The sequence below is a fragment of the Stenotrophomonas sp. PA-6-5C genome (assembly GCF_021605635.1).
Classification (GTDB): domain Bacteria; phylum Pseudomonadota; class Gammaproteobacteria; order Xanthomonadales; family Xanthomonadaceae; genus Stenotrophomonas; species Stenotrophomonas lactitubi.
Genome location: NZ_WKEE01000012.1, coordinates 56,157 through 105,776 on the forward strand (window position 1 = coordinate 56,157; position 49,620 = coordinate 105,776).

Consider the following 49,620-nt stretch of genomic DNA (forward strand, 5'->3'; position numbering starts at 1 on the left):
CGCCGCCGGTGAACAGCACGTCGCCCGGTGCATTCGGCACGTAGAACAGGTCGTTGGTAGTTGCACCATCGCCGTTGGCATCGTTGTAGAAGATGTAGCTGTACGGACGGCCCGAGCGACCTTCGTAGAACAGGCCGACGCGGGTGGCGTTGTCACCGAAGAAGTTGTGCTTCCACTCCAGGGTACCGGTGATGCGGTCCTTGATCGCGTAACGCGAGTTGTAGGCCACGTCTTCATTGGCATTGAAGATCAGCGTGTTGTTCCAGTTCGAGGTGTTCTGCGAGCTGGACAGCGGGCTGACTTCCTTCGACTGGGTGTAGGTGTACCCCAGCGACCAGCCCCAGTTCTCCGTCAGCGGCTTGGCCAGCGAGAAGGTCGCCTGGCTGCCACGGCCCTTGTCGGTGTTGCGCATGACCAGCACGTCGCCCATGTCCCTCGGACGGTTGGCACGGTCACTCGCCCCCTTGGTGCCGGTGGTCATGCCGAAGTTGGTGCCCTTGTCGTCGACACGGGCGTTGGCCTGGTTGCGACCGGCGTCGTTCCAGTAGATCGCACGGCCGTCCGGACCGTAGGTGGTCGGCGCGGACACGTCCAGACGGTCGAAGTAGATGCCGTCCTTGACCTTGGTCATCAGCAGCTCGGCCGACGCCACGATGCCGTACCACGGCAGCTCATGGTCGAACGCCAGGTTGGCCTTCCACACCGACGGCAGGCGGGTGCCCGGCGCGATGATGTCCACGTTCTGACGGGCCGAAGCCGGGCCACCGGCCGGAACGTACGGGTTGTTGCCGTCCGGGGTGAAGGAACCCACCGGCGGGTTGCGCTGGTCATACTCGATGTAGTTCAGGCCGGTGTTCTGGTAGGCACCTGCCAGCCACACGTTCGGGGCGGCGCCACCGAACAGGCCCACGCCACCGCGCAGCTGGGTCGGACGCTCGCTGTCGAAGGTGTAGTTGAAGCCGACACGCGGCTGCACCAGGTTCTTGTCGACCAGCTTGGTGTTGTTGAAGCCGTACAGCTGCTCGATGCGGGCGTTGTACAGGCGCTGGCTGCTGAAGTCAGGCATGTCGATGCGCACGCCGAACATCAGGTTCAGGTTGTAGTTGATCGCCCAGGTGTCCTGCACGAACACGCCGGTGTTCTTCAGGGTGAAGTCGGCCGGGATGTCACTGCGGCTGCCATCGGCGCGCGGCGCACGCAGCTGGTAGCGCGCGGCCCTGCCGGCCAGGAAGTCGTTGACGCTGTCGAATTCGTAGACGCCGTTGAGATTGCGGCCGTAGAAGTTCATCAGCTCGTTCTTCGAATAATCGAAGCCGAACTTGACAGTGTGGTCACCGACGTACCAGGTACCGGCACCGAAGGCGCTCAGTTCCTTCGACTCGACGATGTTGACGTGGGTGTTCTGCTCGGTACCGACGTACAGCGAATCGTTGCCCGAGCGGATACGGATCTGCGGCATGTCGACCAGCGGCACGCGGTTGGCCGAGTAATCCTTGTGCGAGACCTTGAACTCGGTCGAGAAGTTCTCGGACCAGTCGCTGAACAGTTCACCCATCCAGGTTTCGTATTCGGTCGGCTGCTGGTACCAGAAGTTGCTCAGCGAGATCGCGCTGCTGCTGACCTGCGGGAAGCGAACGACGTTCTGCTCCATCTTGTTGTAGCGCAGGGCGGCACGGTGGTTCTCGTTGATGTTCCAGTCCAGCTTGACCGCATACTCTTCGATTTCGGTCTTGCTGTTCGGCGCGGCCAGGCTGCCCGGGTCATAACCCAGCTTGCCCAGATAGTTCTGGACATCGGTGATCTGCTGCTGGGTGATGGTGCCCTTGCCGATCGGCGTGTCGCTCAGGCTGATGCCGGCGGCCGAACGCTCGTACTTTTCGTAGTTGCTGAAGAAGAACAGCTTGTCCTTGACGATCGGGCCGCCGAAGGTCATGCCATAAGTCTTCTCATCTTCGAAGCCGTTGAAGTCCTGGCGGTCACCTTCCAGGCGCGAACGGACCATGTCCTTGTCGCGGTACGAACCGTACACGGTGCCGTGGAATTCATTGGTGCCCGACTTGGTCACGGCGTTGATCACCGCACCGGTACCACCAGCGATGGTGGTGTCGTAGTTGGCCAGGTCGATGTTGATTTCCTGGATGGCGTCCATCGACACCGGCTGACGCTCGGTCGGCAGGTTGTTGGAGCCCAGGCCGAACGGATCGGAAGCGCTGATGCCGTCGATGCGGATGGCGTTGTAACGGGTGTTCTGGCCGCCAGCCGAGATCGCACCGTCAGCCTTGCTGACCTGCGAGATGCGCGGATCGAGACGGACATAGTCCTGGATGTTGCGGTTGGCCGACGGCAGCGCGTCCATCGTTTCGCGGGTCACGTTGGTACCGGTGCCCATCTTCGTGGCGCTGAAGACGTCCAGGCCACCTGCGGTCGCGACGACGTTCACGGCGTCCAGATTGGTGGCGGCAACGTCGCCGGCCAGGTTGGCGTTGACCGTGTTGACCTGGTTCAGGTTCAGGTAGACACCTTCTTCGGTCTTGGTGCCCTCACCCGGCTTGGTGATGGTGATGGTGTACGGACCACCCACGCGCAGGCCGCGCGCGTTGTAACGACCCGAGGCATCGGTGGTCGCGCGCGAAACAGTGCCCGACTCGGTGTGGGTGATGGTGACTTCAGCACCGGCCACAGGGGTGCCCGCGTTGGACACGACCTGGCCGCCGACACCGGCAGAGGTGCTCTGGGCGAAGGCGGGAGCGGCGGCGAGCGCAGCCACGAGACCAAGGGTGAGCTTGGACATCCGGAATGGGTGAGTCATTGTTCGGTAGCCTCGATGCGAGTTGGCGATGGCGGAAAAAAAGCGCATCCAAGCAGCCTTGCGGGCGGCTGTTCGGACATTTATCTGGGGTTCCCTACCGTGAACGGCAGCTGCCGCAACGGTTAACACTAGATTAACACGCTACGCTTTCAATGTGACGGTTGTGCGACAAACGGCACCGGATCGCAACGCTATCGTGACGGGATCTTCATTCCGCTTTACGAACGTCTTCACTCGCCGATGGCGGGTTGCCCGCATCGAGCACCTGCCCCCGCCACGCCTGTCCGGCGGCGGACAACAGCGTCACGGCCGCTGCAGCGGCGGCCTCCGGGCCACGTGCGGCCGGGTCCTGGTCGATCGAATAGGCCCGCGCCCGCAGGGCGGTACGCAAGGGGCCGGGGTAAAGGCCACTTACCCGCACCGGGCTGCGGGCCAGCTCGTCATGCAGGCTGCCGATCAGCCCGCGCAGGCCATGCTGGGCGGCGCCATAGCCGCCCCAGTACGCCTGCCCCACCCGCTCAGGGGCATCCACGGTAAACACCAGTGCCGCGTCTTCGCGCTGGCGCAGCAACGGCAGGCAGGCCTGGGCCAGCCAGGCCGGAGCGGTCAGGGTGACGTGCACGGCTCGGGCGAAACTGGCCGGGTCGGCCAGCTCGAACGGGGTCAGGCCGGGAAAGTGCGCTGCACAGACCAGCAGGCCATCAAGACGTCCCAGCTCCTGCGCCACGGCCTGGGCCAACTCGGCATAGTCGTCAGGACCTGCACCTTCCAGGTCCAACGGGTACAACAGGGGTTCCGGCCCGACCGCCTGCACCTGGGCATAGACCCGGTCCAGCCGGCGTGGCTTGCGCCCCAGCAGGACCACGGTCGCTCCCGCCTCGGCGGCAGCCACAGCGGCGGCACTCCCCAGCCCACCACCGGCGCCGGCAACAAGCACCACGCGATCCTGCAACGGGCGGCCATCGAGCGCCCCGTCTACCGGTGACGTCGACGGCCAGGCGCTCATCCCTGCGCAGCCTCTTCGACGATGCGCTTGAGCTCGCCGGCTTCGAACAGTTCCATGACGATGTCACAGCCGCCGATCAACTCACCGTTGATGAACAGCTGCGGGAAAGTGGGCAGATTGGAGAAGCGCGGCAGGTTGGCGCGGATCTCGGGCTCCTCCAGCACATTGACCGTGCGCAGCGCAACCGCGCCTGCGGCCATCAAAGCCTGGACGGCACGGCTGGAATAGCCGCACATGGGGTATTGCGGGGTGCCCTTCATGAACAGCACGAGCGGGTAACGATCCACCTCGGCCTGGATTTGCTGCATTACCGCCACACCTCACTCCTTGCTTCGCCGGACAAACCAACCGTGATGGTCGGCTAGACTGCCCACGGTAGCCCCCATTGTAAGCCGATGGTACCGGCTGCCGCCGCCCCCTGGCCACGAACCTGTCCATGCCCGTCGAATTGCCCGCCCTGCCCTATCTGCCCTCGTCCCTGCAGCCGCACCTCTCGGCACAGACCGTGGAACTGCACCACGGCCGCCACCATCGCGCCTATGTCGACGCGGTCAATGCCGCCATCGTCGGCACCGAGTGGGAGGACGCCACGCTGGAGGACATCGTCCGCCACGCCCAGGGCGCGCTGTTCGATGCCGCAGCCCAGGCCTGGAACCACGGCTTCTACTGGCAATGCCTGCGCCCGCGTGGCGGTGGCGAACCGCAGGGCCGCCTGGGCGAGCTGGTCAAGCGCCAGTTCGGCGACGGCCAGCGTCTTCGCGAAGAGTTCAACCGAACCGCACTTGGCCTGTTCGGCTCCGGCTGGGTGTGGCTGGTGCAGCACCCGGGTGGTCAGCTCGGCCTGCAGGCCACCCGCAATGCGGGTACGCCGCTGACCGGCGACAGCACGCCGCTGCTGTGCTGCGATGTCTGGGAGCACGCGTACTACACCGACTACCAGAATGATCGTGCGCGTTATCTGGAAGCATTCTGGCAACTGGTGAACTGGGAGTTCGCCGAGAGCCAGCTGCGCTGATACGGACGGGCATCCGCCGGACATCGCCCGGCGCTACCGGCATCACGCCATGCCGTGGTCGATGCCTACCTTGGTGGGCACCGCTCTGGTAGCTGCCCACCTTGGTGGGCACCGCTCTGGTAGCTGCCCACCTTGGTGGGCGTTGCCGGCCAGCGGCCGGCACTACCAAGATCAGCCACGTCTGCCGGCCGACGGCCGGCATCACCTTGGTCAGCCGTTGCGCAACGCGTGCACGGCCGGGGCCACCTGGGCCTGGCGGTCCAGTTCCAGGCCGACCTGCACCAACGCATCAGCCAAGGCACCGGCATCATCATCCCGCAGGGTCGCATGGCCAACCTTGCGACCGTCACGCGACTCCTTGCCATAGTCGTGCCAATGGCCGCTGGCCTGCTGCAGGACCGGCGCCGGGTCAGGCATCGCTCCCAGCCAGTTCAGCATGCAGGCATGACCAAGCATGCGGGTACTGCCCAGCGGCAGGCCGAGCACCGCGCGCAGGTGGTTCTCGAACTGCGAGGTTTCGCTGCCTTCGATGGTCCAGTGGCCGGAGTTGTGCACGCGCGGCGCCATCTCGTTGGCCAGCAGTTCACCGTCGCGGCAGAACAGCTCCAGCGCGAACACACCCACGTACTGCAGGTGTCCGGCGACTCGCTGGGCATAGCCGATCGCCGCTTCGTGCTCGGCAGCGGACAGCACCGCCGGTGCCACGCTGGCCGACAGCACGCCATCGACATGCCAGTTGCCGGTGACCGGCCAGGCCTGGAAGCTGCCATCGCGACCGCGCACGGCCACCACGCTGACTTCGCGCTGGAAGGCGACGAAGCCCTCGAGGATCAGGCCGGTGCGCTCGACCTGCGCACCCAGCGCCTGCCAAGCCGCATCGATGTCCGCTTCGCTGCGCAGGCGGAACTGGCCCTTGCCGTCGTAGCCCAGGCGGCGGGTCTTGAGGATGCACGGCAGGCCGAATTCGGCCGCCTTGGCCGCCAGTTCTTCGCGGCTGCGGATATCGGCGAACGCCGGCAGCGGAATGCCCAGCTGCTGGAACAGGGTTTTTTCGCTCAACCGGTCCTGGGCCACGGCCAGCGCCGACGGCGGCGGGTAGACCGGCACGCGGTCGGCCAGCCATTGCGCGCTGTCAGCGGGCACGTTCTCGAAATCGAAGGTCACCACATCGACTTTGGCGGCGAAGTCCGCCAGCGCCTGCCGATCATCGAATGCGCCGACGGTGAGCGGCGCCAGCGGGCCGCTGCAGGCATCGGCCGCCGGATCATACAGTTCGAAGCGCAGTCCCAGCGGCGCACCAGCCAGGACCATCATGCGGGCGAGCTGACCGCCGCCGAGGATGCCGACGGTCAGGCTCATTGGCGCGGATCGTCATGGGCCATCACGTCTTCGGTCTGGCGCGCGCGGAAGCTGTCCAGCGCCTGGCCGATGGCCGGCTGGTCGCTGGCCAGCATCGCCGCGGCGAACAGCGCGGCATTGGAAGCGCCGGCATTGCCGATGGCGAAGGTGGCGACCGGGATGCCGGCCGGCATCTGCACGATCGACAGCAGCGAATCCATGCCGTTGAGGGCCTTGGACTGCACCGGCACGCCCAGCACCGGCACCGCGGTCTTGGCCGCGATCATGCCCGGCAGATGCGCGGCACCGCCGGCGCCGGCAATGATCGCGCGCAGCCCGCGCGAACCTGCCTGCTCGGCATAACTGAACAACACATCCGGCGTCCGATGCGCGGACACCACCTTCACTTCGAACGGAACACCCAGAGCTTCAAGCTTCTGGGCGGCGTGCTGCATGGTTTCCCAGTCGGAGCGGGAACCCATGACGATGCCGACAAGCGGCGCGATCGGGTTGGGGGTCATTGGCCGTCACCTGCCTTAAAGACGTATTCTAGCCATCTTCCACGCAAGACGAAGAACCATGGATCGCAAGCTGCTCGACCTGCTGGTATCGCCCGACACCCGCCAGCCCCTGTCCCTGCTGGATGGCAAGGGCCTGGAAGCCCTCAACCGGGCGATCGCCGCCGGCACCATCAACCGCGCCGATGGCAACCCGCTGGCGCAGCCGCTGCGCGAAGCCCTGGTCACCCGCGACCGCAAGCAGGTATTCCGCGTCGACGACGGCATTCCGGTGCTGCTGGCCGAAGAGGCCATCCCGACCGCACAGATCGCCGACTTCCCGGCCGCATGAGCGCGCTGCCGACGCCGGACCCAGCCGTCGTCGCGGCCGATGTGGCCCGCGCGTTGGCCGAGGACCTGGGCAGTGGTGACGTCACCGCCGCCCTGCTGCCCGACCAGTCGGACAGCGCCTACCTGCTGTGCAAGCAGGATGCGGTGATCGCGGGCCGCCCGTGGTTCGATGCCACCCACCGCGCACTTGATGCGGACGTGCAGATCGAGTGGCGGGTGGCCGAAGGCGACCATGTCAGCGCCGGTACCGTGCTGGCGCTGCTGCATGGGCGCAGCCGCAGCCTGGTCAGCGCTGAACGCACCTCGTTGAATTTCCTGCAGACGCTGTCCGGCACCGCCACCACCACTGCCCGCTACGTGGCTGCGGTGGAAGGTACAGGCACGCGCATCCTCGATACCCGCAAGACCCTGCCCGGCCTACGCCTGGCGCAGAAGTACGCGGTGCGGTGCGGCGGCGGCGACAACCACCGTTTCGGCCTGTACGACACGGTGATGCTGAAGGAGAACCACATCCGCGCGGCCGGTTCACTGGCTGCCGCGGTGTCGGCCGCCCGCCGGCAATGGCCACAACTGCCGCTGGTAGTCGAGGTCGAGGACCTGGACCAGCTGCGGCAGGCGCTGCAGGCCGGCTGTGAACGCATCCTGCTGGACGACTTCAGCCCGGAACTGCGGCGCGAAGCGGTGCGCATCACCGAAGGTCGTATTCCACTGGAAGTGTCCGGCAGCGTCGGCCTCGGCGGCCTGCGTTCGATCGCTGAAGATGGCGTGGACTGCATTTCCATCGGTGGCCTGACCAAGCACGTGCAGGCCATTGATCTGTCGTTGAAGCTGGGTCCACCGCCGGGCTGAGGGTGGATTCGCGGATCGTGATGTTGCCGGCCGGCGGCCGGCACTACCGTTCTCACACCCGGCGTTCACAACAGCGCTGCGACGCTGCGACCATCCCCCACAGGAGCCGCGCATGCGCCGGATGCTCTTGCCTGCCTGGCTGATGCTGGCCGCGACGCCCTTCTCGGCCGCCGCCGTCGAAGCCTGCGATGTACCCCCGCGTTTCGGCCTGAGCCCTTTGGCGATCGCCATCCGCAACACTGCCTGCAACGAGCATCGCCTCTGGTTCCGCCCCTTCATCGACCGTGACGGCCGCGCCGCCAGCCTCAGTGTCACCGAGGCCGAGAGCGATCATCTGGCCGACAACGGCCTGATCGCCTGGCAGCGGGTCAGCAGCTACTGGCGCGAAAGCGGCACGCTGAATGCATTGGGCAGCCAGCCGGGTGCCAGCAGCTGCCTGGCCCCGTTGGGATCGCGCTACACCGACAGCGATTGCCGCGCGTTCCTGATCGACAATCCATGGTCGGCTGCCTTCATTTCCTGGGTGATGGTGCGTGCCGGCGTACCTGGCTTCAATACCTCCCCACGCCATATCGACTACATCCGCGCCGCCTACCAGGCAGGCCCTGCCGGCGTGCCCTACCGGCTGGTGGACCCGGCCACCGCCAAGCCAGCACCGGGCGACCTGCTGTGCTTCCTGCGCGACCGCAGCAGCACACTCAGCTACAGCGGGCTGGTGCAGGCCTTGGGCAACGGCTCGGTCGGCCATTGGAAGTCGCATTGCGAAGTGGTGGTGGCGGCCAACCTCGGTGGCGACCAGACGCTTTACCTGGTGGGCGGCAATGTCATGAACACCGTGGCGATGCGCCTGCTGCAACTGGATCGCACCGGCATGATCAAGCTGCCGCCGCCGCGTGAGCGCGACGCCACCGGCATCGATCCGACCTGCACGCCGGGCCGCGAGGACGAATGCAGCTTCAACCGGCAGGACTGGGCCGCACTGCTGCAGTTGAATGCCACTGCACCGCGGGCTGCACCGCTTCCGCCGGCGGTACCCACTGCGCCGACACTGGTGCCACCGCAACCGGCAACGGAGCCAAGCGGCGATCGCTGAGCAGATGCCGCTTGATCCGGTCTTCATTCGTCGCCATCTTTGGCGGATCGACACCTGACGGCTGAAGCCATGCCCACCCTGCTGATCCTGCTGATTGCCGGCGGTATCGTCTACTTCTTCTGGAACGCAGCGCGTTCCGCCGCCGAGCGTGCGGTCGAACTGGGCCGCAATGCCTGCCGTGCCGCCGATGTGCAGTGGCTGGACCAGGCGGTGCACGCCACGGGTCTACGGCTGTCGCGCGGGGAAGATGGCCGGCTCGGTTTCGAGCGCACCTTCAAGTTCGAGTATTCCTACGACGGCATCGATCGCCATGTCGGCCGCATGGTGCTGCGCGGTGACCAGCTGATTTCCTTCACCGGCCCGGGCGCGGCGCGGATCAGCCAGATCCGTGCGGACAACGAAGATGCCGAGGATGTGTGAGCAGAAGCATCCACGCATGGCGTGGATCTACTGGACAGCGCGCCGGTAGATCCACGCCATGCGTGGATGAAAAGCTGCGGAAACTACTTGACCACGCGCAGGGTCGGACGGCCCTTGGGCGGCGGACCAGCAGGCGGCGTGTCGTCCGGCGGCGTCTGCTCATCGTCGTGCAGCAGCTCATCACTGGCCTGCGCCGGTTCGCCACCGGGAATGTCATCCGGCAGCGCCATGCCCTGCCCGGTCTCGCGGGCATACACCGCCAGCACCGCGCTGATCGGCACCTGCACCGGATAGCTGGTGCCGGAGAAGCGCGCCGAGAAGCTCACCGACTCGTTGTCGATCACCAGCCGCACGACTGCGCGCTCGGCGATGTTGAGCACCACCCGGCCGTCCTTGACGGCCGAAGGCGGAACCTGCACACCGGGAACGCCGGCGTCGACCAGGATGTGCGGAGTCAGCTGGTTGTCGTTGATCCATTCCACCAGTGCCCGCAACAGGTACGGGCGGTGGCTGGTCATGTGGAAGAAGTCTTCGGTCATGCGTGAAGTGTAGCGCCCGACGCCCCTGCCGGGGCGGATCGCCTGCACGCCGGTCGGCGTGCAGACGGGAAAGCGGATGCCGGATCAGCCCGGCAGATCGCGCAGTTTCTTTTCCTGATCGGTCAGGCTGCGAACGAAACCGGGGTGGCGGAAGATCCGGTTGCCGTAGTCCTCGATGGCCTTGCTGTCCTTCGGCAACGGCACGTCCAGCGATTGCAGGCGCCAGATGATCGGCGCCATCGCGCAGTCGGCCAGGCTCATTTCCGGGTTGAGGAAGAACTTGCTGGCCTTGAACAACGGCAACGAGGCCGTCAGCAGTTCCTTCAGCCGCTTGCGGCCCGCCTCTGCCTGCGTCTTGTTGCCCAGCTGGATCGCCTGCACCTGCGGCACCCAGTCGTGCTCGATACGCAGCATGGCCAGGCGGATGCGCGCGCGAGACAGCGGGTCGACCGGCATCAGCGGCGGGTGCGGATAGCGCTCGTCCAGATACTCGCTGACCACCGAGGCGGCATACAGCACCAGTTCGCGCTCGACCAGGGTCGGCACCGAATGGTACGGGTTGAGATCGATCAGATCTTCCGGCGGGTTCTGTGGATCGACCGGAACGAAGTCGAAACTCACGCCCTTGGCCGCCAGCACCAGGCGCACACGGTGGCACAGTACATCGTCGTTCGAGGAAAACAGCGTCAGTGTATTGCGCATGCGTACGCTCGCCGCCATCAAAGGCTCTCCTACGACAGGAGACCGCCTGCCGCATCGGCGCCGCCAGCACCGTGCTGACGGTCGACTCCTCCCCGAGTGTGCAACCGACCATCACAAAAGCCAATAGGCCCGATGCAATGGCCGACTCTGGATCAGTGCACGTCCTTCCAGTATTCCTTCTTCAACAGGTACACCAGGAAGGTCAGCAGGGCCAGGAACAGGATCACCCAGACACCGAGCTGCTGCCGCTTCAGCGCAGCTGGTTCGCCGGCGTATTCAAGGAAATTGGTGATGTCCCGCACGGCCTGGTCGTACTGGCCCGCATCGACCGAGCCCGGGCTTTCGATGCGCAGGCCCGTTACCGGCGGGTCCATGCCCGGCGCTTCGGCCTTGCCATGCACCGCGTGCTGCAGGCCCTGCATCTCCCATAACGGATTGGGCATGGACGCGTTGGCGAACAGCGCGTTGTTCCAGCCCAGCGGGCGGCTGCTGTCCAGGTAGAACGACTTCAGGTAGGTGTAGATCCAGTCGCTGCCGCGCACCCGCGAAATCAGGCTCAGGTCCGGCGGCATCTTGCCGAACCACTTCTCGGCCTGCTCCTTGGGCATTGCCACAGGCACCGGGTCGCCGATCGCCGAGCCGGTGAAGTTGAGGTTGTTCATCACCTCTTCCTCGCTCAGCCCCAGATCCTCGCCCATCCGCGAATAGCGCAGGTACTTCAGTGCATGGCAGCCACTGCAGTAGTTCATGTACAGCTGGGCGCCGCGCTGCAGCGACGCCCGGTCACCCAGGTCGTTGCCGGCCTGCAGCAGCTTGGTGCCGCCCTCGGCGGCCATGGCCAGGGTACTGCCCAGCATCAGGGCGGCCGCCAGGGCCAGCCGGACCATCCAGCGCTCAGTCATGCGTGGTCACCCTTTCCGGTACCGGCTTGGTCTTGTCCAGCCTTGTCCATATCGGCATGGTGATGAAGAAGGCGAAGTACAGGAAGGTCAGCACCCGCCCGACATAGGTCTCGTGCGCATCGGTACCAGGACCGGAGCCGATCACCATCAACCACGCGAAGCACACCACGAACATGCCCAGCAGGCCGCGCGACAGCCAGCCGCGGTAGCGGTAGGACTTGACCTTGGCGCGGTCGAGCCAGGGCACCAGGAACAGGATGGCGATGGCCGAGAACATCACGATCACGCCGCCCAGCTTGTTCGGCACCACCCGCAACATCGCGTAGTACGGCGTGTAGTACCAGACCGGCTTGATGTGCTCGGGGGTGACCAGGCGGTTGGCTTCGGTGAAGTTGTCGTGTTCCAGGAACAGGCCACCGAAAGCCGGCGCGAAGAAGATGATGAAGGCCGCGATGATCAGCAGGAAGCCCGCACCGACACCATCCTTGAGCGTGTAGTACGGATGGAACGGAATGCCGTCGGTCGGCGCGTTCGGTGACCAGCGGTTGCCCTTCGGCCCCTTCTTGATCTCCACGCCATCGGGATTGTTCGATCCCACTTCATGCAGCGCACCCAGGTGCAGCACCACCAGCAGCAGCAGTACCAGCGGCAGCGCGATCACGTGCAGTGCGAAGAAGCGGTTGAGCGTGGCGTCGCTGGGCAGGTAATCGCCCATGATCCATTCGGTCAGGCCGTTGCCGATGACTGGAATGGCGCCGAACAGCGAGATGATCACCTTGGCGCCCCAGAACGACATCTGGCCCCACGGCAGCACGTAGCCCATGAAGGCTTCGGCCATCAACACCAGGTAGATCAGCATGCCCAGGATCCACACCAGCTCGCGTGGCTTCTGGTAACTGCCATACAGCAGCCCGCGGAACATGTGCAGGTAGACCACGATGAAGAACAGCGAGGCACCGGTGGAGTGCATGTAGCGGATCAGCCAGCCCCACTCCACGTCACGCATGATGTATTCGATGGAGGCGAATGCTTCGGCGGCATTCGTCTTGTAGTGCATGGTCAGGAAGATGCCGGTGACGATCTGGTTGACCAGCACCAGCAGCGCCAGCGAGCCGAAGTAGTACCAGATGTTGAAGTTCTTCGGCGCGTAGTACTCGCTGACATGCTTGCGGTAGATCGGCATCAACCCCGGCGCGCGGGCATTGACCCAGTCGGCCACGCCGGTGGCGGTACGGCTGAGGATGTTGGACATCAGGCAGCCCCCTGCGGATCGACACCGATGATGATGGTGTTGTCGTCCTGGTAGTGGTGCGCGGGCACCTTCAGGTTGATGGGTGCGGGCACGTCCTTGAAGACGCGGCCGGACATGTCGAAGCGCGACTTGTGGCAGGGGCAGAAATAGCCGCCCTTCCATTGTGGGTCGTAGGGCTCGGGGCGGATTTCACCCACCATTTCCGGCGAGCAGCCCAAGTGCGTGCAGAGACCGACCAGCACCGAGATATCGGGCTTGATCGAGCGCAGCTCCGGGTTCTGCTTGAGCACGTACTCCGGCTGCTGGTCCTTCTCGCCGGACTCGGGGTCCTTCAGACGGCCATCCAGCCCATGCAGCGCATCGAGGATCGCCTTGGACCGTTTGACGATCCAGATCGGCTGGCCACGCCATTCCACGATCAGGCGTTGGCCTTCCTGCAGGGCGCTGATGTCGGCCACCACCGGTGCGCCGGCAAGCTTGGCGCGGGCACTGGGGTTCCAGGATTTGATGAAAGGAACTGCGGTGAATCCGACGCCGACGGCGCCCACCACGGCTGTGGTGGCAGTAAGAAAACGCCGACGTCCGGTGTTGACTGGATCGTGTACCCCATCGTTGGCCATCCGGCACTCCGATATTGATTAGGTAGCTTTAAGGCTGCCAGCGGTTCCGGTGGGGGCCAGAGCCGCATTGAATCTCGGTCGAGTGTAGCGGAACCGTCGCGCGCCACACAACGCATTGCAACAACTCTTTTCAAGGTGTGCCGACTGACAGTCGGCACCTACCCGCTTGAAGGTGTGCCGGCCAACGGTCGGCACCTACTGATGGGTCAGAGCGGTGCGGTAGCGCTCGGCCAGCTGCCCTACCCTTCGCACGTAATACTGGGTCTCGCTGTAGGGTGGCACGCCGCCATGGCGATCGACCGCGCCTTCGCCAGCGTTGTAACCGGCCGCAGCCAGGGTCAGATCACCTTTGAAACGCTTCAACAACCACGCCAGATACTGCACGCCGCCACGAATGTTCTGCCCGGCGTCGTAGGAATCGCTGACGCCGAAGCGTGCGGCGGTGGGCGGCATCAGCTGCATCAGGCCCTGCGCGCCGGCACGGCTGAGCGCAGTCGGGTTGTACGCCGATTCGGCGTGGATGATCGCCCGTACCACCGCTTCTTCCACCCCGAACTCGCGTGCGGCCGAGGTGATCTCGCTCTGGAAGGCCGTGGTGTTCAGGCGCACGCTGCCGAAATCGACGCGCGGATTGACCCCGCAGGCGTAGCAGCGCTCCATGAAACTGTAGCGGATGGTCCGCACCGGGCCGAGATTGGCGACCTGGGTCGGGCGTGCGCTGGTGTAGTGGCGCACCCCGTCCTGCATGTACGAATAGACCTGTCCGCTGACCATCTTGCCGCCGCGTGGACTGGCCGGCGCGGACGCTGCCGCGGGCGCAGGAGCCGGCGCGACAGCGGGACTGGCAGCGCTGGCGGCCACGGCAACCGGGTTGCGCTCGGCGCTGGCCACCACTGCAGCAGGCACGGGCACTGGCGTCGGCGCCGAGCTGACGACCGGAGCGCGCACCGCCCGGCCCGCGCTGCGGGTATAGCTGATGGTGCTGCATTGGGCACCGGCCACCCGCTTGCTGACATAGCTGGTGACCCCATCGGCGCCAAGGCACTTGTACAGGGTGCCAGCGCTGGCCGGCGCAGCGGTCAGCGCAGCGATGATGATCGCCGTTGTCCCCAGTCTCCCCTTCATGGCCGCGAGTGTCCCAGCTTCGCTGCGGCTTGCCAAGGGCGCCGGCTCAGACCGTGACGACGGGCACGGCCAGTACCTGGCTGAGCCCGGTCAGACGCTGGGCCAGCTCCTCGCGCAGCTCGGCCGGCGTGGTCCACAGTGCCACCGGCAGGCGATCCAGGCTGAGGATCTGCGCCAGCATCATGCCGCGGCTTTCCGCACCCATCCGCAACAGGCAATGGTCTGGCCCATCGGCCTCGAGCACGCCGCACCAGGGCGGAATGCGACCGGCCAGCTCCGCTTCACTGCCGGCCAGGCGCAGGGTGGCCTGCAGCGCGAACGGTGCCTGGCTGACCGCCTGCCGCACCATCACATCGGGCGGCGCCGGGGTTCGCCGGTGCAGGCCAGGCTCGGGCAGGTGCCGCACCGCGCCCATCCGGTCCACACGCAGCGTGCGCCAGTCCTGCCGGCCCAGATCCCAGGCCAGCAGATACCAGCGCCGCCCGTAATTGACCAGGTGCTGGGCCTCGACTTCCCGTTGCGTCACCGCGTCCTGCGCGCTGCGGTATTCGAAGGCCAGCCGCGCGGCCTGCCGGCAGTGCTGGGCCAGCCGCCCGAGCAGGCGTGCGTCGGTGGACGGCAGATCGGACAGGGTCGCGGTGGCGGCATGCACTTCCCCGGCCTGCTGACGGCGACGTGCCGGCACCAGCGGATCGAGCTTGGACAGCAGGCCCCGTGCGGTGTCGTCGATGCCGGAGACCGTGGCCGAGGCCGCGCGCAGGGCAATCGCCAGTGTGGTGGCCTCTTCCTCGTCCAGCAGCATCGGCAGCACCGGTGCCCCCGCGCCCAGCCGGTAGCCCCCGCCTACGCCGGCCGACGCCTGCACCGGATATCCCAGCTCGCGCAGGCGTTCGACATCGCGGCGGATGCTGCGCCGGTCCACGCCCATGCGCTCGGCCAGCTCGGCACCGGACCAGTGACGGCGGGCCTGCAGCAGCGAGATCAGGCGAAGCAGGCGATGGGCGGTATGGCGCATGACGGATCGCGGACAGAAGTCGTCCGCAATTGTGCCCCAGCATGGGCCCCACTTCACCACCACCTGCAAGGAGCAATGCCATGACGTCACGCCAGATCACCCTCTACCACGCCGCCCGTTCACGCTCGAGCGGCGCGGTGGCCCTGCTCGAAGCACTGGGCGCCGACTACCGCATGCAGGTGCTGGACCTGAAGGCTGGCGCCAACCTGGCCCCGGCCTACCTGGCGATCAATCCGATGGGCAAGGTGCCGGCCATCGTGCACAACGGCGCCCTGGTGACCGAGCAGGTGGCGATCTACCTGTACCTGGCCGACCTGTACCCGGAAGCCGGGCTGGCGCCGCCGATCGGTGACGCCCTGCGCGGCCCCTATCTGCGCTGGATGGCCTTCTATGGCGCCTGCTTCGAGCCGGCGATGATCGACAAGGCCATGCACCGCGAACCGCCGCCGCGCCTGATGTCGCCCTACAACGACGCCGACACGGTGCTGCAGGTGATCGAAGCGCAGCTGGCGCAGGGGCCGTACCTGCTGGGCGAGGTGATGAGTGCGGCCGACGTGCTGTGGGGTAATGCGCTGGCATGGACCAGTGCGTTCGGCCTGGTGCAGCCAGCCCCGGCGACGGCCGCCTACATCGAACGGATGAGCGCGATGACCGCGTTTGATCGTTCGCGGCAGATCGATGCAGAGCTGATCGCGGCGTAAGGGCACTCGCCGGGCACGGCCCGGCGCTACCGAACGGGGCGGGAGGCGGGTAGCGCGGGGCCATGCCCCGCGAGCGCGCGGCGCCGTTGGCGTTGCGCAGGGCGAGCGCGGCGGGATGCGGGTAGAATCGCCCCCTTTCCCGCCACCCGAATGGATTAAGCGCCATGACCGGGACGCCAGACGTCTTTCCGCCCGCCGCCCAGGGCGGCACCCCGCTCGTTTCCCTGCCCTCTGGTCCGCGCAAGCCCGACCAGGTGAAGGGCAAGCTCTACATCAAGACCCACGGTTGCCAGATGAACGAGTACGACTCGGCCAAGATGGCCGACGTGCTCGCCGCCAGCGATGGCCTGGAACTGACCGATCGTCCGGAGGACGCCGACGTCATCCTGGTCAACACCTGCTCGATCCGCGAAAAGGCGCAGGAGAAGGTGTTCAGCCAGCTGGGCATCTGGAAGAGCCTGAAGAACCAGGGTCGCGAGGTCATCATCGGCGTCGGCGGCTGCGTGGCGTCGCAGGAAGGCGAGGCGATCATCAAGCGTGCGCCGTTCGTCGACCTGGTGTTCGGCCCGCAGACACTGCATCGCCTGCCGGAGCTGATCCGCGCCCGTCGCGAACAGCAGCGCCCGCAGGTGGACATCAGCTTCCCGGAAATCGAGAAGTTCGATCGCATGCCCGAACCGCGTGCCGATGGCGCGTCGGCGTTCGTGTCGATCATGGAAGGCTGCTCCAAGTACTGCTCGTTCTGCGTGGTGCCCTACACGCGCGGTACCGAAGTCAGCCGCCCGTTCGAGGACGTGGTGGTGGAGGTGGCACAGCTTGCGGCGCAGGGCGTGCGCGAGATCAACCTGCTCGGCCAGAACGTCAACGCCTACCGCGGCCCCTATGGCGACGGCGAGTTGGCCGACCTCGGCCTGCTGATCCGCACCATCGCCGAGATCGATGGTGTCGGTCGCATCCGTTTCACCACCTCGCACCCGCTGGAGTTCAGCGATTCGCTGATCGATGCGTTCCGCGATGTGCCGCAGCTGGCCAACTTCCTGCACCTGCCGGTGCAGGCTGGCAGCGACCGCGTGCTGTCGGCGATGAAGCGCGGTTACACCGCACTGGAATTCAAGTCGAAGATCCGCAAGCTGCGTGCGGTCCGCCCGGACATCTCGATCAGTTCGGACTTCATCGTCGGTTTCCCCGGCGAGACCGATGCGGATTTCGAGAAGACCATGAAACTGATCGAGGACATCGGCTTCGACCACAGCTTCTCCTTCATCTATTCGCGTCGCCCGGGCACCCCGGCAGCGGACCTGGAAGACACGATCAGCGATGCGGAGAAGCATGCGCGCCTGTCGCGCCTGCAGGAACGCATCAATGCGCATGCTGCAGGCATCTCCGAGAAGATGGTTGGCAGCGTGCAGACCGTGCTGGTGGAAGGCCCCTCACGAAAGAACCCGAACGAACTGACCGGCAAGACCGAGAACATGCGTTCGGTGAACTTCCCGGCGCATCCGCGCCTGATCGGCCAGTTCGTGGACGTGGTGATCACTGAAGCGTTGACCAATTCGCTGCGTGGTCGCGTGGTGGCGGAATAAGGTGTGCCGACCAACGGTCGGCGCCTACCGAGGGATTGAGGTGTGCCGACCGTTGGTCGGCATGCTTCAATCCAGGCGTTTGCGGAAGCGCAGGATGGCCAGGGTCATCATCGCCACGATGAACACCAGCAGTGCCAGTGCGTCCGGCCACAGCTCCCACAGCGAGGCCCCGCGCAGCATGATGCCGCGCACCAGGCGCAGGAAATGGGTGAGCGGCAACACTTCAGCCAGCCACTGCACCGGCCTGGGCATGCCGGCGAACGGGAACATGAAACCCGACAGCAGGATCGAAGGCAGGAACAGAAACAGGGTCATCTGCATGGCCTGGAACTGCGACCGCGCGCGCGTGGAAATCAACAGGCCCAGCGCCAGGTTGGCCAGCACCAGCAGCACCGCGGCCAGATAGACATCAACCAAGCTGCCGCGGATCGGGACCTCGAACAACCAGGTTCCCAGCAGCAGCACCAGCGTGGTCTGCAGCAGACCGATCGCCGCATAGGGCAACACCTTGCCGACCATCAGTTCGCTGCGCGATACCGGCGTAGCGATCAGCAGTTCCATGTTGCCGCGCTCGCGTTCGCGCACCACCGCCACTGCGGTGAACATCACCAGGGTCATGGTCAGGATCACCCCGATCAGGCCGGGCACGATGTTCACCGCTGAGCGCCGTTGCGGGTTGTAGAAACTGATGACGCTCACCTGCCCGCTGGCGATGCTGCCTTCGCGCAGCGGCCGTGTGTTGCTGGTCGGGCGCGTGTCCAGCGGTACCTGCGCCAGCTGGATCGCCGCACTCTGCACCACCGTGTCGCTGCCGTCGACCAGCACCTGCACCGCTTCGCGGCCTTCGTAGCGGCGTCGTTCGAAATCGGAGGGAATGACGATGCCCACGCCGATCCGACCCCGTCGCAGCGCCTCCATCAGTTGATCGGGCGTATAGGCCTGCGCGCGCGGCGTGATCACGCCGGTGGCGACCATGTCCTGCACCAGCGCGCGCGAAGCGGCACTGTTGGCCTGGTCGGCGATACCGGCATCCAGATGCCGCAGGTTGAGGTTGATCGCATAGCCGAACAGCAGCAGCTGCATCACCGGGATGCCAACGATCATCGCCAGGGTGATGCGGTCACGGCGCAGTTGCCGCAGCTCCTTGAGCATGATCGCCCATAGCCGTCGCACGCTCATGCGGCCGGCTCCCGACCACGGCCACGGGTGGCGGCAACGAATACGTCTTCCAGGTTGGGCGCCACCGCTTCGATGCTGGCCTGCGGATCGGCGGCGGCAAGTGCCTGCGCCAACACGGTGGTATCGGCCGCACCCTCGCTGCACAGCACACGCAGTTCGGTGCCGATCTGGGCCACGCTGAGCACCCCCGGCAACGCCGCCAGCGCGCGGCTGGCCTGCCGGGGCTGCGAGGCGGTGACCTTCAGGGTACGACCCTGCAGCTGCGCGCACAGCTCGGCGGGGGTGCCATCGGCCACCAGGGCACCGCGATCGAGGATCGCCAGCCGGTGGCAGCGTTCGGCCTCGTCCATGTAGTGGGTGGACACCAGCACCGTGGTGCCTGCATCAGCGAGTTCGAACAGCGCCTCCCAGAAATCGCGACGCGACTCAGGATCGACCGCACTGGTCGGCTCATCCAGGAACAGCAGTTCCGGCGCATGGATCACCGCACCGGCCAGCGCCAGCCGCTGCTTCTGCCCGCCGCTGAGGGTGCCGGCCAACTGCACCTGGCGATCCTGCAGACGGTACTGCCGCAGCAGCGCATCGACCCGTTGCCGCGCCTGAGCGCGTGGCAGATCCTGGATGGCGGCCAGGAATTCCAGGTTTTCCCGCACCGACAGGTCTTCGTACAACGAAAAGCGCTGGGTCATGTAGCCGATGCGGCGGCGCAGCGCTTCGGCCTGTGCAGGAATCGCCAGGCCCAGCACGTCGATCTCGCCCGCGCTCGGCTCCAGCAGCCCGCACAGCATGCGGATGGTGGTCGACTTGCCCGAGCCGTTCGGGCCGAGGAAGCCATACACCTGCCCACGTGGCACCTGCAGATCGACGTTGTCCACCGCCAGCAGATCGCCGAAGCGGCGGCTCAGGCCCTGCGCGCGCACGGCGATGTCATCGACGGGATTCAGAAGCGCACCTGTACCGGCAGCCCGGCGGGCAGCGCCTGCATGTCGGCACTGTCATCGATCTCGATCTCGGCCAGGTAGCTCAGCCGCGAGACGTCATCACCGGTCAACGCGTAATACGGCGTAAAGGAAGGTTCGCTGCGGATCGACCGCACATGCCCCTTCAACATGGTGCTCGCGCCGTCCAGCTGCACCTGCGCCGCCTGCCCCACCTTCACCTGCAGGCGCAATGGCTGCGGCAGGTACACGCGCGCATACGGGCGTTCGCCCACCAGCATCACCACCAACGGCGCACCGATCGGTGCCTGGTCGCCCTGCCGGTACGGCAACGCATCGACCACGCCGTCGCGCGGCGCGCGCAGCTGCAGCTTCTGCAGGTTGACGGCTTGCACCACCTCCTGCGCCTGCGTCGCCCGGGAGGCGGCCTGGCCCTGGGCAATGTCCTCACGACGGTTGCCGCGCTGCAGCTCCAGCCACGCCTGTTCGGCAGCGCGCACGCTGGCCACGGCGTTGTCGGCGGCCGCGCGGGCCCGGTCCAGGTCGGCGGCAGCGACCAGCCGGTGGCGAGCCAGCGGTTGCACCCGGCGGTAGTACGCGGTGGCTTCCGCCGCCTGCGCGCGCAGCGCGGTGAGCTGTGCCTGCGCCTGGGCGATCTGCTCCGGACGCGGGCCCACCTGCAGTTCTTCAAGCTGTGCCTGCACGCGGGCGGTTTCGGCCTGCGCTGCGTCGAACTGGGCGGCGCCACGGGCAGGGTCCAGGTGCATCAGCAGCTCGCCGGCCTTGACCGCCTGCCCTTCGCGCACGTCAACGGCACTGATCACTTCCGCCGCCGGTGCGGGCACGCTGATCCGGTCCCATTCAAGCGTACCCAGTGCCGCCGGCGGTGCTTCGCCGCAGCCCGCCAGCAGGCAGCTGCCCAGCAGCCCCATCCTGCGCATCCACGTGCCCACGGCCATGCGCCACCTCCTCCGATGGCGCCACGGTGCCATGCTCCCTGTGCACCCGCAATGATCCAGAACAGGGCTGGTCAATAATTGATCACCGGCCGGCAACGCCACTGCCGCAAGGCTCGCTGCCACCTATCCACAGGTTCGCGGCAACACCGTCCACACCACATGTGGAGAACCCCGCGGGCACTGGCACAATTTTCACCACCGCATCATCTTCCTTGTGGCACAAGCGCTGCGAAGGACTATCCACAGGTTTCTTCGGCGCCGGTCCACACCCGGTGTGGAGAACTGTCGTACTGCCGCCTTGCGCGTTACCCTTGTCGTCCCTGACTCCATCGCGGTGGACGGCGACCCCGCCCCACCCCAAGCAATGAAAAGCATCGAGCATCGAGACTTCACCCTGTCGCCGGAAGACAACGCGCAGCTGGCCAACCTGTGCGGCCCGTTCGACGGCCACCTTCGCCAGATCGAACTGAAGCTTGGCGTGGAAATCGCCAACCGCGGCTTCGTGTTCCGTATCAGCGGCCCGACTGAAGCCAGTGCAGAGGCACAGAAGCTGATCGAGGCGCTGTATGAAGAGGCCGCCGAGACCACCTTCGACAGCCACGGCATCCACCTGCGCCTGAACGCGGCGAACATCGAACAGATCGCCGACCGCTCCTACGAAGCGCAGGACGTGGCGATCAAGGTCAAGCGCGGTACCGTGCGCGGGCGCGGTTCCAACCAGAGCCGCTACCTGCACCAGATCGTCAGCCACGACATCAACTTCGGCATCGGCCCGGCCGGCACCGGCAAGACCTTTCTGGCGGTAGCCAGCGCGGTGGAAGCACTGAACGAATCGCGCGTGCAGCGCCTGATCCTGGTGCGTCCGGCAGTCGAAGCCGGCGAGAAGCTGGGCTTCCTGCCCGGCGACCTGAGCCAGAAGGTCGACCCGTACCTGCGACCCCTGTACGACGCCCTGTATGAAATGCTGGGCGTGGAAAAAGTGCTCAAGCTGCTGGAAAAGAACGTCATCGAGATCGCGCCGTTGGCCTACATGCGTGGCCGCACGCTCAACGATGCGTTCGTGATCCTGGACGAAGCGCAGAACACCACCATCGAACAGATGAAGATGTTCCTGACCCGCCTGGGCTTCGGCTCCACCGCCGTGGTCACCGGTGATCTGACCCAGACCGACCTGCCCAAGCACGTGAAGTCCGGCCTGCGCGATGCGATCGACGTACTGCGCGATGTGGAGGGCGTCAGCTTCACCTTCTTCGACGCCCGCGACGTGGTCCGCCACCCGCTGGTGGCGCGCATCGTCAGCGCCTATGACCGCCGTGACCTGCATCAGATCCAACCTGGAGCGACCCCATGACCCGTGGTCCCGTGCGACTGGATGTCGCCGTCAGCTACGCCCTGCCCCGTGCCGGGCTGCCCTCGGCCGTGAGTTTCCGCAAGTGGGTCGCCGCCGCGCTGAAGGGCCGCATCCGCGAAGCCGACCTGGCCATCCGCGTGGTCGACAGCAAGGAAGGCCAATCCCTGAACCGGCATTACCGGGGCAAGGACTACGCCACCAACGTGCTCAGCTTCCCGGCCGACGTGCCGGAGGGCCTGCCCAAGGGCGTCAAGTTCCCGCTGCTGGGCGACCTGGTGATCTGCGCACCGGTGGTGGCCCGTGAAGCCGACGAGCAGGGCAAAGTGCTCAATGCCCACTACGCGCACCTGACCGTGCACGGCGTGCTGCACCTGCTCGGCTGGGACCACGAGGACGACAAGGAAGCCGAGGCGATGGAACAGCTGGAACGCGAGATCCTGGCCGAGCTCGGCATCGACGATCCCTACGCCGGCGAGCGCTGACACCTGGCCAGGCGCTGCGTGACCGAGCCCATGCTCGGCCGTGGTACGCCCTGCTCCCCGCAGACCCGACCCAAAAGCAGCCGAGCACGGGCTTGGCTCTACAACGGAACCTCGCTTGTGCTGCTGCGCACCTTCCTTCCCCTGCCGCTCCTGCTTGCCGCCACCGCTTCCGCCGCGCCACTGGACCTGCCAGCACTGATCGAGTGCCGCCAGGGCGTGTCTGAGCATGCCGCGCTGGCGCCCCTGCTGGCCGATCCGCTGAACGCCGTGGCGCACGGCCTGCAGCCGCTGCCGCAGGGCAACCAGTTCATGAGCGAGTACCGGCTGGCCAGTCCGATCACCGTGTTCGGCCAGCAGACCGAGCGCGTGGCAATGGCCGGCGCCAGCATCATGGCCGTGCTCGACCAGGCCGACCCGCGACCGCTGGCCAGGCAGCTGGCGCTGGAGACCGGCTACGACCAGGACGGCAAGTTCATGGCTGGGCGCGAGCTGGTCAGTCGCGATGTGACTGATCCGAAGACCGGCGAGGCTCAGATCGAGTCGATCATCCTCAGCGTATCCACCGTCGCCACCCACCCGGGCAAGACCCTGGCCGGCTGCACCTACAGCCTGGACCTGCCGGCCGAGGACGAGAGCCCGGCCGCCGCCGCCCCGGCTGGCGAGGGTCACTGACAGGCCCCCACATCCTGCTAGACTGGAGCCATCGCCCGGCCTGCCGGGTGCCTTTTTTCCAGAGATGTCAGAAGACGACAGTAGTAGCTCCTCCGTGGAGCACAGTGAAAAGAAGCGCGGCTGGCTTGAACGCCTGACGTCCGCTTTTTCCGGCGAACCCCACACCCGCGACGAGCTGGTCGCTGTCCTGCACACCGCGCAGGAAGAAGGGTTGATCGCCGCCGATACCCTGAAGATGATGGAAGGTGCCATTTCGGTAGCCGAGCTGACCGTGGGCGACGTGATGATCTCGCGTTCGCAGATGGTCTCGCTGCCGGTGGAGGCGCCCTTCCTGGAGCTGATGAAGCAGGTGGTCGAGTCCGGCCATTCGCGCTTCCCGGTGCATGGCGAGAACAAGGACGACATCCTCGGCGTGCTGCTGGCCAAGGACCTGCTGCGCGGCGTGGTTGCCGACAATGGTCCGGGCAACGTACGTGAACTGCTGCGCCCGGCGGTGCTGATTCCGGAAGCGAAGAAGCTCAACGTGCTGTTGAAGGAGTTCCGCCTGTCGCGCAACCACATGGCGATCGTGGTGGACGAGTACGGCGGTGTCGCCGGCCTGGTCACCATCGAAGACGTGCTGGAGCAGATCGTCGGCGACATCGACGACGAACACGACGAGGCCGAGGATTTCTCGGCGCAGATCGCCATCCAGGCCGATGGCCAGTACGTGGTGGATGCGCTCACGCCGATCGGCGATTTCAACGAGCGCTTCGGTGCCACCTTCTCCGATGAGGACTACGACACCATCGGCGGCCTGGTGACCGAAGCCGTCGGCCATCTGCCGGAAGTCGGCGATGAGCTGGCGCTGGACCGTTTCATGTTCCGTGTGGCCCGCGCCGATGCGCGCCGGGTCCAGGCCTTCCATGTAACGGTGCTGGCACCGGACGCGCAGGACGACGCTTGAAACACCGTGGCCTGATCCTGACCCTGTGGCTGGCGTTGTGCCTGCTGGCCGCGGCCCTGCCACTGGCTGCGTTCGCGCAGGCGGCGCCGGCCGTTTCGACGGCCAGCGATGCTCCTGCCCCGCGTGTCGGTGTGGTCACCATGCAGCCGGGTACCGTGTTCTTCGAACGCTTCGGCCACGATGCCATCGTCGTGCTGGACCCGGTGAGCGGCGAGGCGATCTCGTACAACTTCGGCTACTTCGATCCGTCCGAACAGGATTTCATCGGCCGCTTCGTGCGCGGCGACATGATGTATTACCTGGTGGCCCTGCCGCTGCAGCAGGACCTGTCGTACTACGACGAGACCGGCCGCGGTGCCAGCGTACAGTGGCTGGATATCACCCCTGACCAGGCACGCTCGCTGGCCGCCGACCTGGCCGAACGGGCCAAGCCGGAAAACGCGCGCTACCACTACGATTACTACACCGCCAACTGCGCGACGATGGTGCGCGACACGCTGGACAAGGCACTGGGCGGCGGGTTGCATTCACAGCTGTCGGGCCGCTCACGCGGCAACACCTATCGCAGCGAGTCGGTTCGCCTGGCATCTCCGGCCCCGTGGATGTGGCTGGGCTTCGATATCGGCCTGGGCCCGTTTGCCGACCAGCCGCTGTCGCGCTGGCAGGAAGCCTTCGTGCCGATGCGCCTGGCCGACGCCCTGCGCCAAGCCCGCAACAGCGACGGCCGCCCGCTGGTGCAGTCCGAGCAGGAACTGCTGCCGCACCGCATCGACCCCGAGCCCAAGGAGTTCGCACGCCGCTGGTGGCCGTGGCTGCTGTGTGGCCTGGTGATTGCGGCGGGCGTGCTGGCACTGCGCAACCGTCCACGCCTGCTGGCCGGCCTGGCCTTGCCGCTGTGGCTGCTGTGCACGATCGCCGGTGGCCTGCTGGTGTTCCTGTGGGGCTTCAGCACGCACTATGCTGCCTGGGCCAACCGCAACCTGCTGCTGCTCTCGCCGCTGTGCCTGCTGCTGTTGCCGGGGGCGATCAGCCTGCTGCGGCGGCGCGTGCCCGGCCGCATGTTCAGGATCGTGCTGTGGCTGGTGGCGGTACAGGCCGTGGCCGCCCTGGTGCTGCACTGGCTGAGCCTGCAGGCGCAGTACAACGTGCAGTGGATCGTGCTGCTGCTGCCGGTCCACGCTGCCTTGGCCTGGGTGCTGGGGCGCCGTCCTCACTTGTCGGAAACGCAGCACTGACGCACGATGGCGGGCATGTCATTGCCCGCCTCACTGCCCGCCCCTGCTGCCGCCTCCGCCGCAGCCAATCCCACCTGCGTCATCAACTGCGTCCACTACGATGACGACGGCAAACGCCACGACATCAGCCTGGATGCCATCAGCGATGTCATCGCCAGCAACAACGGTTTCGTCTGGGTCGGCCTGTACGATCCGAACGAAGATGTACTGCTGAAGCTGCAGGAGGAATTCTGCCTGCACGACCTGGCGGTCGAGGATGCGCGCAACGCGCACCAGCGCCCCAAGGTGGAGGCCTACGGCAACTCGTTGTTCGTGGTGGTGACCACCGCGCAGATGGTCGACGAGCGCATCCAGTACGGCGAGACCCATGCCTTCCTCGGCCCACGGTTCCTGGTGACCGTGCGCCATGGCGCCTCGCTGTCGTACGCGCCGGTGCGTGCGCGCGTCGAGCGCGAGCCGCAACTGCTGAAGATGGGGCCGTCGTACTGCCTGTACGCCGTGGCCGACTTCGTGGTGGACAACTACCTGCCCATCACCAACCGCTTCCGCGACACCCTGGAGCTGCTGGAGAAGGACATATTCGCCGACAGCTACAAGCGCAGCACCGTGGTGCGCCTGTATGAGCTCAAGCGCGAGTTGAACAAGATGCGGATGGCGGTGGCGCCATTGCAGGATGTACTGGCGCAGCTGCGCCGCTACCAGGGCGAACTGTTCCCGGACGAAGTGAAGCTGTATATCCGCGACGTGCACGACCATGCGGTACGCATCAGCGATGTGATCGACACCCTGCGCGAGATGCTGGGCACGGCCCTGAGCGTGAACCTGTCACTGGTGACGCTGGCCCAGGGCGAGACGGTGAAGCGGCTGGGTGCATGGGCCGCGCTGCTGGCCGCACCGACCTTGATCACCAGCTGGTATGGCATGAATTTCAGCCACATGCCGGAACTGAACCAGCCGTGGGCCTATCCGCTGATGATCGTCGGTGTCGGCGGCATCTGCGTCGGCCTGTACCGGCTGTTCAAGCGGGTGAAGTGGTTGTAACCCGCTTTTTTGTAGAGCCGAGCCCACGCTCGGCTGTTCCCGGCAAAGAGCAGCCGAGCATGGGCTCGGCTCTACACAGGCAGGTGCATCAAGCCACGTAGACGGTCTTGATGTTCATGAACTCATGGATGCCGTGGTCGGCCAGTTCGCGGCCGAAGCCTGATTCCTTGCTGCCACCGAACGGCAACCGCGCATCGCTCTTGACGATGGCATTGACGAAGGCTGCGCCGCATTCCATGCGCTGGGCGAAGGACTCACCGCGCACCGGGTCACGCGTCCACACGCTGCCGCCGAGGCCGAAGCGGGTGTCGTTGGCCACGCGCAGTGCCTCGGCTTCATCCTTGACCCGGATCACGGCGGCGACCGGCCCGAACAGTTCTTCGTCATAGGCCGGCATGCCCGGCCCCACCTGGTCGAGCACGCTGGCCGGATAGCCGGCGTGGCTGCCAGCCACCGGTTCACCGCCGATCAACACGCGTGCGCCTTTGGCAACGCTGGCCTGCACCTGCTTGTGCAGTTCGTCGCGCAGGTCGGCACGGGCCATCGGCGCCAGCGTGGTGCCGCGCTCGTTCGGGTCGCCGTACTGGCGCTCGCCTGCGGCTTCGACGAAGCGCTGGGTGAATTCATCGGCCACCGCTTCGACCACGATGAACCGCTTGGCGGCAATGCAGGTCTGGCCACTGTTGTCGAAGCGCGACTTCACCGCGGCGGCCACCGCCTTGTCCAGGTCGGCATCATCGAGCACTACGAAGGCGTCGCTGCCGCCCAGCTCCATCACCGATTTTTTCAACTGGCTGCCAGCGTTGGATGCGATCGAGCGCCCTGCCCGCTCGCTACCGGTCAGGGTCACGGCTTTCACCCGTGCATCGCGCAGCACCTCGGCGGCCTGGTCGTTGTCGATGTGCAGCACGTCGAACACGCCGTCAGGCAGGCCGCCATCGCGGCATACCGCCAGGATCAGGTCCGCGCACTGCGGCACGTTGCTGGCGTGCTTGAGCAGCGCCACGTTGCCGGCCATGAAGGCCGGAGCAAGGAAGCGGAACACCTGCCAGATCGGGAAATTCCACGGCATCACCGCGAACACGCAGCCGATCGGCTCATAGCGCACGTAGCTGCGCTGCGCCTCGGTATCGATCAGTTGCGGCTTCAAGTAGTCGGCGGCGTGGTCGGCATAGAACTCACAGGTGCTCGCGCACTTCTCGACTTCAGCCAGCGCTTCGGCCTTCAGCTTGCCCATTTCGCTGGTCATGGCCTGCTGCAGGTCGTCGCGACGCGCGCGCAGCTGGCCAGCGATCTGCTTGAGGATCGCGCCACGTTCCTGCAGCGAGCGCTCGGCCCAGCGCGGGAACGCATCGGCTGCCGCCTGCAGGCGCTGCTCGATGGCTGCGCTGTCCATCAGCTCATGGCGGTAGGTCACCTGGCCGGTGGCGGGGTTGATGATCTCGACGGTCATTGGGGGTCTCCATCAGGTAGACCCCCATTGTGCGCTGGCGGCCGTGAGCCGGGTGTTGCCGGCTCAGCCGTTGTCCTGGCGTGCCAGCTGCAGGTCGCGCTGGCGTCGCTTCTCGGCACGCGCATTGATGTACCAGCCGATCACCGCAGCAATCGACACCGCCGACACCAGCAGCGTGGCCAGCGCATTGATCTTCGGGCTGATGCCCATGCGCACCGAGGCGAACACCTTCATCGGCAGCGTGGTCGAGCCCGGCGTGGCAACGAAGCTGGCCACCACCACGTCGTCCAGCGACAGGGTGAAGGCCAGCAGCCAGCCGGCCACCAGCGCCGGCGCGATGATCGGCAAGGTGATGCGGCCGAACACGGTCAGCCGGCTCGCGCCGAGGTCCATCGCCGCTTCTTCCAGCGACAGGTCCATCTCCTGCAGGCGCGAGGACACCACCACGGTGACGAAGCACAGGGTGAAGGTGACGTGGGCGATCCAGATGGTGGCCAAGCCGCGCGCCGGGAAGCCCGGAATAGCGCCCATCGAGGCCAGCAGGGCCATCAACGAGAAGCCGAGGATCACGTCCGGCATCACCAGCGGCGCGGTTACCAGCGCACCGAAGAACGGCTTGCCGCGGAAGCGCTTGAAGCGGGTCATCACCATCGCCGCCAGCGTGCCGAGCACGGTGGCGGTACAGGCGGTCCAGAACGCGACCACCAGGCTGGTCCACATCGCATCCATCAGCGCGCGGTCGGCAAACAGGTCGCTGTAGGCGCGGGTGGAGAACCCGGCCCAGACCATGGCCAAGCGCGAGCTGTTGAACGAATAGAACATCAACAGCAGGATCGGCAGGTACAGGAAGGCGAAGCCGAGCAGCAGCACGCCCAGCCCAAGGCCCTTGGCAGAACGCGGGCTCATGCCTGCTTCCCTTCCAGCAGTCGCTGCTGGGATCGGTTGAACAGCAGGATCGGCACCAGCAGCAACAGGATCATCGCTACTGCCATCGCCGAGGCGCCCGGCCAGTTGCGGTTGTTGAAGAACTCGTTCCACAGCTGGCGGCCAACCATCAGCGTTTCCGAGCCACCCAGCATTTCCGGGATCACGAATTCGCCGATCGCCGGAATCATCACCAGCATGCAGCCGGCGATGATGCCCGCCTTCGACAACGGCAGGGTGATGCGCAGGAACGCCTGCCACGGCTTGGCACCGAGGTCGTACGCAGCTTCCAGCAGGCGATGGTCATGCTTGACCAGGTTGGCGTACAGCGGCAGCACCATGAACGGCAGATAGCAGTACACGATGCCGATGTAGGCGGCGGTCGGGGTATCGATCAGCTGCAGCTTGGGCAGGCCCATGTTGGTCATCAGCGTCTGCAGGCCGGTGTACTGCAGGAACTGGTCGAGCAGGCCGTTGCGGTCCAGGATCGCCTTCCAGGCATAGACGCGGATCAGGAACGAAGTCCACGACGGCAGCACCACCAGCATCATCGCCACGTTGCGCGCGGCCGGCGACAGGCGGGCGATGGCATAGGCCATCGGGTAGCCGATCAGCAGGGTGAGGAAGGTCGAGATCGCGGCGATCTTGATCGAGCTCAGGAACGCCTGCGCATAGATAGAATCGCGAAACAGCGCCAGGTAGTTCTCGAGATTGAGCTTGAGCGACAGGCCGCCATCGACGTACTGCAGCAGCCAGGTGTACGGCGGCGAGCCGACCCGGCTGTGCGAGAAACTGATCATCAGCACGATCAGGAACGGCACGGCGAAGAACAGCAGCAGCCACAGGTACGGAATGCCGATCACCGTGGCACGCGTGCCCGGCAGCCAGCGCTTCAGGCCGGCGGCGCTCATGAGGTCAGCACCACGCCGTCGTTGTCACGCCAGTGCACCCACACCTCGTCGCCCCAGGTCAGGCCATCGCTGGCCCAGCGCTGCGAGTTGGCGAAGTTGGCCAGCACCTTGGCACCGCTGGGCAGGCGCACGTGGTAGACCGAATGACTGCCGAAGTAGGCAATGTCCTCGATCACACCCTGCGCCTTGTTGGTGTGTCCTTCCGGCTCGTCCTTGCCGATCATCACCTTCTCCGGGCGCAGCGCGAACGCGACCGGCTGCCCTTCATAGCAGGTGATGCCATGGGCGATGTAGACCGGCGCCGGGAACAGCGGCGAGCGCACGGTCACGTATTCGGGCAGGTCCTCGTCGATCACCCCGTCGAACAGGTTCACCGAACCGATGAACTCGGCGACGAAGCGGTTGGCCGGCTGCTCGTAGACCTCGTCGGGCTTGCCGACCTGCTGGATCCAGCCGGCGTCCATCACCGCGATGCGGGTGGCCATGGTCATCGCCTCTTCCTGGTCGTGGGTGACCATCACGCAGGTCACGCCCGAGGATTCGATGATGCTGACCAGCTCCAGCTGCATCTGCGAGCGCAGCTTCTTGTCCAGCGCGCCCATCGGTTCGTCCAGCAGCAACAACTTGGGCCCCTTGGCCAGCGACCGCGCCAGCGCCACGCGCTGCTGCTGGCCGCCGGACAACTGGTGCGGCTTGCGCTTGCCCAAGTGGCCCATCTGCACCAGGTCAAGCATCTCGCCCACCCGCTTGCCGATGGCCTCGCGGCCGAGCCCGTCCTGCTTCAGGCCGAAGGCGATGTTCTGCTCCACGGTCATATGCGGGAACAGGGCGTAGGACTGGAACATCATGTTGACCGGCCGCTGGTACGGCGGCAGTGCGTCCATCCGCTGGCCATCGACGGTGATGCTGCCCTTGGTGGGCGTCTCGAAGCCACCGAGGCAGCGCAGCAGGGTCGATTTGCCGCTGCCCGAGCCGCCCAGCAGGGCGAATATCTCGCCCTTGCGGACGTCCAGGTTGACGTCATCGACGGCGACGAAGCCATCGAATTCCTTGCGCAGATCACGAATGGAGAGATAGCCGGGCACACCGGTCGCTTCGACGACGGCGGCTTCCGGCTGGGCTTCAACGGGCATGGGGGCTCCGGGAGCGGGCGGTGGACAGCGGCCGCCATTCTAACGGCCGGGGGCCGATGGGGATATGACGGCGGCTGGCGACCGGGGCTGCCGGACCCAGCGCGCGTGCCTGGGGGAAACCGCTGCGCTCGCCGGGCATGGCCCGGCGCTACCTGGGGAGCCGGTTCCGCCGGGCGTGGGCCCGGCGGCGGCCGAACGGCCTAGCGGCCGGTCTTCACCTCGGTCCACAGCCGGGTGTAGAGCTTGTCGGTCTCCGGCGTGTTGATCGAATAGGTGAACATCTTCGCGGCCACGTCGGCCGGCGGGTAGATGGTCGGGTCGGTGCGGATCGCTTCGTCCACCAGCGGGGTCGCGGTCGGTACCGGGTTGCCGTAGTGGATGAAGTTGGTGTTGGCCGCGGCCACCTTCGGTTCCAGCAGGTAGTTGATGAAGGCGTAGGCCGCTTCCGGATGCTTGGCATCCTTCGGGATGGCCAGCATGTCGAACCACTGCGGCGCGCCTTCCTTGGGGATCGAATAGGCCACGTGCACGCCATTGCTGGCTTCGGCCGCGCGGTCGCGGGCCTGGATGATGTCACCCGACCAGCCCACCACCAGGCAGGTACCGCCGTTGGCCAGCGAGCCGACGTACTGCGAGGAGTGGAAATTCTGCACGTACGGGCGGATCGACTTCAGCAGGTCCGCTGCCTTCTGCAGGTCGGCCGGATCGCCGCTGTGCGGATCCAGGCCCAGGTAGTGCAACGCGATCGGAATCATGTCCGCCGGCGTGTCCAGGATGGTCACGCCGCAGTCCTTCATCTTGCTGATGTTTTCCGGCTTGAACACCAGGTCCCAGCTGTTGGCGATGTCGGCGCTGCCACCGAAACGCTCCTTCAGCATGTCCACGTTGTAGCCGATGCCGGTGGTGCCGATCATGTACGGCACGCCGTACTGGTTGCCCGGATCCTGGGTGGCGATACGCTTCATCACCGCCGGGTCGAGGTTGGCCAGGTTCGGGATCTTCGACTTGTCCAGCGGCAGGAACACACCGGCCTGGATCTGCCGACCGAAGAAGTTCAGCGTCGGCACCACCACGTCATAGCCGCTGTTGCCGGCCAGCAGCTTGGTCTCGACCATCTCGTCACTGTCGAACACATCGTAGGTGACCTTGATCCCGCTCTGCTTCTCGAAGTTCGGGATGGTGTCGTCGGCGATGTAGTCGCTGTAGTTGTAGACGTTCAGGACCTGGCTGTCCTGTCCGCCGCCGTTGCCGCCGCCACAGGCGGAAAGCATGGCGGAGGCCAGGCCGAGCGTGAGGATACGCAGCTTCATCGGGTGCTCCAGAATGCGGAAAGGGGGGCCGGCCGGGCCGGCGACGGGTGCCAGCCTACCCGCCGGCGACGGATTTTTCTATTCGCGGCCTTCACACGTTCAGCAGCAGGAACTCGCGCTCCCACGAACTGATCACGCGGAAGAAGGTCTCGTATTCCTTGCGCTTGACCGAGATGTAGGCGCGGCAGAAACGCTCGCCCAGCAATGCCTGCAGCTCGCTGCACTGTTCCAGCCCGTCCAGCGCTTCACCCAGCGAACGCGGCAGGTCGTAGCCCAGCTCCTTGGCGCTGCCGGTCACTGGTGCATCCGGCGCGAGGCGCTCGCGGATGCCGAGCAGGCCACAGGCCAGGGTCGCGGCCATCGCCAGGTAAGGGTTGGCATCGGAACCGGCGAAGCGGCTTTCCACCCGCATGTTCTCCGGCGTATCCAGCGGCACCCGCAGGCCGCAGGTGCGGTTGTCGAAGCCCCAGTGCACGTTGCTCGGCGAGACTTCGCCGAACACCAGGCGCCGGTAGGAATTCACGTTCGGCGCGAAGAACGCCATGGCCATCGGCACATACTTCTGCAGGCCGGCCAGGTAGTGGGCGAACAGCGGGCTGAAATCCTCACCGCCGTGCTCGCCGGTGAACACGTTCTGGCCATCGCTGATGCGCAGCAGGCTCTGGTGGATGTGCATCGCACTGCCCGGCTCGTTCTCCATCGGCTTGGCCAGGAAGGTGGCATACACCCCGTGGCGCATCGCCGACTCACGCATGGTGCGCTTGAACAGGAACACCTGGTCGGCCAGGTCCATCGCGTTGGCGTGGGTGAAGTTGACTTCCAGCTGCGCCGCGCCGGATTCGTGGATCAGCGTGTCCACGTCCAGCTTCATCGCATCGCAGTAGTCGTACATCAGGTCGAGGATCGGATCGAACTCGTTGACCGCATCGATCGAGTACGACTGCCGCGCCGTTTCCGGGCGGCCCGAGCGGCCAGCCGGGGGCAGCAGAGGAAAATCCGGATCGGTGTTCTTCTGCACCAGGAAGAACTCCAGCTCGGGCGCGACCACCGGCCGCAGTCCGAGCTCGGTGTAGGCATCCAGCACCCGGCGCAGCACGTTGCGCGGCGCCAGCTCGTGTGGCTCGCCGTTCTTGGTATAGCAGTCGTGGATGACCTGCGCGGTCGGGTCGGTCGCCCACGGCACCATGCGCACGGTGTCCGGGTCGGGGCGCAGGATCATGTCCGAGTCCGACGGCGAGGTCAGGTCGTAGTAATCGTCCGGGAATTCGCCGGTGACCGTGGTCGCGAAGATGCCCTCCGGCAGGCGCGTGCCGTAATCATGCGAGAACTTGTCGGCCGGGATGATCTTGCCGCGCGCATTGCCGGTGATGTCCGGAACCAGGCATTCGACCTCGGTGATGCGCCGCTCCTTCAGCCAGCGCAGCAGGCTGCTTTCCTGCGGTGGCGTGGGCGTAGCCGTCTTGCGCGGGCGCGTTCGCGAACTCATGGGGATTCCAGTCGATTCTGTTGGTGCTGCCGGCAAGCTTGGCCGAACGCACGGAAAATAGCGTGATAGAACGGCGTCTGCATGACCCGCCACTCCGGGTGCCACTGTACGCCGAGCACGAATCGATGGTGCTGGCTGCGTGCCGCTTCAACCAGGCCATCATCGGCCCAGGCCTCGATCTGCAGGCCTTCGGCCAACCTCGCGATGCCCTGGCCGTGTACCGAATTGACCTGCACCCGATCGCCGGCAGACCACTGTGCCAGCCAACCACCATCGGCCACGGTGATCGCATGGGCCGGCCCATACTGGACCTCCACCGGCGCCTGCGGGTCTTCGCGATGGTCGCTCAGGCCAGGCACTGCATGCACCTGCGGATGAAGCGTGCCGCCGAGCGTCACATTCAATTCCTGGAAGCCGCGGCAGATCGCCAGCACCGGCAGATCCATCGCCAGCGCCTCATGCAGCAGGGCGAACGCCGTGGCATCGCGGGCCGTATCGTGCAGATTGCCCTCCCAGCTGCGGCCCCCTTCGTAGTGCTGTGGCTCGATGTTGCTGACCGCTCCGGTCAACAGCAGGCCATCCAGGCCCTGCAACCAGTCGCTTGCCGGCAGCGGCGGCTGCAGGCTCGGCAGCACCAGTGGTGTTGCCTGCGCAGCGTCAACCAAGGCACGCACATACTTTTCCCCGGCCACCGCGAAACGATGATGGCCGAGCACGGTGCTGTCGGTGGGCAGGCCCACCCAGGGCAGGCGGCGCATGGGAAAACTCCTTGGCGTGCAATCACGTTACCCGCCCGGCACTAGCAACGGCAAGCCGCTGCCGTCACACCACGGGCGCTCCGCTTGGGCCAGACTATCGGCGTGAAGCCCGACCGTCCTCCCCCGCTCCGACGCCCTTTCCCGCTTCTGCGAGGCCGCCGGTGAGCGCCGCCTTCCCGCCCAGCTGGTACGCCAGCAGCCTGCCCGAACCGCCCGCGTTGCCGCCACTGCGCGGTGAGCTGCAGGCCGATGTCGCGGTACTGGGCGCCGGTTACACCGGCCTCACCGCCGCACTGGAACTGGCCCGGCGCGGCCAGCGCGTGGTGGTGCTGGAAGCGCAGCGGATCGGCTGGGGAGCCTCTGGCCGCAATGGCGGCCAGGCACTGGTCGGCTACGGCTGTGAGGTCGACGAGCTGGAACGCCAGCTTGGCCGTGAGGATGCACGCCACCTGTTCGAATGGTCGCGCGAAGCGGTACAGACGATGCGCGCGCGCATCGACCGGCATGGCATCGATTGCCATTGGGTGCAGGGCCACGCCAGCGTCGCCATCCGCGCACGCCACGAACAGGACCTGCGCGCCAACTGTGAGCATCTGCAGCAGCACTACGACTACCCGATGCAGTGGTGGCCGCGCGATACCCTGCGCGCGCAGCTGGACAGCCCGCGCTACCGCGCGGCGATGTTCGACCCGCTCAGCGCGCACCTGCATCCGCTGGCCTACGCCCGCGGGCTGGCCGATGCCGCACGTGCAGCCGGAGTGGTGATCCACGAAGCATCGCCGGTGACGCGCATTCAACGTGGCGCACATGCGGTGCTGCATACCGACCACGGCAGCGTGCGCGCGCCGCAGCTGGTGGTGGCCGGCAACGCCCTGATGCAGGGGCTGGTGCCTGAGCTGGAACGGCGCATCATGCCGGTCGGTACGTATATCGGCGCCAGCGCGCCGCTGGGTGCCGAGCGCGCGCAGGCCCTGATCGGCAACAGCATGGCGGTCTCCGATACCGCTTGGGCGCTGGACTATTTCCGGCTCAGCCATGACCACCGCCTGCTGTTCGGCGGCCGTGCCAGCTATTCCGCGCTGCCCCCGCCCGGCCTGCACCGGGTGATGCAGCGGCGCATGCACCAGGTGTTCCCGCAATTGGCCGACATTCCGCTGCAGCAGGTCTGGGGTGGTTATGTGGATATCACCCGCAACCGCGCCCCGCACTGGGGCAGGCTGGATGGAAATCTGTACTTCGCGCAGGGTTTCTCCGGCCACGGCGTGGCAGCGGCCGGGCTGGCCGGCGAAGTCATTGCCGCGGCGATTTCAGGCCAGAGCGAGCGCCTGGACGTGTTCCAGCGCCTGCAGCATGCGCCCTTCCCCGGCGGGCGCCTGCTGCGCACACCGCTGCTGGTGGCGGCGATGTCGTGGTACAAGCTGCGGGATGCGTTGTGGTGAAGATTCTGCATCTCCGCCTGTATTGAACGTTATGACAAACGCACCGCAGCGCTGATCATGCTGCACGCGTCACAGATTTTCACGTGACATCTGTGATCGATGGTTCGTCAAGTTCCTAAATGCGCAGCTGCGCAATTGCATAATCGTTCGCAGACCGATACCGTCCTGAAAAACCGGGCCCCGCGGCGAATGGATGCTGACAGGGGACACGTAGGAGAAGGGGACGTGCGATTGGACTGGTGGAAAGAAGGATTGTTGCTGAAGGTGCGAATTCGTCCGGCTGGCCTGATGCTGGCCTTGCTTTATGCAGTTGCCTATTGGGCAACCCGGCAGTTGTCGCTGGATCAGTTCTATTTGCCAGCCGGCATCCGGGTGGCAGCCGTGCTGTTGTGCCCGCCGCGCCTGTGGCCGTACCTGCTGTTGGGCGAATATGCGTACTTTGCACAGTCCCGCGTGCCGATGATCGAGAAGTACGGCCTGACGTGGGTCATTGTTGCCTCCGCGTTCCTCATGCCAGCAGTGATGCTGATTGTGAAGCTGCAACGGCGGCTGATGGCAGAGTCGCAGACGATCGGCCTTTTGCTGATTGCCGCCGCATCAAGTGTCCTTATTACTCTGCTCAACCTGAGCTTTTCCCATCTGCTTTGGCCAACACCCCCTTCCACGCCATTCCTGACCAATGCAGCGCGCTACAGTGTGGGTGACTTCATCGGCATTCTGACGGTGGCCCCCATCGCCATGCTGTGGGCGCGACAGGACGTGGAGCAGCAGTGGCACGCTCTACGAAAAGCCCCGATGCTGGTAGCACTTTCATTGATGCTGCTGATCGGTATAGCAGCGACTCAACTGCCCGCAGAATGGATCGCATTGAAGGCAACGCTCCTGTTGCTGTTGGCACTCCCAGCGGCTGGGCTTACCTGCCTATACGGCTGGAAGGGTGCTGCCCTTGCAGTTCCGGCGCTCAATATGGTCATCGGTCTGACCACGCCCAACACCCATCCAACCGCATTCGATCCAGCTGCTTTCATCACTCAGCAGATCATGGCGATCAGCGGCATCGTGTTGCTACTGCTCGGGTCCCGCATTACCCACTTCTACCACCGTTATAGACTGCGAGAGATGGGAGAAAGGGACGCAATCCATCTGGCGAGGAGCTCGCAATTGGCCAGCGAGATGGAGCTGCGTGAACGTGCCCTCCATCTTCGCAAGCTCGGCGACGGCATCGATACGTCGCTGGTTGAACTGGCCGACTGGCTCAGGACACAAGGACATCACGCAGTGGCCAGCAGTCTTCTGCATACTTCGAATGTCCACTCGCGGCTGTTTCGCGAACAGACAAGCATGGTGTATCCCGCAGGCTTGGAGCACCTTGGGCTTTACGTGGCATTGCAGGCCGGTGGCATCCGTGAATCATGGAAGCTGACGGAGCGCGTTCTTCGTCCGGACCTGAAAGGCGATCCCTGCAACCTGAGCGTGGAACTGCAGCTGGCTGCTTACCGGACACTGATTGATGCGGTCTCCATTCTTCTCAGGCATGAAGGCGGTCAGATTTGCATTCGTGCCCGATGCGGCAGGTTAGGCACCAGGCGCGGAATCCTCATGGTCGTGTCACTACTGGATCCGCGTGGCAGCCTTTCCCAGAAGACAACCATGGCAGCGTTCGAGCGACTGACCGGGCGGACCCTCGCCTATGACGGGACCGTTGACTGCTGTCGCAGCCGGGTCAGGATTCTGTTCCTCGACCGCGAAACCAAACTTGAGGCAGTGCCCAGTGCACCATCGCGGTACAGCTGTCCCGCGCCCTCTGCGCTGCAGTAGTGCATTTCACAGTCAAGCGACCAGATCGGGCCAAAGCTAGTGGGATGGCGTACGCATGCCGCGCATTATGCTGGCCCATGGTGTCATGGGCACCCGGCGAGCACCGGGTGCCCAGGCGATCTGATACTGAAGCTCGCTCGCCGATATCCCGGCGACCGGCAGAATCAAGGTACTTCGACCGCCCACTGCACATCAGCACCGCTTGCGTATCTGACAAGCGTGAATGCAGGCGCTCGATAGACAACCGTTCTGGCGGCCTTGGCGGGAACACGCAGGCGCTGCTCCGGCAATGACACCTTCGCGGACGGGTCACCTGCCGGCAGCACCCAGAACGTGCCGGCAGCATTGCCGATCACGATGTGCACGCGTCCCGCGAGATCGTTTACCTGGAAATAATCCATGCCATCGCGCTCGAATCCATAGACCAACCAACCGGGATCCACGCTCAGATTTTCTGCCAGCGGAATCGACTGACCGAGTCCTCGGGCAGCCATCTTGACTCCATGGTCATCACCCGGAGCGAGACCAAAAACGGACAACGGCACCAGCATCAATGCACCAGCAAACGCATGAATTCGGAAACTCTTCACACTAACCTCCAGGTTGGATGCAATACGCATCATGAAGGATGCTACCGCTAATCCCATCAGCATACTGCAAGGGGAAAATTGCTCCTTGCAGGGCGCTTGACAACTTGAAACTCTCGATTGACCAGCAAGACCCAACCCGCGCCACGCCTGGCAGCATCATGCTTCATGACCGGGCGCACGCCATAGCGATTACCGGACATAGCCCGTTGGATCGATGCAAACTCATGCCCTCTGAAGGCACGTCCGAAACCGCCAGTATCCGCCCCGGACCTCCGCAACCGAGGCAGCGTCCCATGCCAGCCTTGCTGCAGGCCGCTATCGACAGCGACCACGGAGACACACTGTCGCAACGCGTCCTGCCGGAAGAAAATTCGGGTGCACTCACAGGGGGCGGTGATCGAGATTACATCAGCGCCACATGCAGTCTTACCCCGGACATCGAGCGATAGACTTCAGTCGTTCCAGAATCAGGATCTTCATAGTCGCTTTCCACGAGTCCAGAGGGAGGCCAGACACCTCGATTGCACCCATCTACAACTATCGATAGTGTCTGGGAAGTGGCCAGCCATCAGAGGCCGGGAGACGAGAGGCGCGGGCTTGGACCGATTCAAAGAATCAATTGAACTGAGCTTCCGGATCCGACCCGTCGGAATCGCGCTCGCGGTCGTCTATGCCTTGAGCTGCCTCGCCTCGCGCCAGTTCTCGCTGGATCAGTTCTTCCTGCCGGCGGGTATCCGGGTTGCGGCGCTGCTGATCGTCCCTGCCCGCCTGTGGCCCTACCTGCTGCTGGGCGAGTATGCGTACTTCGCAACGCTGCGCATCCCCATGATCGACACCTATGGCCTGGATTGGGTCATCCTGGCTTCGACGCTGCTGATGCCGATGGCGATGCTGGTGGTCTACCTGCATCGGAGGAGAATGCCGTCCGAAGCAGCCACCGGTCTCTGGCTGCTGTCGTTGTCCTTCTGCACGGCACTGTCTGTCCCAGGTCTCAACCTGGGTATTTCATATGTTCTTTGGTCGAACCCACCGCCGAGCAATCTGCTGGACGCGGTCGACCGTACGATCTTTGGTCACTTTGCCGCCATCATCACCTTGGTGCCGTTGGCATTCCTCTGGTCGCGACGGCGCGCTGATCCCGGTTGGACCGACCGCTTTGTCGCCCCTACCGCCTCGGCGATCCTGGTGATGCTGGTGCTGGGCCTGTGCATGCAATTGACAAGCGCCGGCGCCCACACGACGCGGACGCATATGGTGCTGCTGGCCGCCCTGCCCGCCATCGCCCTGACCTTCATGCATGGGTGGCGCGGCGCGGCCCTCGCGATTCCGTTGTTGAACCTCCCCCTGCACGGTGCAACGCCCAGCACCGGTCTGCCATCCTCATTCGACCTGGGCACGTTCGCTACCCAACAGAACATGGCTGTGATGAGCGTCGCTCTGCTCGCACTGGGATCGAGCATCAGCTATCACCATCAGCGCGCAAGATCCCGCGGTCTGGCAGAGGAAACCACGTTGCGCTTGGCGCGCAGCTCCCACCAGACCAGCGAGCGTGAGCTGCGTGAACGAGCCATCCACCTCAAGCATCTGAGCGAGGGCATGGACAGTTCACTCGACGAGATGATCAACTGGCTCAACTCCCAAGGCCACCATGCGGTGGCAAACAGCCTGCAACATGCGTCGTCCGTGCATTCACGGCTGTTCCGTGAACAGGCCAGCCTGGTCTATCCCACTGGGCTGGAGCAGGTCGGGCTGTATGTCGCGCTGCAGGCCGGCGGTGCATGCAAAAACTGGAGCAACACGCACCGCGTGACTCCGCCCAGACTAGCGGGCAACCCTTGCCTGCTGACCGTGGATCTGCAGTTGGCCATCTACCGCACCCTGATCGAGGCGGTGTCGCTGCTGCTGGAACTGGAATCCGGGCAGGTCTGCGTAGCGGCCCGGTGCGGCAACTCAGGCAGTCGCCGTGGCATCGTGGTAGTGGTCTCGCTGCTCGACCGGCGCTGCGTGCTGTCGACCCGGACAACCCAGCAGGCCGTCGAACGTCTGGCCGGTCGGATAATGGCCTATGGTGGCTCGGTGCATTGCCGCAGCAACCGGCTTCGTCTGGTGCTGCACGAACCCTACACGCAGCTTCAATCGGCGATCATACAGCCGGCCTGAACCGTCGTCCGTCGGGCCAAGCACCCCTGCCCGGCTAAAGTTACACCCGAAACCGCCGCTATCCGTGCCAAGACTTTCCCACATGAGCCACCGCATCATGCCCGTCCTGTCGCAGGCCGCTCTGGATGGCGACCTGACCGATCCCCTGCCTCAGCGGATCCTGCTGGTGGAAAACTCGCGCGCGTTCACCGGCATGCTGCGCGAGGCAATCGAGCAACGCCTGGAGCTGCCGGTGGTGGTGGCCAGCTCGCTGGCCGAGGCCGACCGGCTGCTCAGCACCGAGGACGGCTGGTTCCTGGTCCTGACCGGGCTGGTGCTGGCCGATGGTGACCGCGACGCCGTGGTCGAGTTCTTCCTCAAGCGCAACCTGCCCACCGTGGTGGTCAGCGGTGTGTACGACGAGGACCTGCGCAAGCGCGTGCTGCAGCAGCAGATCATCGACTACGTGCTGAAGAACACCCCGGGCAGCATCGACTATCTGGTCTGGCTGGTGCAGCGCCTGGAACGCAACCGGCGCATCGCCGCGCTGGTGGTGGACGACTCGCCGTCCGCGCGTGGCTATGCCGCCGCCCTGCTGCGCATGTACGGTCACGAGGTGTACGAAGCAGCTGATGGCAGCGAAGGCCTGGCGGCGATCGAGGCGCACCCGGCGATCCGCTTGGCCGTGGTCGACCAGGAAATGCCGGGCATGCAGGGCGTGGAGTTCACCCGCCGCCTGCGCACCCTGCGTTCGCGCGACAAGGTGGCGGTGATCGGTATTTCCGGCAATACCGATGCGTCGTTGATCCCGCGCTTCCTGAAGAACGGCGCCAATGACTTCCTGCGCAAGCCCTTCTCGCGCGAAGAGTTCTTCTGCCGTGTGTCGCAGAATGTGGACCAGCTGGAGCTGATCGGCACGCTGCAGGACCTGGCCACCCGCGATTTCCTCACCGGCCTGCCCAACCGCCGCTGCTTCCTGGAACAGAGCCAGCGCCAGCTGCCGCAGCTGCAGCTGCACGGCCAGTGCGTGGCGGTGGCGATGATCGACATCGATCATTTCAAGCACATCAACGACACCCACGGCCACGAAGCCGGTGACGATGCGCTGCGTGCGGTAGCCCGTGCCGTCGGCGACCACGCGCGCAGCCAGGACCTGATCGCGCGCTTCGGCGGCGAGGAATTCTGCCTGCTGGTGCCGGACATGGAACAGGACGAAGCGCTGCTCTATTTCGAGGAGCTGCGCCAGCGCATCGCCGCGCTGGAAGTGGACATCGGCAGCGCCACCCTGCGCATGACGGTCAGCATCGGCCTGTGCTGCCTGCGGCCGCAGCGCGATGCGCTGCACCGGCTGATTTCCGAGGCCGATCGCCAGCTGTACCTGGCCAAGGCTGGAGGCCGCAACCGGGTCAGCTGCACAACCGTGGCCAGCCCGCTACGCCCGCGCGAGGCTGCGCTGTCCTGACCGGCATGCCTTGATCCAGATCAACGCCGCCCCGGCGCGGCGGCTCTACAGTCGGCCCCGACATACGCATGAAGGGGAGCCGGGGATGGCACTACTGGTCTGGCAGGACGATCTGAACATCGGCATCGATGTGATCGATCAACAACACCGCCGCATCATCGAGATGCTCAACCACCTGCACGTGGCACAGACCAGCCTGCAGCGCGCGGCGGTAGGCGAAGTGATCGACGAGGTGGTGGACTACACCATGTCCCACTTCGCATTCGAAGAAGAGCTGATGGAAGAAGCGGGCTATCCGTTCTGCGCCGCGCACAAGCGCGTGCATGAGGTCTTCATCAAGCGGGTATCGGAATACCGCATGCGCTTCCAGGCCGGTGAGGACATCAGCGACGAGCTGCGCACCATGCTCTCGCGCTGGTTGTTCAACCACATCCGCGGCGACGACCAGGCCTATGCCGAACAGGTCAAGCAGCATCTGAACCAGTTCGCCCGCGAGCACCAGAGCGGCGGCTGGCTGGGCCGCACGCTCAAGCGCTTCTTCGGCTGATCAGTGCTGGCGGCGCTGCAACGCCAGCAGCGCACACAACGTGACCACCGCAGTCAGGCACAGGTAGTAGCCGACCGCGACCAGCCCGTAGCGCTCGGCCAGCCAGGTAGCCAGGTATGGCGCCGGGGCTGCGCCAAGAATGCCCGCCAGGTTGAACGACAGCGAGGCACCGGTGTAGCGCACCTCCACCGGGTAGATCTCGGCCAGGAAGGTGCCGCAGGGGCCGTAAGTCAGCCCCATCAGGAACAGTCCCAGGCACAGGAACGTCAGCACCAGCCACGGGCTGCCGGGCTGGAACAGCGGTGCGAACAGCACGCCGAAGCCGATGATCAGCAGACTGGCGATGGCCATCGTGCGGCGGGTGCCCCAGCGGTCGCCGTAACGTGCCGACAGCGGGATGCCGGCGGCGAAGAACAGCATCGCCACCATCTGCATCAGCAGGAACTGCTCGCGGCTGTAGCCGAGCACGGCGGTGCCGTGGCCGAGGCTGAACACCGTCATCAGGTAGAACAGCACGAAGGTGGCGAACGCACCCAGCGTGCCCAGCAGCATCGGCAGCGGATGGTCGCGCAGCACGGTCCACATCGGCAGGCGTACCGGCGCCTTGCGCTCCAGCGCACGCTTGAAATCCGGCGTCTCGTGGATGTTCAGGCGCACCCACAGGCCCAGGCCAACCAGCAGCGCACTGGCAACGAACGGAATGCGCCAGCCCCATTGCAGGAAATCGTCCTGGCCCAGGCAGCGGCCGAGCAGCAGGAAGATGCCTGCCGAAAGCAGGAAACCGATCGGTGCACCCAACTGCGGGAACATGCCGTACCAGGCGCGCTTGCCCGGCGGTGCGTTTTCGGTGGCCAGCAGCACCGCCCCACCCCACTCGCCTCCCAGGCCCAGACCCTGGCCGAAGCGGCACAGGGCCAGCAGCGCCGGCGCCCACAGGCCGATCTGCGCGTGGGTCGGCAGCAGGCCGATGGCGACCGTGGACAGGCCCATGGTCAGCAGCGCGGCCACCAGGGTGGCCTTGCGGCCGATGCGGTCACCGAAGTGGCCGAACACCGCCGAGCCGACCGGGCGTGCGATGAAGGCCACCGCGAAGGTCGCCAGCGACTGCAGCAATGCGGCCTGGTCACTGCTTTCCGGGAAGAACAGGTGGGGGAACACCAGCACCGCGGCGGTGGCGTAGATGTAGAAGTCGAAGAACTCGATGGTGGTGCCGATCAGGCTGGCCAGCAGGACACGGCGGGGAGAATTCACGGGTGGCGCGGCAGCGGTGATCGTCGACATCGGCAAGGCGGGTAACGGCGGATCGACCGATTCTGCCACGCTTGGCCGCCCCGCCGGGGCAATGGTTTCAGGCGACACCGACGCCAACGAATTCATTCTGCGTGGATGAACCCCACATGCCGCCTCTACAGTAGATCCACGCCATGCGTGGATGAATCTGCCCGGCGCCAACCAAGGTTGGCGTATACCAGAAGCAGCCGAGCATGGGCTCGGCTCTACAAAAGAGCACGTCGTTACAGCTGGATCCAGGTGGCCTTCATCTCGCTGTACTTGTCGAAGGCATGCAGCGATTTATCACGCCCATTGCCTGACTGCTTATAGCCACCGAACGGCGCCGTCATGTCACCGCCGTCCCAGCCGTTCACCCACACGCTGCCCGCACGCAGCTGGCGCGCCACGCGATGGGCGCGACCGAGATCCCGCGTCCACAGGCCGGCGGCCAGCCCGTAGCGGCTGTCGTTGGCCACGCGCACGGCCTCGGCTTCGTCGTCGAAGCCAAGCACCGCCAGCACCGGGCCGAACACTTCCTCGCGGGCCAGCGCCTGCTCCGGCCGCACCTGGTCGAACACCGTCGGCTGCACATAGCAACCGCCCGCCTCCACCTCGGCACGCTGGCCGCCCAGCAGCAGCCGCGCGCCATCGGCTTCGGCGCGGGCGATGTCGGCCAGTACTTTGTCCACATGCGCGGCATCGACCAGCGCCCCCATCGGTGCATCCGCCTCCAGCGGATGGCGTGGCTGCATGCGCTGGCCGTAGGCGATCACCTGGTGCACGAAGTCATCGCGGATCGAACGCTGCACCAGCAACCGCGAACCGGCCGTGCAGACCTCCCCCTGGTTGAAGAAGATGCCCTGCGCCACGCCCTTGGCCGCCGCATCCAGGTCCGGCGCATCGGCGAACACCACGTGCGGGCTCTTGCCACCGCATTCCAGCCAGACCCGCTTGAGGTTGGAACGACCGGCGTACTCCAGCAGCTTCGCGCCGGTCGCGGTGGAGCCGGTGAAGGCCAGCACGTCCACGTCCATGTGCAGGGCGAGCGGCTCACCCACGCGTGAACCGTGGCCCGGCAGCACGTTCAGTACGCCCTCGGGCAATCCCGCTTCGGCCGCCAGTGCGGCCAGCCGCAACGCACTCAGCGGCGAGCGCTCGGAGGGCTTGAGCACCACCGAATTTCCCATCGCCAAGGCCGGCGCGATCTTCCAGCAGGCCATCAGCAGCGGAAAATTCCACGGCACGATGGCCGCCACCACGCCCGCGGCCTCGCGTGTCACCAGGCCCAGCTCGTGCGGGCCGGTCGGCGCGATTTCACCGTACAGCTTGTCCACCGCCTCGGCGGTCCAGGTCAGGCAGCGCACCACGCCGGGCAGATCGATGCGACGCGCATCGCGGATCGGCTTGCCCATGTCCAGCGTTTCCAGCAGGGCCAGCTCATCGGCGTGCGTCTCCACCAGCATGGCCAGCGCCAGCAGCGCGCGCTTGCGATGGGCAGGGCTGGCCTGCGACCAGTGGCCTGCCTCGAACGCGCGGCGCGCCGAGGCCACCGCACGCTCCACGTCCTGCGCATCACAGTCGGCCACCGCGCCCAGTACGCGCCCGTCGATCGGGCTGATGCAGTCAAAGCGCGCGCCGCTGGCGGCATCTACGTAGCGGCCATCGATGAACGCTTGCCCGGGAATCGCCAGGCGGCTGTACAGGGCCTGCCAGTGGCTGCGGTCGGGGAAGTGAGTCATGGGGTCCTCCGCGTATCGACTGTCCGCCGTTATACCGACGCGGCCGCTACCGGGCCGTGACGTGCATATCCATATCCCGGTAGCGCCGGGCCATGCCTGGCGACAGAACCGTGACGCGGCTGCGCTAGAGTCACAACCATCGGACCCGACGGAGCCGGAATGAAAACCCCTGCAAGCGACCTGCACGACCTGGCCACCCAGCGCCCCGATTCACTGGACGCGTACTGGATGCCGTTCACTGCCAACCGCCAGTACAAGGGCGCGCCGCGCATGCTGGTGCGCGCCGAGGGCATGCACTACGAGGACGTGGATGGACGCGCCATCCTTGATGGCACGGCGGGCCTGTGGTGCTGCAATGCAGGGCACGCGCGCCGGCGCATCGTCGACGCGATCGCCGAGCAGGCCGCCACGCTCGATTACTCGCCCGCCTTCCAGATGGGTTCGCCGCCGGCCTTCGCCCTGGCGCAGCGACTGGCGGCGCTGGCCCCGGCGGGGCTCAACCACGTGTTCTTCACCAGCTCGGGCTCGGAGGCAGTGGATTCGGCGATGAAGATCGTGCTGGCCCACCACCGCCTGCGTGGCGAAGGCCAACGCACGCGTTTCATCAGCCGCGAGAAGGCCTACCACGGGGTCGGCTTCGGCGGCATGGCCTTGGGCGGGCTGCCCAACAACCGCCGCCAGTTCGGCCTGCAGCTGGGCGGCGTGGACTACCTGCGGCATACGCTGGACCTGTCACGCAATGCCTTCAGCAAGGGCCTCCCGCGCCAGGGCGCCGAACTGGCGGATGATCTGGATCGGCTGATCGCCCTGCACGATCCCTCCACCATTGCCGCCGTGTTCGTCGAGCCCATCGCTGGATCGGCGGGTGTGATCCTGCCGGCACCCGGGTATCTGCAGCGCCTGCGCGAGATCTGCGACCAGCACGGCATCCTGCTGGTGTTCGATGAAGTCATCACCGGGTTCGGCCGGGTCGGCATGGCGTTCGCCGCACAGCGTTTCGGGGTCACCCCGGACCTGCTGACCTTCGCCAAGGGCGCCAGCAACGGCGCGGTGCCGCTGGGTGGCGTACTGGTCGGCGACAGCGTGCATGCCAGCTTCATGCAGGGTCCGCCACAGGCCATCGAGCTGTTCCATGGCTATACCTATTCGGGCCACCCGTTGGCATGCGCGGCGGCGCTGGCCACGCTGGACGTCTACGCCGAGGAACGCCTGTTCGAGCGCGCGATCGAGCTGGGCGAGTACTGGCAGGAGCGCCTGCATGCCCTGCAGGGGCTGCCCAACGTGATCGACATCCGCAACTTCGGCCTGGTCGGTGCGGTGGAGCTGGCGCCGCGCAAGGACGCCCCGGGCAGCCGTGGCTACGAGGTGTTCCGCCGCTGCTTCCACGACGGGCGCCTGCTGGTGCGCTGTACCGGCGACATCATCGCGTTGTCACCGCCGCTGATCGTGGACAAGGCACAGATCGACCTGATCACCGGCACCCTGGACGAGATGATCCGGGCCACCGCCTGAGGCCGGGACGGCGGTGGCGAGCGGGTACAATGGTCGGTTCCGCTCCTGCCCGTTGCCGTGCCCATGAACATCGTCGTCAAAGAAGAACTCAAGGCCTACATCGACCCGCTCACCGCGGACGAACACGAGGCGCTGGAGCGCAGCATCCTTGCGGAAGGCTGCCGCGATGCGCTGGTGCTGTGGGGCGAGGTGCTGGTGGATGGACACAACCGTTACGGCATCTGCCAGAAGCATGGCCTGCCGTTCAACACCGTGCAGAACACCCGCTTCCAGAGCATGGAAGACGTGCACCTGTGGATGATCGAGCAGCACCTGGGCCGGCGCAGCGTCTCCGATTTCCAGCGCGGCGTATTGGCCCTGCGCAAGCGCGACATCCTGTCCGCGCGCAAGCAGGTCGAGCAGGCGCAGCTGCAGCGCGAAAGCGATGGCACCGCCGAGCCTGCCGACGAGGCCGGCGAAGACAGCCCGCCGTGGGAACCGGCACCGAAGATCAGCCGCGCCGAACTGGCCCGCGAAGCGAAGCTGAGCACCAGCCAGGTCGGCATGATCGAGCGCATCCACGCCCAGGCCGCGGCCGAGGTGGTGGAAGCGGTGAAGGCCGGCATGATCTCGATCAGCGCCGCTGCTGCCGTGGCTGACCTCCCGGAAGAAGAGCAGCGCGCCGCTGCCGCCGGTGGCAAGGATGAACTGAAGCAGGCTGCAAAGCGTGTGCGCGAGTCCAAGCGCAAGCCGCGCGCGCCGAAGCCGGAAACGGAGTCGCCGGAAATGGACTTCGAAGAAGCCAACGAGGATGAGATCGCCAGCCGCGATGCCGAGGTGCTGGCTGCGCTGGAGCAGCTTGGCGAGGATGCCCCGGCCCTGCGCCGCCGCGTGGTTGCCCTGACCCGCGAGAACGACACCCTGCGCGCACAGCTGGCCCACCTGCGCAAGCAGCTGGAAGCGCTGTAACCGATCGCGTCACGCCGCTGTAGAGCCGAGCCCATGCTCGGCTGCCTTGCGCGCGGCAAAGAGCAGCCGAGCATGGGCTCGGCTCTACAGGTAGGCGTCACCGGCCTGCGGGTAGACTTCAGGCATGACGCCTGCCATCGATCCGCGCCGCGCTCAGCTGCGGCGCCTGAAAGCCCTCGCCCTTGGCCTGTTGCTGTTGATGCTGGCCGGCTTCGCGGTCAGCCACTGGCAGGGTGAGCGCGGTATCTGGGCCTGGGTCTCGGCCTTCTGCGAGGCGGCCGCGGTCGGCGCACTCGCGGACTGGTTCGCGGTGGTCGCCCTGTTCCGGCGGCCGATGGGGCTGCCGATTCCGCATACGGCGATCATTCCGCGCAGCAAGGAACGCATCGGCGACAGCCTGGCCCTGTTCGTGCGCGACCAGTTCCTGGAACCGACGGTGCTGCTGGCCAAGCTGCAGGTGTTCGACCCGGCCAGCCGCCTCGGCAGCTGGCTGGCCGATCCCGCGCGTTCACGGATGCTGGCCGACATGGCCCGCGGCTGGGCACTGCAGGCGCTGGACTTCTTCGATGAAGCTGCGGTGCGGCGGCAGCTGCACGCCTTCGTGGTGCAGCAGCTGCGACAGTGGAACGCAGCGGCCACCGCCGGCGAGCTGCTGGCCCTGCTGACCGCCGATGGCCGCCACCAGCGGGTGCTGGACGAGGGCCTGCAACGTCTGGGGCGCTGGCTGGAGCAGCCGGAAGTGAAGGAACGCGCCTCGCAGCTGATCGTGCGCTATATCCAGCGCGAATGGCCGACGCTGTCGAGCACGGTGAACTGGGTCAAGCCGATCGATGAGATCGGCGACAGCCTTGCCGAACGCCTGGCACGGGCGGTGCTGGAAGAACTGCAGCAGGTATTGGCCGAGCCGCAGCATCCGCTGCGCCAGGATTACGAGCAGTGGCTGGGCAACTACGTGCAGCGCCTGCGCGAAGACCCGGCACTGGCCGAGCGCATCGAGCAGCTCAAGCAGGAAATGATCGACCACCCTGCCCTGCAGGAGTACGTACAGGGCCTGTGGTCGCGCATCCACGCCAGCCTGCGCGGCGATCTGCAGCGCGAGGATTCGGCACTGGTCGGCCATCTGCAGCGCAGCCTGGCCTCGCTGGGCGACAGCCTGCAATCGGACCCGGCGTTGCGCGAGGCGTTGAACCAGCACCTGCTGGAAGGCGCACAGCGCCTCACCGGGCGCCTGCGCGAGGGTGTCACCACCCACATCGCGCAGACCGTGAAGAGCTGGGACGAGCGCCACCTGGTCGAGCAGCTGGAGCTGAGCGTGGGCCGCGACCTGCAGTTCATCCGCTTCAACGGTACGTTGGTGGGCGGCCTGATCGGCCTGCTGCTGCATGCGGCGACGGTGTTGTTCCGTTTCTAGACTGAGATTCCGGAGCCTGGCCAGCAGATCCGCGCCATGCGTGGATGACCGAGGCTGTCACGCTTGCTTAACGAAATGCGAATGCCTATCATTTACTGATCGGTTGTACGCCTGCATCTTATACACATCTCCGAGCCCACGAGACAGA

General features: G+C 65.9%; 47 protein-coding genes (1 of these 47 cut by a window edge). 22 read left to right on the top strand and 25 right to left on the bottom strand.

Annotation, left to right across the window (positions count from 1 at the left end):
- From GIW57_RS07495 to grxD, 3 genes are all read right to left on the bottom strand, one after another.
- On the bottom strand, positions 1-2,809 hold the 5' portion of the coding sequence (locus tag GIW57_RS07495; protein ID WP_236509764.1) for a TonB-dependent receptor. It extends 410 nt beyond the left edge of the window; 2,809 of the gene's 3,219 nt are visible here — the first part of the coding sequence; it begins with the start codon at positions 2,807-2,809; the stop codon falls past the left edge of the window.
- 208 nt (positions 2,810-3,017) lie between these two features.
- Entirely contained in the window at positions 3,018-3,815 is a 798-nt protein-coding gene (locus GIW57_RS07500) for an SDR family NAD(P)-dependent oxidoreductase (RefSeq protein ID WP_100464534.1), read from the bottom strand.
- Positions 3,812-4,132 carry a Grx4 family monothiol glutaredoxin gene (gene grxD / locus GIW57_RS07505; RefSeq protein ID WP_025875264.1) on the bottom strand — a complete coding sequence of 107 codons (321 nt, stop codon included), beginning with the start codon at positions 4,130-4,132 and terminating at the stop codon, positions 3,812-3,814. Before grxD ends, GIW57_RS07500 begins: the two co-directional genes overlap by 4 nt.
- 119 nt (positions 4,133-4,251) lie before the next feature.
- Here grxD and GIW57_RS07510 point away from each other — a divergent pair, with 119 nt between their 5' ends.
- Positions 4,252-4,830: a superoxide dismutase gene (locus tag GIW57_RS07510; protein WP_100464531.1), complete on the top strand. Its 579-nt coding sequence runs from the start codon at positions 4,252-4,254 to the stop codon at positions 4,828-4,830.
- 210 nt (positions 4,831-5,040) lie between these two features.
- Here GIW57_RS07510 and GIW57_RS07515 read toward each other — a convergent pair whose 3' ends face one another.
- A complete protein-coding gene (locus GIW57_RS07515; RefSeq protein WP_236509765.1) occupies positions 5,041-6,189 on the bottom strand; it encodes a 5-(carboxyamino)imidazole ribonucleotide synthase in 1,149 nt (382 codons plus the stop codon).
- Complete coding sequence (gene purE, locus GIW57_RS07520) at positions 6,186-6,689, bottom strand: 5-(carboxyamino)imidazole ribonucleotide mutase (protein ID WP_025875268.1); 504 nt, start codon at positions 6,687-6,689, stop codon at positions 6,186-6,188. The genes GIW57_RS07515 and purE overlap by 4 nt, the downstream gene beginning before the upstream one ends.
- A 58-nt stretch (positions 6,690-6,747) precedes the next feature.
- Between purE and GIW57_RS07525 the strand changes: the two genes are divergently transcribed.
- From GIW57_RS07525 to GIW57_RS07540, 4 genes are all read left to right on the top strand, one after another.
- Positions 6,748-7,017 carry a Trm112 family protein gene (locus GIW57_RS07525; protein WP_100464527.1) on the top strand — a complete coding sequence of 90 codons (270 nt, stop codon included), beginning with the start codon at positions 6,748-6,750 and terminating at the stop codon, positions 7,015-7,017.
- Positions 7,014-7,865, top strand: coding sequence for a carboxylating nicotinate-nucleotide diphosphorylase (nadC, locus tag GIW57_RS07530; RefSeq protein ID WP_100464525.1), 852 nt, complete (start codon positions 7,014-7,016; stop codon positions 7,863-7,865). The genes GIW57_RS07525 and nadC overlap by 4 nt, the downstream gene beginning before the upstream one ends.
- Before the next feature lie 112 nt (positions 7,866-7,977).
- Positions 7,978-8,958 carry a DUF2272 domain-containing protein gene (locus tag GIW57_RS07535; protein ID WP_329605745.1) on the top strand — a complete coding sequence of 327 codons (981 nt, stop codon included), beginning with the start codon at positions 7,978-7,980 and terminating at the stop codon, positions 8,956-8,958.
- A gap of 69 nt (positions 8,959-9,027) precedes the next feature.
- On the top strand, positions 9,028-9,378 hold the full coding sequence (locus tag GIW57_RS07540; RefSeq protein ID WP_089241240.1) for a DUF3301 domain-containing protein: 351 nt from the start codon (positions 9,028-9,030) through the stop codon (positions 9,376-9,378).
- An 83-nt stretch (positions 9,379-9,461) separates the two neighbouring features.
- Here the strand turns inward: GIW57_RS07540 and GIW57_RS07545 are convergent, their stop codons facing one another.
- The 7 genes from GIW57_RS07545 to GIW57_RS07575 form a co-directional block, all read right to left on the bottom strand.
- A complete protein-coding gene (locus GIW57_RS07545) occupies positions 9,462-9,917 on the bottom strand; it encodes a ClpXP protease specificity-enhancing factor (protein ID WP_100464519.1) in 456 nt (151 codons plus the stop codon).
- A gap of 84 nt (positions 9,918-10,001) precedes the next feature.
- Complete coding sequence (locus GIW57_RS07550; protein ID WP_089240017.1) at positions 10,002-10,637, bottom strand: glutathione S-transferase N-terminal domain-containing protein; 636 nt, start codon at positions 10,635-10,637, stop codon at positions 10,002-10,004.
- 134 nt (positions 10,638-10,771) lie between these two features.
- Positions 10,772-11,521, bottom strand: a complete 750-nt coding sequence (locus GIW57_RS07555; RefSeq protein ID WP_099820023.1) for a cytochrome c1 — start codon at positions 11,519-11,521, stop codon at positions 10,772-10,774.
- Positions 11,514-12,773, bottom strand: coding sequence for a cytochrome bc complex cytochrome b subunit (locus GIW57_RS07560; protein ID WP_025875284.1), 1,260 nt, complete (start codon positions 12,771-12,773; stop codon positions 11,514-11,516). Before GIW57_RS07560 ends, GIW57_RS07555 begins: the two co-directional genes overlap by 8 nt.
- Positions 12,773-13,393, bottom strand: a complete 621-nt coding sequence (gene petA, locus GIW57_RS07565; RefSeq protein WP_100464517.1) for a ubiquinol-cytochrome c reductase iron-sulfur subunit — start codon at positions 13,391-13,393, stop codon at positions 12,773-12,775. Before petA ends, GIW57_RS07560 begins: the two co-directional genes overlap by 1 nt.
- Before the next feature lie 195 nt (positions 13,394-13,588).
- Entirely contained in the window at positions 13,589-14,518 is a 930-nt protein-coding gene (locus GIW57_RS07570) for a lytic transglycosylase domain-containing protein (RefSeq protein WP_100464514.1), read from the bottom strand.
- Positions 14,519-14,564: 46 nt separating this feature from the next.
- Complete coding sequence (locus tag GIW57_RS07575; protein WP_100464511.1) at positions 14,565-15,533, bottom strand: WYL domain-containing protein; 969 nt, start codon at positions 15,531-15,533, stop codon at positions 14,565-14,567.
- Between the two features lie 80 nt (positions 15,534-15,613).
- Between GIW57_RS07575 and GIW57_RS07580 the strand changes: the two genes are divergently transcribed.
- Entirely contained in the window at positions 15,614-16,234 is a 621-nt protein-coding gene (locus GIW57_RS07580) for a glutathione S-transferase family protein (RefSeq protein ID WP_100464508.1), read from the top strand.
- 164 nt (positions 16,235-16,398) lie between these two features.
- A complete protein-coding gene (miaB, locus tag GIW57_RS07585) occupies positions 16,399-17,817 on the top strand; it encodes a tRNA (N6-isopentenyl adenosine(37)-C2)-methylthiotransferase MiaB (RefSeq protein ID WP_100464505.1) in 1,419 nt (472 codons plus the stop codon).
- 66 nt (positions 17,818-17,883) lie between these two features.
- Here miaB and GIW57_RS07590 read toward each other — a convergent pair whose 3' ends face one another.
- From GIW57_RS07590 to GIW57_RS07600, 3 genes are read right to left on the bottom strand one after another with little or no spacing between them, the layout of a single operon-like run.
- Positions 17,884-18,996 carry an ABC transporter permease gene (locus tag GIW57_RS07590; protein ID WP_236509767.1) on the bottom strand — a complete coding sequence of 371 codons (1,113 nt, stop codon included), beginning with the start codon at positions 18,994-18,996 and terminating at the stop codon, positions 17,884-17,886.
- Positions 18,993-19,916 carry an ABC transporter ATP-binding protein gene (locus GIW57_RS07595; RefSeq protein WP_236509769.1) on the bottom strand — a complete coding sequence of 308 codons (924 nt, stop codon included), beginning with the start codon at positions 19,914-19,916 and terminating at the stop codon, positions 18,993-18,995. The genes GIW57_RS07590 and GIW57_RS07595 overlap by 4 nt, the downstream gene beginning before the upstream one ends.
- Positions 19,917-19,936: 20 nt before the next feature.
- Positions 19,937-20,893, bottom strand: a complete 957-nt coding sequence (locus GIW57_RS07600; RefSeq protein WP_236509777.1) for an HlyD family efflux transporter periplasmic adaptor subunit — start codon at positions 20,891-20,893, stop codon at positions 19,937-19,939.
- Between the two features lie 364 nt (positions 20,894-21,257).
- On the opposite strand from GIW57_RS07600, the gene GIW57_RS07605 reads away from it, so the two are divergent.
- The 6 genes from GIW57_RS07605 to GIW57_RS07630 all read left to right on the top strand — a co-directional run bounded on the left by GIW57_RS07605 (position 21,258) and on the right by GIW57_RS07630 (position 26,620).
- Positions 21,258-22,244 carry a PhoH family protein gene (locus GIW57_RS07605; protein WP_100464490.1) on the top strand — a complete coding sequence of 329 codons (987 nt, stop codon included), beginning with the start codon at positions 21,258-21,260 and terminating at the stop codon, positions 22,242-22,244.
- Positions 22,241-22,726, top strand: a complete 486-nt coding sequence (gene ybeY, locus GIW57_RS07610) for an rRNA maturation RNase YbeY (RefSeq protein WP_100464485.1) — start codon at positions 22,241-22,243, stop codon at positions 22,724-22,726. Before GIW57_RS07605 ends, ybeY begins: the two co-directional genes overlap by 4 nt.
- A gap of 117 nt (positions 22,727-22,843) precedes the next feature.
- A complete protein-coding gene (locus tag GIW57_RS07615; RefSeq protein ID WP_236509778.1) occupies positions 22,844-23,398 on the top strand; it encodes a hypothetical protein in 555 nt (184 codons plus the stop codon).
- A gap of 64 nt (positions 23,399-23,462) precedes the next feature.
- Positions 23,463-24,344 carry a transporter associated domain-containing protein gene (locus tag GIW57_RS07620; protein ID WP_089239987.1) on the top strand — a complete coding sequence of 294 codons (882 nt, stop codon included), beginning with the start codon at positions 23,463-23,465 and terminating at the stop codon, positions 24,342-24,344.
- The gene (locus GIW57_RS07625) at positions 24,341-25,579 is read left to right on the top strand and encodes a DUF4105 domain-containing protein (RefSeq protein WP_236509779.1); all 1,239 of its coding nucleotides are present in this window, start codon (positions 24,341-24,343) and stop codon (positions 25,577-25,579) included. Before GIW57_RS07620 ends, GIW57_RS07625 begins: the two co-directional genes overlap by 4 nt.
- 6 nt (positions 25,580-25,585) lie before the next feature.
- Positions 25,586-26,620 (top strand): magnesium and cobalt transport protein CorA, encoded by a 1,035-nt coding sequence (locus GIW57_RS07630; RefSeq protein WP_089239983.1) that lies wholly within the window; start codon positions 25,586-25,588, stop codon positions 26,618-26,620.
- A gap of 88 nt (positions 26,621-26,708) precedes the next feature.
- Here GIW57_RS07630 and GIW57_RS07635 read toward each other — a convergent pair whose 3' ends face one another.
- From GIW57_RS07635 to GIW57_RS07665, 7 genes are all read right to left on the bottom strand, one after another.
- Entirely contained in the window at positions 26,709-28,073 is a 1,365-nt protein-coding gene (locus GIW57_RS07635; protein WP_236509780.1) for an NAD-dependent succinate-semialdehyde dehydrogenase, read from the bottom strand.
- 63 nt (positions 28,074-28,136) lie between these two features.
- On the bottom strand, positions 28,137-28,979 hold the full coding sequence (locus GIW57_RS07640) for an ABC transporter permease subunit (RefSeq protein WP_100464457.1): 843 nt from the start codon (positions 28,977-28,979) through the stop codon (positions 28,137-28,139).
- Positions 28,976-29,908 (bottom strand): ABC transporter permease subunit, encoded by a 933-nt coding sequence (locus GIW57_RS07645; RefSeq protein WP_100464453.1) that lies wholly within the window; start codon positions 29,906-29,908, stop codon positions 28,976-28,978. The genes GIW57_RS07640 and GIW57_RS07645 overlap by 4 nt, the downstream gene beginning before the upstream one ends.
- Positions 29,905-31,041, bottom strand: coding sequence for a polyamine ABC transporter ATP-binding protein (gene potA, locus GIW57_RS07650; protein ID WP_089239975.1), 1,137 nt, complete (start codon positions 31,039-31,041; stop codon positions 29,905-29,907). Before potA ends, GIW57_RS07645 begins: the two co-directional genes overlap by 4 nt.
- A 200-nt stretch (positions 31,042-31,241) precedes the next feature.
- Entirely contained in the window at positions 31,242-32,351 is a 1,110-nt protein-coding gene (locus GIW57_RS07655) for a polyamine ABC transporter substrate-binding protein (protein ID WP_100464446.1), read from the bottom strand.
- A 91-nt stretch (positions 32,352-32,442) separates the two neighbouring features.
- Complete coding sequence (locus GIW57_RS07660) at positions 32,443-33,837, bottom strand: glutamine synthetase family protein (RefSeq protein ID WP_089239973.1); 1,395 nt, start codon at positions 33,835-33,837, stop codon at positions 32,443-32,445.
- Entirely contained in the window at positions 33,834-34,595 is a 762-nt protein-coding gene (locus tag GIW57_RS07665; RefSeq protein ID WP_236509783.1) for a gamma-glutamyl-gamma-aminobutyrate hydrolase family protein, read from the bottom strand. The genes GIW57_RS07660 and GIW57_RS07665 overlap by 4 nt, the downstream gene beginning before the upstream one ends.
- 200 nt (positions 34,596-34,795) lie before the next feature.
- On the opposite strand from GIW57_RS07665, the gene GIW57_RS07670 reads away from it, so the two are divergent.
- Both GIW57_RS07670 and GIW57_RS07675 read left to right on the top strand, forming a co-directional pair.
- Positions 34,796-36,034, top strand: a complete 1,239-nt coding sequence (locus GIW57_RS07670) for an FAD-binding oxidoreductase (protein ID WP_236509800.1) — start codon at positions 34,796-34,798, stop codon at positions 36,032-36,034.
- Between the two features lie 225 nt (positions 36,035-36,259).
- Positions 36,260-37,852 (top strand): MASE1 domain-containing protein, encoded by a 1,593-nt coding sequence (locus GIW57_RS07675; RefSeq protein ID WP_236509784.1) that lies wholly within the window; start codon positions 36,260-36,262, stop codon positions 37,850-37,852.
- Positions 37,853-38,016: 164 nt separating this feature from the next.
- On the opposite strand, the gene GIW57_RS07680 is transcribed toward GIW57_RS07675, so the two are convergent.
- Positions 38,017-38,475 (bottom strand): hypothetical protein, encoded by a 459-nt coding sequence (locus GIW57_RS07680; protein WP_236509786.1) that lies wholly within the window; start codon positions 38,473-38,475, stop codon positions 38,017-38,019.
- Between the two features lie 564 nt (positions 38,476-39,039).
- Between GIW57_RS07680 and GIW57_RS07685 the strand changes: the two genes are divergently transcribed.
- The 3 genes from GIW57_RS07685 to GIW57_RS07695 all read left to right on the top strand — a co-directional run bounded on the left by GIW57_RS07685 (position 39,040) and on the right by GIW57_RS07695 (position 42,590).
- A complete protein-coding gene (locus tag GIW57_RS07685) occupies positions 39,040-40,602 on the top strand; it encodes an MASE1 domain-containing protein (RefSeq protein WP_236509788.1) in 1,563 nt (520 codons plus the stop codon).
- A 97-nt stretch (positions 40,603-40,699) separates the two neighbouring features.
- Positions 40,700-42,043 carry a diguanylate cyclase gene (locus tag GIW57_RS07690; protein WP_100464430.1) on the top strand — a complete coding sequence of 448 codons (1,344 nt, stop codon included), beginning with the start codon at positions 40,700-40,702 and terminating at the stop codon, positions 42,041-42,043.
- An 85-nt stretch (positions 42,044-42,128) separates the two neighbouring features.
- Complete coding sequence (locus tag GIW57_RS07695; RefSeq protein WP_025875341.1) at positions 42,129-42,590, top strand: bacteriohemerythrin; 462 nt, start codon at positions 42,129-42,131, stop codon at positions 42,588-42,590.
- On the opposite strand, the gene GIW57_RS07700 is transcribed toward GIW57_RS07695, so the two are convergent.
- Positions 42,591-43,871 (bottom strand): MFS transporter, encoded by a 1,281-nt coding sequence (locus GIW57_RS07700; protein WP_100552058.1) that lies wholly within the window; start codon positions 43,869-43,871, stop codon positions 42,591-42,593. It lies immediately after the preceding gene.
- Between GIW57_RS07700 and GIW57_RS23685 the strand changes: the two genes are divergently transcribed.
- Positions 43,858-43,980 carry a hypothetical protein gene (locus tag GIW57_RS23685; RefSeq protein WP_268927281.1) on the top strand — a complete coding sequence of 41 codons (123 nt, stop codon included), beginning with the start codon at positions 43,858-43,860 and terminating at the stop codon, positions 43,978-43,980. The two genes, GIW57_RS07700 and GIW57_RS23685, sit on opposite strands and share 14 nt — an antisense overlap.
- 124 nt (positions 43,981-44,104) lie before the next feature.
- Here the strand turns inward: GIW57_RS23685 and GIW57_RS07705 are convergent, their stop codons facing one another.
- Positions 44,105-45,601, bottom strand: coding sequence for an aldehyde dehydrogenase (locus GIW57_RS07705; protein WP_236509790.1), 1,497 nt, complete (start codon positions 45,599-45,601; stop codon positions 44,105-44,107).
- Between the two features lie 159 nt (positions 45,602-45,760).
- Between GIW57_RS07705 and GIW57_RS07710 the strand changes: the two genes are divergently transcribed.
- The 3 genes from GIW57_RS07710 to GIW57_RS07720 all read left to right on the top strand — a co-directional run bounded on the left by GIW57_RS07710 (position 45,761) and on the right by GIW57_RS07720 (position 49,472).
- The gene (locus tag GIW57_RS07710) at positions 45,761-47,113 is read left to right on the top strand and encodes an aspartate aminotransferase family protein (RefSeq protein ID WP_236509792.1); all 1,353 of its coding nucleotides are present in this window, start codon (positions 45,761-45,763) and stop codon (positions 47,111-47,113) included.
- Positions 47,114-47,176: 63 nt separating this feature from the next.
- The gene (locus GIW57_RS07715) at positions 47,177-48,061 is read left to right on the top strand and encodes a plasmid replication/partition related protein (RefSeq protein WP_236509794.1); all 885 of its coding nucleotides are present in this window, start codon (positions 47,177-47,179) and stop codon (positions 48,059-48,061) included.
- 124 nt (positions 48,062-48,185) lie between these two features.
- Complete coding sequence (locus GIW57_RS07720; RefSeq protein ID WP_100464413.1) at positions 48,186-49,472, top strand: DUF445 family protein; 1,287 nt, start codon at positions 48,186-48,188, stop codon at positions 49,470-49,472.
- Positions 49,473-49,620 lie beyond the last annotated feature (148 nt).

Bases quoted from the DNA above. Each gene is read 5' to 3' on its own strand.
- GIW57_RS07500 (WP_100464534.1), bottom strand. From the start codon at position 3,815: ATGAGCGCCTGGCCGTCGACGTCACCGGTAGACGGGGCGCTCGATGGC.
- GIW57_RS07510 (WP_100464531.1), top strand. From the start codon at position 4,252: ATGCCCGTCGAATTGCCCGCCCTGCCCTATCTGCCCTCGTCCCTGCAG.
- GIW57_RS07515 (WP_236509765.1), bottom strand. From the start codon at position 6,189: ATGAGCCTGACCGTCGGCATCCTCGGCGGCGGTCAGCTCGCCCGCATG.
- purE (WP_025875268.1), bottom strand. From the start codon at position 6,689: ATGACCCCCAACCCGATCGCGCCGCTTGTCGGCATCGTCATGGGTTCC.
- GIW57_RS07525 (WP_100464527.1), top strand. From the start codon at position 6,748: ATGGATCGCAAGCTGCTCGACCTGCTGGTATCGCCCGACACCCGCCAG.
- nadC (WP_100464525.1), top strand. From the start codon at position 7,014: ATGAGCGCGCTGCCGACGCCGGACCCAGCCGTCGTCGCGGCCGATGTG.
- GIW57_RS07535 (WP_329605745.1), top strand. From the start codon at position 7,978: ATGCGCCGGATGCTCTTGCCTGCCTGGCTGATGCTGGCCGCGACGCCC.
- GIW57_RS07540 (WP_089241240.1), top strand. From the start codon at position 9,028: ATGCCCACCCTGCTGATCCTGCTGATTGCCGGCGGTATCGTCTACTTC.
- GIW57_RS07545 (WP_100464519.1), bottom strand. From the start codon at position 9,917: ATGACCGAAGACTTCTTCCACATGACCAGCCACCGCCCGTACCTGTTG.
- GIW57_RS07550 (WP_089240017.1), bottom strand. From the start codon at position 10,637: ATGGCGGCGAGCGTACGCATGCGCAATACACTGACGCTGTTTTCCTCG.
- GIW57_RS07555 (WP_099820023.1), bottom strand. From the start codon at position 11,521: ATGACTGAGCGCTGGATGGTCCGGCTGGCCCTGGCGGCCGCCCTGATG.
- GIW57_RS07560 (WP_025875284.1), bottom strand. From the start codon at position 12,773: ATGTCCAACATCCTCAGCCGTACCGCCACCGGCGTGGCCGACTGGGTC.
- petA (WP_100464517.1), bottom strand. From the start codon at position 13,393: ATGGCCAACGATGGGGTACACGATCCAGTCAACACCGGACGTCGGCGT.
- GIW57_RS07570 (WP_100464514.1), bottom strand. From the start codon at position 14,518: ATGAAGGGGAGACTGGGGACAACGGCGATCATCATCGCTGCGCTGACC.
- GIW57_RS07575 (WP_100464511.1), bottom strand. From the start codon at position 15,533: ATGCGCCATACCGCCCATCGCCTGCTTCGCCTGATCTCGCTGCTGCAG.
- GIW57_RS07580 (WP_100464508.1), top strand. From the start codon at position 15,614: ATGACGTCACGCCAGATCACCCTCTACCACGCCGCCCGTTCACGCTCG.
- miaB (WP_100464505.1), top strand. From the start codon at position 16,399: ATGACCGGGACGCCAGACGTCTTTCCGCCCGCCGCCCAGGGCGGCACC.
- GIW57_RS07590 (WP_236509767.1), bottom strand. From the start codon at position 18,996: ATGAGCGTGCGACGGCTATGGGCGATCATGCTCAAGGAGCTGCGGCAA.
- GIW57_RS07600 (WP_236509777.1), bottom strand. From the start codon at position 20,893: ATGGCCGTGGGCACGTGGATGCGCAGGATGGGGCTGCTGGGCAGCTGC.
- GIW57_RS07605 (WP_100464490.1), top strand. From the start codon at position 21,258: ATGAAAAGCATCGAGCATCGAGACTTCACCCTGTCGCCGGAAGACAAC.
- ybeY (WP_100464485.1), top strand. From the start codon at position 22,241: ATGACCCGTGGTCCCGTGCGACTGGATGTCGCCGTCAGCTACGCCCTG.
- GIW57_RS07620 (WP_089239987.1), top strand. From the start codon at position 23,463: ATGTCAGAAGACGACAGTAGTAGCTCCTCCGTGGAGCACAGTGAAAAG.
- GIW57_RS07630 (WP_089239983.1), top strand. From the start codon at position 25,586: ATGGCGGGCATGTCATTGCCCGCCTCACTGCCCGCCCCTGCTGCCGCC.
- GIW57_RS07635 (WP_236509780.1), bottom strand. From the start codon at position 28,073: ATGACCGTCGAGATCATCAACCCCGCCACCGGCCAGGTGACCTACCGC.
- GIW57_RS07640 (WP_100464457.1), bottom strand. From the start codon at position 28,979: ATGAGCCCGCGTTCTGCCAAGGGCCTTGGGCTGGGCGTGCTGCTGCTC.
- GIW57_RS07645 (WP_100464453.1), bottom strand. From the start codon at position 29,908: ATGAGCGCCGCCGGCCTGAAGCGCTGGCTGCCGGGCACGCGTGCCACG.
- potA (WP_089239975.1), bottom strand. From the start codon at position 31,041: ATGCCCGTTGAAGCCCAGCCGGAAGCCGCCGTCGTCGAAGCGACCGGT.
- GIW57_RS07655 (WP_100464446.1), bottom strand. From the start codon at position 32,351: ATGAAGCTGCGTATCCTCACGCTCGGCCTGGCCTCCGCCATGCTTTCC.
- GIW57_RS07660 (WP_089239973.1), bottom strand. From the start codon at position 33,837: ATGAGTTCGCGAACGCGCCCGCGCAAGACGGCTACGCCCACGCCACCG.
- GIW57_RS07665 (WP_236509783.1), bottom strand. From the start codon at position 34,595: ATGCGCCGCCTGCCCTGGGTGGGCCTGCCCACCGACAGCACCGTGCTC.
- GIW57_RS07680 (WP_236509786.1), bottom strand. From the start codon at position 38,475: ATGATGCGTATTGCATCCAACCTGGAGGTTAGTGTGAAGAGTTTCCGA.
- GIW57_RS07690 (WP_100464430.1), top strand. From the start codon at position 40,700: ATGCCCGTCCTGTCGCAGGCCGCTCTGGATGGCGACCTGACCGATCCC.
- GIW57_RS07695 (WP_025875341.1), top strand. From the start codon at position 42,129: ATGGCACTACTGGTCTGGCAGGACGATCTGAACATCGGCATCGATGTG.
- GIW57_RS07700 (WP_100552058.1), bottom strand. From the start codon at position 43,871: ATGTCGACGATCACCGCTGCCGCGCCACCCGTGAATTCTCCCCGCCGT.
- GIW57_RS07705 (WP_236509790.1), bottom strand. From the start codon at position 45,601: ATGACTCACTTCCCCGACCGCAGCCACTGGCAGGCCCTGTACAGCCGC.
- GIW57_RS07710 (WP_236509792.1), top strand. From the start codon at position 45,761: ATGAAAACCCCTGCAAGCGACCTGCACGACCTGGCCACCCAGCGCCCC.
- GIW57_RS07715 (WP_236509794.1), top strand. From the start codon at position 47,177: ATGAACATCGTCGTCAAAGAAGAACTCAAGGCCTACATCGACCCGCTC.
- GIW57_RS07720 (WP_100464413.1), top strand. From the start codon at position 48,186: ATGACGCCTGCCATCGATCCGCGCCGCGCTCAGCTGCGGCGCCTGAAA.